The 57671-nt window shown below is 64.7% G+C and carries 45 protein-coding genes and 1 pseudogene (1 of these 46 running past the window's edge); 33 read left to right on the top strand and 13 right to left on the bottom strand.

Annotation, left to right across the window (positions count from 1 at the left end):
• Nucleotides 1–241: 241 nt before the first annotated feature.
• Nucleotides 242–868, bottom strand: a complete 627-nt coding sequence (locus RT131_RS16875) for a hypothetical protein (protein ID WP_313173929.1) — start codon at nt 866–868, stop codon at nt 242–244.
• Nucleotides 869–943: 75 nt separating this feature from the next.
• Nucleotides 944–3382: a penicillin-binding protein 1A gene (locus RT131_RS16880; RefSeq protein WP_313173930.1), complete on the bottom strand. Its 2439-nt coding sequence runs from the start codon at nt 3380–3382 to the stop codon at nt 944–946.
• Between the two features lie 214 nt (nt 3383–3596).
• Here RT131_RS16880 and RT131_RS16885 point away from each other — a divergent pair, with 214 nt between their 5' ends.
• From RT131_RS16885 to tkt, 13 genes are all read left to right on the top strand, one after another.
• Complete coding sequence (locus tag RT131_RS16885; RefSeq protein WP_343239511.1) at nt 3597–4655, top strand: pilus assembly protein PilM; 1059 nt, start codon at nt 3597–3599, stop codon at nt 4653–4655.
• Nucleotides 4655–5449 carry a PilN domain-containing protein gene (locus tag RT131_RS16890; RefSeq protein WP_313173932.1) on the top strand — a complete coding sequence of 265 codons (795 nt, stop codon included), beginning with the start codon at nt 4655–4657 and terminating at the stop codon, nt 5447–5449. Before RT131_RS16885 ends, RT131_RS16890 begins: the two co-directional genes overlap by 1 nt.
• A complete protein-coding gene (pilO, locus tag RT131_RS16895; protein ID WP_313173933.1) occupies nt 5446–6111 on the top strand; it encodes a type 4a pilus biogenesis protein PilO in 666 nt (221 codons plus the stop codon). The genes RT131_RS16890 and pilO overlap by 4 nt, the downstream gene beginning before the upstream one ends.
• A 32-nt stretch (nt 6112–6143) precedes the next feature.
• On the top strand, nt 6144–6644 hold the full coding sequence (locus tag RT131_RS16900) for a pilus assembly protein PilP (RefSeq protein ID WP_313173975.1): 501 nt from the start codon (nt 6144–6146) through the stop codon (nt 6642–6644).
• A gap of 19 nt (nt 6645–6663) precedes the next feature.
• A complete protein-coding gene (locus RT131_RS16905; RefSeq protein WP_313173934.1) occupies nt 6664–8547 on the top strand; it encodes a type IV pilus secretin PilQ family protein in 1884 nt (627 codons plus the stop codon).
• A 101-nt stretch (nt 8548–8648) separates the two neighbouring features.
• On the top strand, nt 8649–9668 hold the full coding sequence (locus tag RT131_RS16910) for a MoxR family ATPase (RefSeq protein WP_313173935.1): 1020 nt from the start codon (nt 8649–8651) through the stop codon (nt 9666–9668).
• A 67-nt stretch (nt 9669–9735) separates the two neighbouring features.
• On the top strand, nt 9736–10668 hold the full coding sequence (locus RT131_RS16915; protein ID WP_313173936.1) for a DUF58 domain-containing protein: 933 nt from the start codon (nt 9736–9738) through the stop codon (nt 10666–10668).
• Complete coding sequence (locus RT131_RS16920) at nt 10668–11120, top strand: DUF4381 domain-containing protein (protein ID WP_313173937.1); 453 nt, start codon at nt 10668–10670, stop codon at nt 11118–11120. Before RT131_RS16915 ends, RT131_RS16920 begins: the two co-directional genes overlap by 1 nt.
• Nucleotides 11120–12118, top strand: coding sequence for a VWA domain-containing protein (locus RT131_RS16925; protein ID WP_313173938.1), 999 nt, complete (start codon nt 11120–11122; stop codon nt 12116–12118). The genes RT131_RS16920 and RT131_RS16925 overlap by 1 nt, the downstream gene beginning before the upstream one ends.
• Nucleotides 12115–13920, top strand: a complete 1806-nt coding sequence (locus RT131_RS16930; protein ID WP_313173976.1) for a VWA domain-containing protein — start codon at nt 12115–12117, stop codon at nt 13918–13920. Before RT131_RS16925 ends, RT131_RS16930 begins: the two co-directional genes overlap by 4 nt.
• Nucleotides 13917–15602, top strand: a complete 1686-nt coding sequence (locus RT131_RS16935) for a BatD family protein (protein WP_313173939.1) — start codon at nt 13917–13919, stop codon at nt 15600–15602. The genes RT131_RS16930 and RT131_RS16935 overlap by 4 nt, the downstream gene beginning before the upstream one ends.
• A 58-nt stretch (nt 15603–15660) precedes the next feature.
• Complete coding sequence (locus RT131_RS16940; RefSeq protein WP_313173940.1) at nt 15661–16968, top strand: dicarboxylate/amino acid:cation symporter; 1308 nt, start codon at nt 15661–15663, stop codon at nt 16966–16968.
• Nucleotides 16969–17150: 182 nt separating this feature from the next.
• Nucleotides 17151–19157, top strand: a complete 2007-nt coding sequence (gene tkt, locus RT131_RS16945; protein WP_313173941.1) for a transketolase — start codon at nt 17151–17153, stop codon at nt 19155–19157.
• Nucleotides 19158–19694: 537 nt separating this feature from the next.
• Here the strand turns inward: tkt and RT131_RS16950 are convergent.
• The gene (locus RT131_RS16950; protein WP_313173977.1) at nt 19695–21653 is read right to left on the bottom strand and encodes an acetyl-CoA hydrolase/transferase C-terminal domain-containing protein; all 1959 of its coding nucleotides are present in this window, start codon (nt 21651–21653) and stop codon (nt 19695–19697) included.
• Between the two features lie 118 nt (nt 21654–21771).
• Here RT131_RS16950 and RT131_RS16955 point away from each other — a divergent pair, with 118 nt between their 5' ends.
• The 3 genes from RT131_RS16955 to RT131_RS16965 are packed head-to-tail and all read left to right on the top strand — an operon-like array spanning nt 21772 to nt 24332.
• A complete protein-coding gene (locus RT131_RS16955) occupies nt 21772–22146 on the top strand; it encodes a BlaI/MecI/CopY family transcriptional regulator (protein WP_313173942.1) in 375 nt (124 codons plus the stop codon).
• Entirely contained in the window at nt 22133–23758 is a 1626-nt protein-coding gene (locus RT131_RS16960) for a TonB family protein (RefSeq protein WP_313173943.1), read from the top strand. The genes RT131_RS16955 and RT131_RS16960 overlap by 14 nt, the downstream gene beginning before the upstream one ends.
• A 1-nt stretch (nt 23759) precedes the next feature.
• Entirely contained in the window at nt 23760–24332 is a 573-nt protein-coding gene (locus RT131_RS16965) for a hypothetical protein (RefSeq protein ID WP_313173944.1), read from the top strand.
• A 33-nt stretch (nt 24333–24365) separates the two neighbouring features.
• Here the strand turns inward: RT131_RS16965 and RT131_RS16970 are convergent, their stop codons facing one another.
• Both RT131_RS16970 and RT131_RS16975 read right to left on the bottom strand, forming a co-directional pair.
• Entirely contained in the window at nt 24366–25190 is an 825-nt protein-coding gene (locus RT131_RS16970; RefSeq protein WP_313173945.1) for a S1/P1 nuclease, read from the bottom strand.
• A 129-nt stretch (nt 25191–25319) separates the two neighbouring features.
• Complete coding sequence (locus RT131_RS16975; RefSeq protein WP_313173946.1) at nt 25320–25967, bottom strand: OmpW family outer membrane protein; 648 nt, start codon at nt 25965–25967, stop codon at nt 25320–25322.
• A gap of 210 nt (nt 25968–26177) precedes the next feature.
• Here RT131_RS16975 and gap point away from each other — a divergent pair, with 210 nt between their 5' ends.
• Nucleotides 26178–27179 carry a type I glyceraldehyde-3-phosphate dehydrogenase gene (gene gap, locus RT131_RS16980; RefSeq protein ID WP_282268943.1) on the top strand — a complete coding sequence of 334 codons (1002 nt, stop codon included), beginning with the start codon at nt 26178–26180 and terminating at the stop codon, nt 27177–27179.
• Nucleotides 27180–27525: 346 nt separating this feature from the next.
• Here the strand turns inward: gap and RT131_RS16985 are convergent, their stop codons facing one another.
• Nucleotides 27526–28566 (bottom strand): pirin family protein, encoded by a 1041-nt coding sequence (locus tag RT131_RS16985; RefSeq protein ID WP_313173947.1) that lies wholly within the window; start codon nt 28564–28566, stop codon nt 27526–27528.
• Between the two features lie 105 nt (nt 28567–28671).
• On the opposite strand from RT131_RS16985, the gene RT131_RS16990 reads away from it, so the two are divergent.
• The 4 genes from RT131_RS16990 (at nt 28672) to RT131_RS17005 (ending at nt 35151) form a co-directional block, all read left to right on the top strand.
• On the top strand, nt 28672–29091 hold the full coding sequence (locus RT131_RS16990; protein WP_313173948.1) for a helix-turn-helix domain-containing protein: 420 nt from the start codon (nt 28672–28674) through the stop codon (nt 29089–29091).
• Between the two features lie 300 nt (nt 29092–29391).
• Nucleotides 29392–32142 (top strand): DUF2339 domain-containing protein, encoded by a 2751-nt coding sequence (locus tag RT131_RS16995; RefSeq protein WP_313173949.1) that lies wholly within the window; start codon nt 29392–29394, stop codon nt 32140–32142.
• Nucleotides 32139–33524: a DUF3999 domain-containing protein gene (locus RT131_RS17000; protein ID WP_313173950.1), complete on the top strand. Its 1386-nt coding sequence runs from the start codon at nt 32139–32141 to the stop codon at nt 33522–33524. The genes RT131_RS16995 and RT131_RS17000 overlap by 4 nt, the downstream gene beginning before the upstream one ends.
• Before the next feature lie 232 nt (nt 33525–33756).
• Complete coding sequence (locus tag RT131_RS17005; RefSeq protein WP_313173951.1) at nt 33757–35151, top strand: serine hydrolase domain-containing protein; 1395 nt, start codon at nt 33757–33759, stop codon at nt 35149–35151.
• Between the two features lie 215 nt (nt 35152–35366).
• Here the strand turns inward: RT131_RS17005 and RT131_RS17010 are convergent, their stop codons facing one another.
• Entirely contained in the window at nt 35367–35921 is a 555-nt protein-coding gene (locus tag RT131_RS17010) for a GNAT family protein (RefSeq protein ID WP_313173952.1), read from the bottom strand.
• 81 nt (nt 35922–36002) lie between these two features.
• On the opposite strand from RT131_RS17010, the gene RT131_RS17015 reads away from it, so the two are divergent.
• From RT131_RS17015 to RT131_RS17035, 5 genes are all read left to right on the top strand, one after another.
• Nucleotides 36003–37181 (top strand): phosphoglycerate kinase, encoded by a 1179-nt coding sequence (locus RT131_RS17015; RefSeq protein WP_313173953.1) that lies wholly within the window; start codon nt 36003–36005, stop codon nt 37179–37181.
• Nucleotides 37178–37822, top strand: a complete 645-nt coding sequence (locus RT131_RS17020; RefSeq protein ID WP_313173954.1) for an HAD-IA family hydrolase — start codon at nt 37178–37180, stop codon at nt 37820–37822. Before RT131_RS17015 ends, RT131_RS17020 begins: the two co-directional genes overlap by 4 nt.
• Nucleotides 37823–38373: 551 nt before the next feature.
• On the top strand, nt 38374–39840 hold the full coding sequence (gene pyk / locus RT131_RS17025; protein WP_313173955.1) for a pyruvate kinase: 1467 nt from the start codon (nt 38374–38376) through the stop codon (nt 39838–39840).
• A gap of 164 nt (nt 39841–40004) precedes the next feature.
• Nucleotides 40005–41009 (top strand): class I fructose-bisphosphate aldolase, encoded by a 1005-nt coding sequence (locus tag RT131_RS17030; protein ID WP_282271310.1) that lies wholly within the window; start codon nt 40005–40007, stop codon nt 41007–41009.
• Between the two features lie 234 nt (nt 41010–41243).
• Nucleotides 41244–42551 carry a M1 family metallopeptidase gene (locus RT131_RS17035; protein WP_313173956.1) on the top strand — a complete coding sequence of 436 codons (1308 nt, stop codon included), beginning with the start codon at nt 41244–41246 and terminating at the stop codon, nt 42549–42551.
• A 183-nt stretch (nt 42552–42734) separates the two neighbouring features.
• On the opposite strand, the gene RT131_RS17040 is transcribed toward RT131_RS17035, so the two are convergent.
• From RT131_RS17040 to cysG, 3 genes are all read right to left on the bottom strand, one after another.
• A complete protein-coding gene (locus RT131_RS17040; RefSeq protein WP_313173957.1) occupies nt 42735–43325 on the bottom strand; it encodes an O-acetyl-ADP-ribose deacetylase in 591 nt (196 codons plus the stop codon).
• A gap of 170 nt (nt 43326–43495) precedes the next feature.
• The gene (gene cysK, locus RT131_RS17045; RefSeq protein WP_313173958.1) at nt 43496–44455 is read right to left on the bottom strand and encodes a cysteine synthase A; all 960 of its coding nucleotides are present in this window, start codon (nt 44453–44455) and stop codon (nt 43496–43498) included.
• 20 nt (nt 44456–44475) lie between these two features.
• Nucleotides 44476–45927, bottom strand: coding sequence for a siroheme synthase CysG (gene cysG / locus RT131_RS17050; RefSeq protein ID WP_313173959.1), 1452 nt, complete (start codon nt 45925–45927; stop codon nt 44476–44478).
• A gap of 179 nt (nt 45928–46106) precedes the next feature.
• Between cysG and RT131_RS17055 the strand changes: the two genes are divergently transcribed.
• The 5 genes from RT131_RS17055 to RT131_RS17075 all read left to right on the top strand — a co-directional run bounded on the left by RT131_RS17055 (nt 46107) and on the right by RT131_RS17075 (nt 51186).
• Nucleotides 46107–47090, top strand: coding sequence for a LysR family transcriptional regulator (locus tag RT131_RS17055; RefSeq protein WP_313173960.1), 984 nt, complete (start codon nt 46107–46109; stop codon nt 47088–47090).
• 5 nt (nt 47091–47095) lie between these two features.
• The gene (locus RT131_RS17060; protein ID WP_313173961.1) at nt 47096–47812 is read left to right on the top strand and encodes an alpha/beta hydrolase; all 717 of its coding nucleotides are present in this window, start codon (nt 47096–47098) and stop codon (nt 47810–47812) included.
• Between the two features lie 275 nt (nt 47813–48087).
• Complete coding sequence (locus RT131_RS17065) at nt 48088–48543, top strand: hypothetical protein (RefSeq protein ID WP_313173962.1); 456 nt, start codon at nt 48088–48090, stop codon at nt 48541–48543.
• A gap of 68 nt (nt 48544–48611) precedes the next feature.
• Nucleotides 48612–50672: a TonB-dependent copper receptor gene (locus RT131_RS17070; protein ID WP_313173963.1), complete on the top strand. Its 2061-nt coding sequence runs from the start codon at nt 48612–48614 to the stop codon at nt 50670–50672.
• Nucleotides 50673–50754: 82 nt separating this feature from the next.
• Nucleotides 50755–51186, top strand: a complete 432-nt coding sequence (locus RT131_RS17075; protein WP_313173964.1) for a BLUF domain-containing protein — start codon at nt 50755–50757, stop codon at nt 51184–51186.
• A 397-nt stretch (nt 51187–51583) separates the two neighbouring features.
• On the opposite strand, the gene RT131_RS17080 is transcribed toward RT131_RS17075, so the two are convergent.
• The 3 genes from RT131_RS17080 to RT131_RS17090 all read right to left on the bottom strand — a co-directional run bounded on the left by RT131_RS17080 (nt 51584) and on the right by RT131_RS17090 (nt 55942).
• A complete protein-coding gene (locus RT131_RS17080; protein WP_313173965.1) occupies nt 51584–52315 on the bottom strand; it encodes a phosphoadenylyl-sulfate reductase in 732 nt (243 codons plus the stop codon).
• Complete coding sequence (gene cysI, locus RT131_RS17085) at nt 52312–54018, bottom strand: assimilatory sulfite reductase (NADPH) hemoprotein subunit (RefSeq protein ID WP_313173966.1); 1707 nt, start codon at nt 54016–54018, stop codon at nt 52312–52314. Before cysI ends, RT131_RS17080 begins: the two co-directional genes overlap by 4 nt.
• 85 nt (nt 54019–54103) lie before the next feature.
• A complete protein-coding gene (locus RT131_RS17090; RefSeq protein ID WP_313173967.1) occupies nt 54104–55942 on the bottom strand; it encodes an assimilatory sulfite reductase (NADPH) flavoprotein subunit in 1839 nt (612 codons plus the stop codon).
• A gap of 194 nt (nt 55943–56136) precedes the next feature.
• On the opposite strand from RT131_RS17090, the gene cysD reads away from it, so the two are divergent.
• Together cysD and cysN are read left to right on the top strand one after the other, a co-directional pair.
• Nucleotides 56137–57045, top strand: a complete 909-nt coding sequence (cysD, locus tag RT131_RS17095) for a sulfate adenylyltransferase subunit CysD (protein ID WP_312914246.1) — start codon at nt 56137–56139, stop codon at nt 57043–57045.
• A 17-nt stretch (nt 57046–57062) separates the two neighbouring features.
• Nucleotides 57063–57671, top strand: a pseudogene (gene cysN / locus RT131_RS17100) (sulfate adenylyltransferase subunit CysN); its annotated part runs 1251 nt beyond the window's last position; the annotation flags it as partial.

Raw genomic sequence — 57671 nt, forward strand, 5'->3', positions numbered from 1 at the left:
AGGGAGGCTATGCCGGGAAAGCCTCTGCCGAGCATGGCTCGGCACTACGCTCCCTGCCTTTGCCGCAGGCAAGGGGAGGGTTGGGGAGGGGGAGCTTCTGCGGCTTTTCGCGCATCGCCAGCGTCGCAGCTTGCGCCGCTCCCACAAACGCAGATAGATGGCCGGTGGTGCCGAGCCATGCTCGGCAGGGAGGCTATGCCGGGAAAGCCTCTGCCGAGCATGGCTCGGCACTACCGTCGTCCTATGCTTCCAGTGCCAGCAATTGCCTCAGCTGCGCCAATGTCGCGCGCGGCAGGGGTTTGCCGTCGTCCGCCGACACCGGTGGTTGCCGCAGCGCATCCTCGGGCAGTACCACCAGTTCGAAGGCGATGCCGTCGGCGGCGAATTCGCAGCCGGGGAAATGCTGTTTCGACGCATGGCCGGCAAGTCGCAATGGCCAGGCGCGCGATTCGGCAGGAATGCGCTGCTCATGCAGGAAACGCTGCACCGCATCGGCATCGTCACAGTGCAGGTGCAGGATGACGGGGCTGTTGCTGTCGGCGAGGCCGCTCAGTACCGCGCCGGTCAGGCGCGGCTGGAAGGCGTGTAGAAACTGCATTGCCTGCAGCGCCGATTCGCGGTGCAGGCGCAGTGCGCCGGGTTGGCTGGAAGCGGCAAACAGCAACTGGTGTTCGCGCAGCGCTTGCTCGATCTCGCTGAGCCGCGGCCACAGGGCCTCGCTGGTGATGCCAAGCTTTATGGCGGCCTTGCGGCGTGCGTGCTCAAGATCGTGGATGCCGCTTTCGGCAACCAGACGTGCGGCTTCCTGCGCGATCAGCTGGCGCTCGCGGCTGTTGCGCTGGAGTGAGGGCGGTGGTGAAGACGGCATCGGGCTCTACCTGGTGGTCGCTGGCCCGATTGTAGGCAGGCGGCGGGGCTTGCGTCCCGCCGCCTGCGCGAACGATCAGAAGATGTCGAACGCAGCGTCGTCGGTAGCATGATCCTGCTGGCCGAAGTCGAAATCCTGTACGCGGTCCAGGTCTTCGGTCTTGACCCATTCGGTGGCGCCGTTGAGGGTGGCCTGGACCATGCCCGAGGGCGGGTCGTTCCTGGCGATCGGGACGTCCTTCAGTGCCTCGCGCATGTAGTCGATCCAGATCGGCAGGGCCGCCTTGCCGCCGTACTCGCGGTAGCCCAGCGAACGGAAATCGTCGCGACCGACCCATACCGTCGTTGCCAGCGGGCCGCCAAAGCCGGAGAACCAGGCATCGCGGTGGTCATTGGTGGAGCCGGTTTTGCCGCCGACGTCCTCGCGACCCAATACCTTGGCCGCGGTACCGGTGCCGCGTTGGACCACGTCGCGCATCATCGACACCAACTGGTAGGCGGTGCGTTCGTCGATGGCGCGTGGCGCGGTGCGGGCGTCCGGATTGACCGGCTTGGCCGGCTCGACGGTTTCGGGCTTGGCCTCCGCCGGCTTGGCAGCCACCGGAGCGGGTGCCGTCTCGGCGCCGAAGTTGAAGCCATCCACCACCTGGCTGGCCGGTGCTGCGCCCGTGGCGGAGATGCCGCCGCAGCCGCGGCAGGCCATGGCCGGGTTTTCCTTGAAGATCACGGTGCCGTCGCGGTCCTTGATTTCATCGACGATCCAGGTGTCCACGCGTGAGCCGCCGTTGGCGAACACGGCATAGCCGCGCGCCACCGACAGCGGGGTCAGCGAGGCGGTGCCCAGCGACATCGACAGGTTGGGCGGCAGCTCGGCCTCCTGGAAGCCGAATTCGCTGATGTATTTGCGCGCATAGTCCACGCCCATGCTGTCCAGCAGGCGCACCGAGACCAGGTTGCGCGACTGCACCAGCGCTTCGCGCAGGCGCATCGGGCCACGGAAGCCGCCACCATCGTTCTGCGGCTGCCAGGTCTTGCCGCGACGGTCGCGGAACACCACGGGCGCATCCAGCACGATCGAGGCCGGGTTGAAGCCCTTGTCGAAGGCGGCGGCATAGATGAAGGGCTTGAAGCTGGAGCCCGGCTGGCGCCGTGCCTGGGTGGCACGGTTGAATTTGTTGCCGGCAAAGCTGAAGCCGCCAACCAGTGCGCGCAGTGCGCCGCTGTCGGCGTCGACCGAGACCAGCGCGCTTTGCCCACGCGGAATCTGGTCGATCAGCCATTCGCCTTCCTTCGCACCGGCGCGCACGCGGATCATGTCGCCGCGGGTGACCAGTTTGGCAGGGCTGCGATTGGTCCAGCGACTGGACGCCACCGGCAGCACCAGCTCGCTGCGGTCCGCCAGCACCACGGTGATGCCGCCGTCGGCGTGGGTGGCCGAAACCACCGCTGGCTGCAGGCCCGACTGCGCCGGGATGCCCGCGATGTGGCGGGCCAGGGCGGTGTTGTCGGCATCGGCGGCAACGTCGAAATGCTGTTCCACCCCATGCCAGCCATGGCGGTGGTCATAGGTCAGCAGGCCATCGCGCACCGCGGTGTTGGCCGCTTCCTGCAGTCGGCCATTGATGGTGGTGGTGACGTGATAGCCCTTGTTGAGCACGTCGCCGCCGTACTTGGCGATCATTTCCTGGCGTACCAGTTCAGCCACATAGGGCGCGTAGACCTGCACCGGCGGCTCGTGCGGGCTGGCGTGCATGGCCACGGCCTTGGCCGCATCGGCCTCGGCCTGGCTGACGTAGCCGAGGTCGGCCATGCGCTGCAGCACATAGTTGTCGCGGCGCTGGCGAGCGCGCTCGGGGTTGCTCAGCGGGTTGCCGCTGGAAGGGAACTTGGGAATGCCGGCCAGCGAGGCCATTTCGTCCAGGTCGAGCTCGGCCAGCTTCTTGCCGTAGTAGTACTCCGCAGCGGCACCAATACCGTAAGCGCGATTACCGAAGAAGCTCTTGTTGAGGTACAGCTCGAAGATCTCGTCCTTGCTCAACTCGCTCTCGATTTTGCGGGCAAGCAGGATTTCGGCGAACTTGCGGGTGTAGCTGACCTCGCTGCTGAGGAAGAATTGCCGCGCAACCTGCTGGGTGATGGTCGATCCGCCGGGCACGCCGTCCTTGGAGCCGGTGCGGGCGATCAGCCATACGGCGCGGGCAATACCCTTGTAGTCGATGCCGTCGTGTTGGTAGAAACGGGCGTCCTCGGTGGCCAGGAAGGCCTGCTTCAGGCGCTCCGGAACGTCCTTCATCTGTACCGGGTAGCGGCGGGTCTCGCCGAATACCGCCATCAATTTCCCTTCGTTATCATAGACATACATCGGCTCCTGCAATTCGACATTGCGCAGCGCCTGCACGTCCGGGAGCTTGGACGAGACAACGTAATAGAGCGAGCCAATGGCGATTGCGCCGACCAGAGAGAAGGCGACGAAGAGGGCCAGCAGCCAGCGCAGCCAGCGACGAAAACGTGGCATCCAGAAGTCCCGATTGCGGTTTTTGTAGCCGCAGAGTATAGATTACGCAGGGGAGCGGCTGGGGCCGCGTCCTGGGGAGAGCAAATGAGATACAGCTGGGCGGCGTGATGCAGATCGCGTCTCGCATTCCCGGTGGTTGCCATTTGCTGTAAAAACGTTATTAATGCGCCGACGCAAGACTTGCGTCCAAGTGCCCGTCGGCAGGGGAGAATCCGTGGGGCTTATCCCAAAGAGTCAGGCACCAATCATTGGTGTCGACATCAGTTCGACTGCGGTAAAGCTATTGCAGCTTTCCCGCAGCGGTAACCGTTTCCGCGTGGAACACTACGCCGTGGAACCTCTTCCGCCGAATGCGGTGGTGGAGAAAAACATTGTCGAAGTCGAAGCAGTCGGCGAAGCGATTCGGCGGGCTGTTGCGCGTTCAGGCAGCAAGGCCAAGGGGGCGGCCGCCGCTGTTGCTGGCTCTGCGGTGATCACCAAGGTGATCCCGATGCCGGCGGACCTGGACGAGAACGATCTGGAAGCACAGGTCGAACTGGAAGCGGTGAACTACATCCCGTACCCGATCGACGAAGTGAATCTCGATTTCGAAGTGCTGGGTCCCGTACCGAATAATCCGGAAATGGTGCAGGTCCTGTTGGCCGCATCGCGTTCGGAGAACGTCGAGCTGCGCCAGTCCGCACTTGAACTGGGTGGACTGACCGCCAAGGTGATGGATGTGGAGGCGTTCGCTATCGAGAACGCGTTCGCGCTGGTCGCCAGCGAGCTGGCTGTACCCAGCGATGGCGTGGTGGCGCTGGTCGATATCGGTGCAACCATGACCACCCTCAACGTATTGCGCGGTGGTCGTAGCCTGTACAGCCGTGAACAGGTGTTCGGTGGCAAGCAGCTCACCGACGAGGTGATGCGTCGCTACGGTCTGAGCTACGAGGAAGCCGGTCTGGCCAAGCGCCAGGGCGGCCTGCCTGAAAGCTACGATGTCGAGGTGCTGGAGCCGTTCAAGGAAGCGACGGTGCAGCAGATCAGCCGCCTGTTGCAGTTCTTCTACGCCGGTAGCGAATTCAATCGCGTCGACCACATCGTGCTGGCCGGCGGTTGTGCTGCGCTGGTCGGCCTGCCGACGATGGTGGAAGAGCAGTTGGGCGTGGCGACGTCGGTGGCCAATCCGTTGGCGCAGATGACGCTGGGGCCGAAAGTCCAGGCGCATGCGCTGAACCAGGATGCACCGGCGCTGATGATCGCGACGGGTCTGGCCATGAGGGGGTTTGACTGATGGCACGGATCAACCTATTGCCGTGGCGCGAGGAGCGCCGCAAACAGCGCCAGCGTGAGTTCTACGGGATGCTGGGCTTTGCCGCGCTCAGTGGCGTGGTGCTGTCGGGCTTGCTGTGGTTCTATTTCAGCCAGCAGATCAGCGGGCAGAACGACCGCAATGCCTACCTTGAAGCGGAGATCGCCAAGGTCAAGGAACAGAACAAGGAAATCGACCGCCTTGACGTGCAGAAGAGGCGCCTGCTTGATCGCAAGAAGGTGATCGAGGAACTACAGGGCAAGCGTTCGCAGATGGTGCACCTGTTCGATTCGCTGGTGCGTACCATTCCCGATGGCGTGGTGCTGACGGCACTCAAGCAGGAAGGCGATACGCTGACGCTTGAAGGTCGCACGCAGTCCAACGCGCGCGTCAGTACCTATATGCGCAACCTCGAGACCTCGGGTTGGATGACCAGTCCCGAGTTGTCGATCATCGAGGCACGGGCACAGGATCCGCAGGACAAGGGCGGCAGCGTCGTCGACATCAAGTCCCTGCCGTATGTGTTCACCCTCAAGGTGAAGCTGCCCACGCCAGGCGATGGCCAAGCCGAAGGCGGTGAAATTGTTGTCACCGATGCTGCTTCCACTGCAGCTGCAGCCCCTGCGGCGGCGCCGGCTACAGCAGGCGCGGCGGCACCCGCTGCGCCGGCAACAACAACACCTGCTGCCGCTCCTGTAGCCCCTGCCGGTGGCGCAGAGCAGCCCAAGGCCGAGGCAGCGCCGGCGGTGCCGGCGCAGAAGGAGGCTCGTTCGTGAGCAAGAAATTCAACGCCAAAGAGCTGGACTTCAACAATATCGGCGCGTGGCCGCGCAACGCGAAGATCGTGTTCTGCGTATTGCTGTCGCTGCTCATCATCGTTCTTTCGTATCTGCTGGTCGTTCGCGGCCAGCGCGAAGAGCTCGAAGGCCTGGTGAGCAAGGAGGCCACGCTGCGCGATGACTTCGTGGAAGAGCAGAAGCGTGCGGTCAACCTGGAGCCCTTGAAGCTGCAGCTGGCGCAGATGGAGCAGGTGTTGCAGCAGATGCTGCGACAGTTGCCGAGCAAGACCGAAATGCCGGACCTGATCATCGATGTGTCGCAGACCGCGTTGTCCAGCGGTTTGAACAACGAGTTGTTCAAACCCGGCGACGAGACCTTGAAAGAGTTCTATGCCGAAAAGCCGATCGCGCTGCGCCTTGTTGGCAGCTATCACCAGTTCGGTGCCTTCGTCAGCGGTGTCGCCTCGCTGCCGCGCGTGGTCATCCTGACCATGCACGACATCAACCTGAAGCCCAAGGGCGGGCAGGGCGTCATTACCCCGGGAGGGGCGCTGGAGCTTTCCGGTACGGTCAAGACCTACCGTTATCTGGATGACGCCGAGTTGGCCGAGCAGGAAAAAGCAGCTGCCGCCGATGCCAAGAAGAAGGGAGGGGCCTGATCATGCGCAAGACTTCTTCCTTGGCGCTGGGCATGGTGTGCATGGTGTTGCTGGGCGGTTGCGCCCGCAGCATCACCAGCACACCGGGCGATGCGCCCAATCTTGAGAAATGGATAGCCGACGTGCGTGCACGCCCGGCCGAGCCGCTGGAGTCGCTGCCGGTGATGCAGCAGTTCGAAACGTTTGAATACTCGGCCCAGGGGCTGCGCGATCCGTTCAGTGATGCCTGGGTGTCCGATGACGGCAACAGCCAGCTGCGGCCGGATCCGAACCGTCGCAAGGAGCCGCTTGAAGCGTTCCCGCTCGACAGCCTGGATATGGTCGGTACCATCGGCAGTGGCGGAGGTGCCGTGGCACTGGTGATGGGGCCGGACAAGGTCACCTACCGTGTACGTCCCGGGGTGTACATGGGCCAGAGCGATGGCCGTGTAACGGGGGTGCGCGAGGACGGGATCGAGTTGATTGAACTGGTGCCGGACGGTGCAGGTGGCTGGCTGGAACGCCCAGCCTCGCTTGCACTGGACGATCGTTGATTGATTAGGGGATAGCACGATGACTTTTACCAAAGCCCTGAGCCTGCGTCCCATCCGGCGCCATGCACTGGTCCGCGTCTGCGCCCTGGGAGTGGCGTTGGCAGCGGTGTGCGGCTCTTCATTCGCAGCACAGCCTGCCAACGGTGTCGGCGGCGCAGCCGCGGCCACCCAGCAGGCGGTGAAGGCGGTTTCCGTAACCAAGATCGACTTCAAGCGTGCCGATGATGGCGCTGGACGTCTGATCCTGCAGTTTGACGGCCAGGGCGCCAGCCCGGATCTGCGCAACCAGGGCAACAACGTCGTGATCGACGTTGGCAACGCCGTGTTGCCGGCCGAGCTGCAACGTCCGCTCAACGTCGTGGACTTTGCCACGCCGGTACAGCGCATCGACGCCAAGCCGTCCGGGCAGGGTTCGCAGCTGGTGCTCAGCACCAACGGTGCGTTTGACTCGCTGGCATACCAGACCGGCAATGAGTACGTCGTCGAGATCACCCCGCGGCAGGCCGAGGTGGCTACCGGCGCGGTGACCTCCAAGACGGTTGCGCAGGCAGCGGCTACCGTTGCCGCACGTGGTTACAGTGGCCGTCCGGTGACCTTCAACTTCCAGGACGTGCCGGTGCGCACCGTGCTGCAGTTGATCGCCGAAGAGTCCAACCTGAACGTGGTGGCTTCGGACACGGTGCAGGGCAATGTGACCCTGCGCCTGGTCAACGTGCCGTGGGATCAGGCACTGGACATCGTCTTGCGTGCCAAGGGCCTGGACAAGCGCCGCGAGGGTGGCGTGATCTGGGTTGCGCCGCAGCCGGAGCTGGCCAAGTTCGAGCAGGACAAGGAAGACGCGCGTATCGCGATCGAGAACCGCTCGGACCTGATCACCGACTACGTGCAGATCAATTACCACAACGCCACAACCATCTTCAAAGCGATCACCGAAGCCAAAGGCATCGGCGGCTCGGGTGGTGAAGGCGGTGGTGGTAGTCAGAACGAGAACGGCTTCCTGTCGCCGCGTGGTCGCCTGGTTGCGGACGAGCGTACCAATACCCTGATGATCAGCGACATCCCGAAGAAGGTCGCGCAGATGCGCGAGCTGATCGAGGTGATTGATCGTCCGGTTGACCAGGTGCTGATCGAAGGCCGCATCGTCATCGCCAATGACACCTTTGCCCGCGACCTGGGTGCCAAGTTCGGCATTGGCGGCAAGCGTACCTACAACGAGGGCGACAACGAGGCGACGATTGGCAATACCACCAATGGTGGCGGCAGCGCCAATCGCGGACTCAACGTCAATCTGCCGGCAGGCACGTTTACTTCGGCCAACGGTTTGGGCCCGAGCCTTGCCTATACCTTGCTGGGTGCCAACTTCAACCTGGATCTTGAGCTGTCGGCCCTGCAGGAAGAAGGCCGCGGCGAAGTCATCTCCAACCCGCGTATCGTCACTGCCAACCAGCGTGAGGGCGTGATCAAGCAGGGTAAGGAAATTGGTTATGTCACCATTACCGGTGGTACCGGCGGTGCCGCAGCAACGCCGAACGTGCAGTTCAAGGAAGTGTTGCTGGAGCTGAAGGTCACCCCGACCATCACCCAGGACAATCGCGTCTTCCTCAACATGAACGTCAAGAAGGATGAGGTCGACGAATACCTGACCATCACCAACTTCGGCGTTGTCCCGGTCATCAATCGTCGCGAGATCAACACCGCCGTACTGGTGGATGATGGCCAGACGGTGGTCATCGGTGGCGTGTACGAATTCAGTGACCGTGAGAGCGTCAGCAAGGTCCCGTTCCTGGGCGACGTCCCCTTCCTTGGCAATCTGTTCAAGAAGCGTGGTCGCAGCAAGGACAAGGCCGAACTGCTGGTCTTCGTGACCCCGAAGATCCTGCGCGTCGCCAAGGCTGCCCGCTAAACGCTTGTTGTGGATGAGAAAAAGGGCCGCGGATGCGGCCCTTTTTCGTTTGCGGCGATCTGTTTGGAACCATTTCATCGCAGATCAGTCAAACTGCGCCTATGAACCTGCCCCCTCAATTGCCCACCCAAACCGATGCGCCGGTCCGTGACGGCGACCTGCATCAGGAATTCACCGCCTTGCGCGATGCGCTGGCCAGCGAAATCGTCGGCCAGTCCTTGCTGGTCGACCGGCTGCTGACCGCGCTGTTGGCGGATGGCCACTTGTTGGTGGAGGGGGCCCCCGGGCTGGCCAAGACCACCGCCATCCGTGCCCTGGCGTCGCGTATCGATGCCAGTTTCGCGCGCATCCAGTTCACCCCGGACCTGCTGCCTGCCGACCTCACCGGCACCGATATCTGGCGTTCACAGGAAGGACGTTTCGAATTCCAGGCCGGGCCGATCTTCCACCCGATCCTGTTGGCGGACGAAATCAATCGTGCCCCGGCGAAGGTGCAGTCGGCGCTGCTGGAGGCAATGGGCGAGCGGCAGGTGACGGTCGGTCGAAATACCTACCCATTGCCGGAGGTGTTCCTGGTGATGGCCACGCAGAATCCGATCGAGCAGGAAGGCACTTTCCCACTGCCCGAAGCCCAGTTGGACCGTTTCCTGATGCATGTGCGCATCGGTTACCCCGATGCCAGCGCCGAGACCGAGATCCTGCGGCTTGCACGCGAGCGCGCCTTGCGGGCGATGCGGCCGCAGCAGGCAGCTGTCGAGAAGATATCGCTGCAGAAGATCGAACAGGCGCGGCGCGAGGTGTTGGAACTGCATATGGCGCCGCAGCTGGAACGCTACCTGGTAGCGCTGGTGCTGGCCTCGCGCGACGCCAGTGCTTACGACGCCAAGCTGGCCAAGCGTATTGCCTGGGGCGCAAGCCCGCGCGGTTCGATTGCATTGGAGCGCTGCGCGCGTGCGCGTGCCTGGCTGGCCAACCGCGACTACGTGACACCCGACGACGTGCGCGGTGTTGCCGCCGACGTGCTGCGCCATCGTGTATTGCCCAGCTACGAGGCTGCCGCCGAGGGTTGGGACGGCGAGCGTCTGGTGGCTGCCCTGCTCGACTGCGTGCCCCTGCCTTGAGGCCGGGTGTGATGACCGGCGGCGGCACCGGAACGGTTGAAGGACCACGTTTGCAGGTGGACCGGCAATGAATGTGCCGGTAACCAGGCAAGCACCGCAGGTCGTGGCCGCCGCCGATGGCATCCGACCACAGTTGGCCGAGCTGATCGCCTTGCGCGGTTCCGCCAACGGCGGCCGCAAGGCCCGGCGCGGCCATTACGCGGTAAGCGGCCGCGCCGCCTCGATGCTGCGTGGTCGTGGCATGGAGTACGCCGAGTCGCGTGAGTACGTAGCGGGTGACGATGCGCGGCACATCGACTGGAAACTGACCGCACGTACCGATGCCACGCATACCAAGACCTTCCAGACCGAGCGCGAGCGGGTCACCTTGTTGATTGCTGACACTGCACCGGCGCTTTATTTCGGTACGCGGGTGCGCTTCAAGTCGGTGCAGGCGGCACGCGCTGGTGCGGTGGCGGCGTGGTCGGCACTGCGTGACGGCGATCGGATAGCGGCGCTACGTGGTTCCGCGCAGCAGGCATTGGTCCCCCCGGCTGGCGGAACTCGCGGGGTGTTGCGGAGCCTGGACGCCCTTGTGCGTTGGTACGGCGAGCGACCGGCCGATGATGGTGGCCTGCAACTGGCGTTGGAACAGGCCGCCCGGGTGTTGCACCCGGGTGCACGTGCGGTGGTGCTGGCCGATCCGGTCAGTGCACAAGCCGTGGCAGCCGCCACCTGGTCATCGTTGGCAATGCATGTGGAGGTGGAACTGGTGTTGCTGCTGGATCCTCTTGAGATATCGCCTCCGCGATGTGTTCTGCCATTGCAGACACGGGCTGGCCGTCTGCAGCTGGATCTGACCGCAAGCAACGTACGCGAGGCCTGGCACGAAGCGCTGGTCGGGCCGGTCGAGGCACTGTGCCGACAGTTGCCGGGGCGACGCATCCGCGTCAGCACATTGGTCACCGACGATGCCAGTGATGCCTGGTTGGGCGCGACACCGAACCGGAGCGTGGGCTGATGGCCGCACAACTGCCGCTGCGGGATGTGCACCTGCCTGCAGCACCGGGCTGGTGGCCGCTGGCGCCGGGCTGGTGGCTGCTGATCGGTGCGGTCGTGGTGCTCGCGTTGATTGGATTGACCCTCTATTTCTTCCGCCGCCGTCGCTTGCAGCGTTGGACGAACCTGTTCGACCGGCAGTTACAGGCGGCGCCGCAGGGGCCTGCACGATTGGCTGCGGCCTCCGAGCTCCTGCGCCGCGCGGCGCGGCGGATCGATCCGCGGGCAGTGCAGTTGCAGGGTGATGCGTGGTTGCGTTTTCTCGATGGCGGCAAACGAACGGATTTCAGCGGCGGCGAAGGCCGATTGCTGCTGGATGGCGGGTTCCGTCCTCAGCTTGAGGGCGAGCAGGTGGATCGTGCCTGCCAGCTGGCGCGCACGCGTTTCCTGGAACTGATGGCAGGGCGACGTTGATGCAGGACATCCTCGCCAACTGGTCGAACCTGTGGCCGAGCTTTGCCTGGCCGTGGGCATGGCTGGCGCTGCCGTTGCCACTGTTGATGCTGTTGTGGCCGCTACGCGAACAATATGGCGCCGCGCTGCGCGTGCCCTACGAACCGGAGCTGCTGCAGGAACAGGCGCCGTCGCGGGCCGGTGCGGTGCTGCAGACCTTGTTGTTGTCGCTGGCATGGTTATGCCTGTGTGCCGCGTTGGCGCGTCCACAGCAGTTGGGTGAACCGATCGAGCCGCCACGGCAGGCGCGGCAGATGATGCTGGCGGTGGACTTGTCCGGCAGCATGAGTGAGCCGGACATGCAATTGGGCGGTCAGGTGGTGGACCGCCTGACCGCTGCCAAGGCAGTGCTGGCGGATTTCCTCGAGCGCCGCGAAGGGGATCGCATTGGCTTGCTGGTGTTCGGCCAGCGTGCCTATGCCTTGACCCCGTTGACGGCCGACCGCGCCACCGTGCGTGACCAACTGCGCGACAGCGTGGTCGGGCTGGCCGGACGTGAGACGGCATTGGGTGACGCCATCGCCTTGTCGGTGAAGCGTCTGCGCGAGCAGCCTCAGGGACAGCGGGTGCTGATCGTGCTCACCGATGGTGTGAACACCGCCGGCGTGCTGGAACCGTTGAAGGCGGCAGAACTGGCCAAGGCCGAAGGCGTGCGGGTCTACACCATCGCCTTTGGTGGCAGTGGCGGCATGTCCTTGTTCGGTGTGCAGTTGCCCGGGGCCGATGATCAGGTGGACGAGGCTACCTTGACCAAGGTGGCTGATGAAACCGGTGGCCGTTTCTTCCGCGCCCGCGATACGGATGAACTGGTCAACATCTATGCCGAGCTGGATCGATTGGAACCGGTGAAGGACGCCGGTCCCGCGGTGCGGCCGCGGATCGAACGCTATCCGTGGCCGTTGGCGTTATCGCTGCTGCTGGGCATGACGGCGTTGGCCTGGCGGGGGCTGCGGCAATGATTGATTGGCAGAATCTGCATTTCCTGCGCCCGGAGTGGCTGTGGGCGCTCTTGCTGGTGCCGGCTGCGCTGCTCGGCAGTTGGTGGCGCCGTCAGCGCAGTGCCCGTTGGCACGAAGCGGTGGACCCGCATCTATTGGCGCAGCTGTTGAGTAAAGGCGGCAAGCGTGGCTGGTGGGGCAGTGCAGGGCTGGCGCTCGGCCTGGTGCTGGCGGTGCTTGCGCTTGCAGGGCCGAGTTGGCGTCAACTGGATCAGCCGTTGTGGGAGTCGAAGACGCCGCTGGTGATCGTACTGGACTTGTCCAGCAGCATCCGCGCCACCGACCTGCCGCCGTCGCGCCTGCTGCAGGCACGCGCGAAGCTGGCTACCCTGCTGCGCGAGCGCAAGGGCGGCGAGGTAGCCTTGATTGCCTTCGCCTGGGAGCCATTCACCGTCGCGCCGCTGACCGATGATGCCGCCAACGTCGCGCTGTTTCTTGATGCGCTGGCACCGGAGGTGATGCCGGTGGATGGTCAGCGCGCGGACAAGGCACTGCTCTGGGCGGGTGATCTGCTGAAGCAGTCCGGGGCCCGCAATGGCGAGATACTGTTGTTGAGTGATCATGCCGACGCCGCGGCACTGGCCGAAGCGGCCAAGCTGCGCGTGGCGGGCTATCGTGTTTCAGTGATCGGCCTGGGCAGCCTGCAAGGTGCGTCCTATCGCGATCCGCGCGGGGCGATCGAACAGGCGCACCTGGACGAAACCTCACTGCGTGGTTTGGCTGCAGCCGGCGGTGGTGGCTATCAACGCATCGCCACTACCTCGGCAGATCTGCAGGCCCTGGGGGTGCTGGAGCCACAGGCCGGTGCGCAGGATCGTGCGCAGCAGGCCAGTGCGGGCAAGCAATGGCAGGATGAAGGCTACTGGTTGTTGCCGCCGCTGTTGCTGCTGGCGTTGTTTGCGTTCCGTCGCCCACGCCGGGTAGTGCCGGTATTGGCGCTATGCCTGTTGTTGCCGGTCCTGCAGCCTGCCCATGCAGCGGAGCAGGGCGGTTGGTGGCAGCGTGCCGATCAGCGCCAGCATCAGCGCCTGGGCGAAGGCGTGGAGGCATACAGACTGGGTGATTTCGCTACCGCGCAGAGAAAATTCGAGGGCATCGACAATGACCAGGGGTGGTACAACCTGGGCAACGCGCTTGCCCGTCAGGGCAAGTATGACGAGGCGATTGCCGCCTACGACCGTGCCCTGAAGGCGCATCCGGGCATGCCGGATGCGGTGGCGAACCGCGCTGCGGTGGACGCCGCACGCAAGCGCAAATCGCCGCAGGGGCAGCAGGGTAGCCAGCAGAACCCGTCCAAGCCGCAGCAGGGCAAGGATCAGAGCGGACAGCAGAAGTCACAGCAGGATTCGCAACAGAACCAGCAGGGACAACCGCAGGGGCAGCAGCAGGGGCAGCCGCAGGGACAACAGGGGCAGCAATCCGGCCAATCGCAGCAGTCGCAGCCACCGGCTGCGCAGTCTCCCCCCAGCTCCGACGCATCGTCCTCCGGGCGGGGCGAACCGCAGCCGCCGCAGACGGAAGATGCGGGAAAGCAGGAGCAGGCTGACCAGGCCCAGCGTCAGCGCATGGCCGAGGCCATGCGCCAACAGCAGGCGGATGAGGGCGGGCAGCAGTCCGCCGCGCGGGCGGCGATGACACCTGCGCAGCGTGAACAGCAACAAGCGGTGGAAGCCTGGATGCAGCGCGTGCCGGATGAGCCGGGTGATCTGTTGAAAGCAAAATTCCAGCTCGAGTACGAGCGTCGGATGCGGGAAAAGCGATGAGCAAGAATCACGCAGGCAAGGTCCTGCAGTTGCAGCTATGGCTGTTGCTGGGGCTGTTGGCCTTCAGTGGCCTGCTGCAGGCACAGACGCGCGCCTGGTTGGATCGGGACAGCATCAAGCAGGGTGAGTCGATCACGCTGACCATCGAGACCGATCAATCGGGCAGCCCCGAGTACGCGCCGCTCGAGGTCGATTTCGTGCTTGGTGCGCAGAGCAGCAGCCGTCAGTTGCAGCTGGGCGGTGGCGCCTCCCGCAACTTCGCCCAGTACACGGTTGTGCTGACACCGCGGCGCGCCGGCATGCTGGACATTCCTGCGCTGCGCGTCGGTGGCGGGAGTACCACGCCCTTGCTGGTGAAGGTGGACGAGGCGCCGATCGCCAGCCGTGACGGCAACGCACTGGCCTTCATCGAAACCGAGGTGGACGACAAACAGCCCTACGTGCAGCAGAGCGTGGGTGTGGTGGTGAGGTTGTACTTCGCCACCCAGTTGGCCTCCGGCGAACTGGTGCTGGATACACCGGCGGCAGCATCGTTGCAGCGCGTTGGCGATGACCGTACCTCCGTGCGGGAGGTCGGCGGGCGCCGCTACAACGTGGTCGAGCGTCGCTTCCTGCTGATTCCCGAGCGCAGCGGCCCGCTGCAGTTGGCTGGTGCGCGCTTCAGCGGGCAGGGCGCGGGCGGATTCTTCGATGACTTCTTTGGCCGCGACAACGGCCAGCTCAGTGCCCGCGGTCCTGACCAGACCCTGCAGGTACGGGCGACACCTGCCGATGCGCCACAACCGTGGTTGCCGCTGAAGAACCTGCAGCTGCGCTATACCGCCGCGCCCAATAGCGGGCGTACCGGCGAGGCGATTGCGATCGAAGTGGAGGCAATCGCCAGCGGCGCCACCAAGGCACAGTTCCCGGAGCTGCCGGTGCCATCGCTGGGCGACAGTGCACAGGTGTTCGCCGAGCCACCGCAGTACGATGAAACGTTCGAGGGTTCCAGCCCGCAGTTGAAGTTGACCCGGCGCTATTCGATCGTGCCGCAGCAGACCGGCGCATTGGCCGTGCCCGGCATCCAGATGCAATGGTGGGACGTTGCGGCGGGCCAGGCGCGCACCACCTCGCTGCCGGCGCTGTCATTGCAGGTAGCCCAAGGGAGCACTACCGGCATGGTCGCGCCACCGCTGGTGCAGCCGGCAGCTGCCGGGTCTGCCGCGGTGGCTGCAGGTAACGCCCTGGCGGCGTCGCCGGACGCCGCAAGCAATTGGCTGTGGCCCGCGCTGGCGGCCGGTTTCGCCTTGTTGTGGCTGGCCACGCTGATCTGGGGGCTGTCGCGCCGCCATGCTCCGGCGGTGGCCCGCGATGGGCCTGCAGCGCAATCTGCCAGCGCTGGTTCGCGCTACGGCACGGCAGACCTGCGCCGCGCCCTGGATGCGGGCAGCCTGGACGAGGTGGCACACATCCTTGCCGTGATGGGTGGTGTGGACGGGCTCGACGCGGTATTGCAGAAACTGGATGACCCGGCACAACGCGATGCGCTGCAGCGCATGCAGCGCGCCCGCTGGGGCGGCGAGGGCGACGTGAGCGCGGCGCGCGCGCAGTTGCGCGAGGTATTCAAGGCCGGTCCGCGATGGCGGAAAACCGCAGTGGTGGAAAAGTCGCCATTGGACCCTCTCTATCCGGGACAAAGCTGAAAAGGGCGGTTGTACACCGTCTGTTAAGCTGAACGAATCTCTGGAGGGAAACCCGCTTATGGCCAATGCAGCCAAGACCACCGCCAAATTGCCGTTCCACTGGAAGATAGGGATCGGCTTCGGCTTAGGTCTGTTGTTGGGCCTGATCGTGCATCTGGTCAGCCCTGACGCGTCTTGGGTGCATGAGGTCACCACCTATCTGACCACGCCGGTCTCGGGGCTGTTCCTGAGCCTGATCTTCATGCTGATCGTGCCGCTGATTTTTTCGGCGCTGGTGATGGGCGTGTCGGAGATGGGCGATATCCGCTCACTGGGACGTATTGGCTGGAAATCGCTGGCCTACACCATCGTGCTGTCCGGTGTGGCGGTATTGATCGGCTTGCTGCTGGTCAATCTATTCCAGCCCGGTGCCGGTGTTGATCCAGCTGTTGCCGCCAAGCTGCTGGCCGAGAATGCCGAACGCAGCCAGGCGATCGTGGCGGGCGCGGGCTCGCAGCCCAAGGGCCTGGACATGCTGCTGTCGATCGTGCCCAACAATGTGCTCGATGCGGCCTCGGACAACGGCAAGATCCTGTCGCTGATGTTCTTCGCGCTGATGCTGGGCATCGGCATGGTGTTGTCGCCGGCTGAAAAGGTGGCCACGCTGCGCAAGGGCATTGAAGGCCTGTTTGAAATCTCGATGACCCTGATCAATCTGGTCATCCGCCTGGCGCCTTACGCGGTGGCCTGCTTCATGTTCAACCTGGCCGCCATTTTTGGCTTTGATCTGTTGATCAAGCTGGGTGCCTATGTAGGGGTGGTGGTGCTGGCGTTGGCCACCCACATGTTCGTCAGCTATGGCATCGCAGTGAAGCTGGCCGGGCGCTCGCCGATCAGGTTCTTCCGTGAGACGCAGGAGGCCACAGTGATGGCGTTCTCCACCGCGTCGTCCAATGCGACCCTGCCGACCGCGCTGCGCGTGGCCGACCAGATGGGCTTCCCGCACAAGGTTTCGCGCTTCGTGCTGACCGTGGGTGCTACCGCCAACCAGAATGGCACCGCGCTGTTCGAGGGTGTGACGGTGATCTTCCTGGCGCAGTTCTTCGGCGTGGACCTGAGCATCGGCCAGCAGTTCATGGTGATGGTGGTCTGCATCCTCGGTGGTATCGGCACGGCCGGTGTGCCGTCGGGTTCGCTGCCGGTGGTGGCACTGATCTGTGCCATGGTCGGCGTCAATCCTGCCGGTATCGGCCTGATCCTGGGCGTCAACCACTTCCTGGACATGTGCCGTACCGCGTTGAACGTGACCGGTGACCTGGCCCTGACCACCCTGGTGGCGCGCGGTGAGAGTGACGACAGCATCGGTCGGCATCACCCGCAGGGGTGAATTCCGGCGGGTTTACGGTAACGACGGCCACCCTGTTCAGGGTGGCCGTTCTGCTTGGGCATGTTCCTGTCAGGCGAAACCAAGACGAACTACCGTCAGCTTTTACGGACTGATCCCGGCAGTCGCTTGTGGGACAATAGGCCGCCCGCAGTTCCGCGGGAGCCTCCTGATTCTGACGACCCATGACGCAGCCCACCCGCCGCCAGTTGGCGAACGCCATCCGTTTCCTTGCCGCTGATGCGGTAGAAGCCGCCAAGTCCGGTCATCCCGGCATGCCGATGGGCATGGCCGATATCGCCGAAGTGCTCTGGAACGACTATCTCCGTCACAACCCGAACAACCCGAAGTGGTTCAACCGCGACCGCTTCGTGCTGTCCAACGGTCACGGCTCGATGCTGCACTACGCGCTGCTGCACCTGAGCGGCTACGACCTGCCGATCGAAGAACTGAAGGCTTTCCGCCAGCTGGGCAGCCGCACTGCCGGCCACCCGGAGCGTCATGAAACCCCGGGCGTGGAAACCACCACCGGCCCGCTGGGTCAGGGCCTGGCCAATGCCGTGGGCTTCGCGCTGGCTGAAAAGCTGCTGTCGCAGCGCTACAACCGCCCGGAATTCGAAGTCGTCGATCACCGCACCTGGGTGTTCATGGGCGACGGCTGCCTGATGGAAGGCATCTCGCACGAAGCCGCCTCGCTGGCCGGTACCTGGGGCCTGAACAAGCTGGTCTGCTTCTGGGACGACAACAACATCTCCATCGACGGTGAAGTGGAAGGCTGGTTCACCGACGACACCCCGGCACGCTTCGAGTCCTACGGCTGGAACGTGGTGCGCGGCGTCGACGGCCACGATCCGGAAAGCATCAAGGCCGGCATCGAGCAGGCGCTGTCGCAGTTCGACAAGCCGACCCTGATCTGCTGCAAGACCACCATTGGTTTTGGTTCGCCGAACAAGGCCGGCCAGGAATCCAGCCACGGCGCACCGCTGGGCAAGGACGAGCTGGAAGCCACCCGCAAGGCGCTGAACTGGCCGTACGGGCCGTTCGAGATTCCGGAAGAAATCTACGCTGGCTGGCGCGCTGGCGGCACCGGCACCCTGCGTCAGGCCGAGTGGGAGCAGCTGTTCGACAAGTACGCTGCACAGTTCCCGGCCGACGCCGACGAACTGACCCGCCGTTCGCACGGCGAACTGCCGGCTGACTTCATTGCCCAGGCCGATGCCTACATCGCCCAGGTGCAGGCCGAAGCGCCGAACATCGCCTCGCGCAAGGCCTCGCAGAACGCCATCCAGGCCTTCGCACCGCTGCTGCCGGAAATCATCGGCGGCTCGGCTGACCTGGCCGGTTCCAACCTGACCCTGTGGAAGGGTGCGCAGACCGTGGTCGGCGAAGACCCGCACGCCAACTACGTGCACTACGGCGTGCGTGAGTTCGGCATGAGCGCGATTGCCAACGGCCTCGCCCTGCACGGCGGCTTCCTGCCGTTCGACGCCACCTTCCTGGTGTTCAGCGACTACGCCCGCAACGCGCTGCGCATGAGCGCGCTGATCCCGGCGCACGTTATCCACGTGTTCACCCATGACTCGATCGGCCTGGGCGAAGACGGCCCGACCCACCAGCCGGTGGAGCACGTGTCCTCGCTGCGCTACATCCCCAACAACGATGTGTGGCGCCCCTGCGATGCGGCCGAATCGGCGGTCAGCTGGAAGGCGGCCATCGTTCGCAAGGATGGCCCGAGCTGCCTGATCTTCAGCCGCCAGAACCTGGCCCCGCAGCCGCGTACGGCCGAGCAGGTGCAGCAGATCGAACGCGGTGGCTACGTGTTGGCTGACGCAGCCGGTACCCCGGACGTGATCCTGATCGGCACCGGTTCGGAAGTGGGTCTGGCCGTGGCCGCCAAGGCCGAGCTGGACGCTGCCGGCATCAAGACCCGCGTGGTGTCGATGCCGTGCACCGACGTGTTCGATCGCCAGGACGCCGCTTACCGCGAGTCCGTGCTCCCGAATGCCGTGCGCAAGCGTGTTGCCGTCGAAGCCGGCGTCACCGGTTTCTGGCGCCAGTACGTGGGCCTGGACGGCGCGGTTGTTGGTCTGGACACCTTCGGCGCATCGGCCCCGGCCGACAAGCTATACAAGCATTTCGGCATCACCACTGAAGCGGTTGTGGCAGCAGCCAAGGCGCAGGTCGCGGGCTGATCAAGCGCCGCTGCACGTCTTGAACAAAGGCCGGGGAAACCCGGCCTTTGTTTTGGCTTCGCCCCAACTGTAGTGCCGAGCCATGCTCGGCAGGGGGCTCGCCCAGCGAAGGGCTAACCCCTCCCCAACCCTCCCCTTCGCTGCGCGAAAGGGAGGGAGCAGATATGTAGTGCCGAGCCATGCTCGGCAGGGGCTTTCCCAGCAAAAAGCCACCCCTCCCCAATCCTCCCCTTCGCTGCGCGAAAGGGAGGGAGCAGATCTGTAGTGCCGAGCCATGCTCGGCAGGGGCTTTCCCAGCAAAAAGCCCCCCCTCCCCAACCCTCCCCTTCGCTGCGCGAAAGGGAGGGAGCAGCTATGTAGTGCCGAGCCATGCTCGGCAGGAGCCTCCCCGGTACTCCGACCAATGTAGGAGCGGCGTAAGCCGCGAAGCTGAGAACCTTTGGCTACCGATGCCAATATCGATTGTCAGCTTCGCGGCTTACGCCGCTTCCACTAAATCAGCCTTCTCTGTGCGCGATCAGATTGCGATGCACACCATCAAGCTTTCCCGACACTCCGCGCCAGACCAACCCGCAACAGCCCAGCATTGAGCCGCTCGCCAAAATTGGCCGGTCGCTCCAGTCCCATCCGCTGCATGTACATCGCATCGTTCTCGGCGGGCGGTTGGCGCAAGGCTGCGACGACGGTACGCAGCTTGCCCATCGACGTCGCAGTCGCCGATTTCAGCCAGCCCAAGGCGCGTACCAGATCCTGTTCAACGGCATCGAAATCACTACCCAGCGGGTAGTCCGGCAGACTGCCATCGGCACGGAATGGGGCAAGTTTCGCGCGCAGCACCTCGGCGTGGTTCTGTTGCCACTGTGCTGGCGCGCTGAAGCTGGCGGCGAGTTTCTTCGAGGCCTTGGCTTGATCCAATAGCGCCGTCTGGAATGCAGCGTCGGTGATGCTGCTCATCGCGACCACGCAATCCTCGTCGGTGAGGTTGCGAAGGTCGGCGATGCCGTACTCATTGACGAAGACATCGCGCAGGTGACGCGGAATGGTGGTGTGGCCGTAATTCCAGCGCACATTGGATTGCGGCTTGCCGCCATCGTCGCGTGTCGCCCGGAACATCAGCACGCTGCGTGCATCGGGCAGTGCATGCGCCATCGCCACGAAGTTGTACTGGCCACCGACGCCGGACACCACGCGACCATCTTCCAGTGCATCCGATGCCGCTGCGCCAAGCGCGCTGGCGATCATGCAGGAATTGAAGAAGCGTGCATCGCGGCGTTGCAGGCGTTCCAATGCCTCGTTGCCGCCGTAGAGCTGGTTGATCTCACTGATGCGGCGCATGCCGATGGCGGCGCGTTCGGCATCGGGGAGATTGCGCAGCCACTCGTAGAACTCGGTTGAGCCCAGATAGAAGGCACCGTGCAGGTACTCGCCTTCGCGTGCAAGTCGGCCGCGGTCACCATTGCTGGCAGTGCCGTCGGCCAAACGCTGCATCAGGCCAAGATCGTCATGCACCTTGCGCCAGATAACGCCGGTCTGCACCAGCTTGCGGAAGCCTTCGTTGAGCATCTCGCTGCAGCCGTACAGGCCGATTTCGAACGGCCCCAGCCCACCTGCTTCATGCACCAGCGGGTGCTCGGCGATCTGCGGATCCAGCGCGTGCAGGATCTGCCGGTAGCGTGCGTTGTCGGTGTGCCGCAACACCAGCGCATGGCTGAGCGCGTCGGCCAGCGTGCCGATGCCGATCTGCAAGGTGCCGCCATCGCGCACCAGGGTGCTGGCGTACAGGCCGATGGCGTAGTCGGCATCGCTGACCGGCTGCCGCGGCAGGCCAAACAGCCGGGGGTAGGGACCGGGGGGGGTGATAACCAGATCGAAGAAGTCCGGATCAACGGCGGCGGTGCCGCCCAGCCACGGCAGTTGCGGATCAATCTCGGCAATCAACAAGGGCTTGGGCAGGCCGCGCTTGGCGATGGCATCCAAGGTGTCCTGGGTGATGTCGTTGTTGCACGACAACGACAGCTGATGGCTGCCTTCGCGGTAGGCCACTTTCTGCACGATGGCATTTGGCGCGCGCTGCGCTACCGCATCGGCGGCATGCGTGTAGTTGAGGCTGGTGTAGTAGCGCTGTGCCTGCGTCGACCGCAGCAGCGCGCCGGATTGCATGTAGAACTCTTCCACCTGCACATGTGCAGGCAACGCATCGCGGGCGATGGCATCGGAGTAGGCAAGGCGCGGGAAGTCTGCGCCGAAGTGGCGCTCGACGAACGGGCGCATGAAGCGCGCTTCCAAACCATCGCCTTTGGCCTGCGGCGGGTTCAGTGACAGCGCGGTATACAACTGCAGCGGCCGCGCCGGGTCGTGTTCGAGACGCGCGTACAGGGCATTGAGCAAACGGTGCGGTTTGCCCAGCGCCAGTGGGGCGCCGATGCGCAGTGGGCCTTGGATGTTGCTCAGCAGCCAGTCCACGGCGGCGTCGAGGTCGGTCACGTGATGGGGCATGGTGTCCGGTATCTGCGGGGGTGAAGGCATTACAGCATGTCCCCCCTGAATCACTTGGTGAGGACTTGACAGGGCTTTTGTTTACTCGTGTAATCGTAAAAAATTACAGGCGTAAACGATGATCCGTATCAGCGAGGCCGAGGCCGTTGTCATGGAAGTCCTCTGGGGGCAGCACCCGCTGTCTGCCGACGAGGTCATCGCGCGACTGCCCGGCGGCAATGACTGGGCCGAGGCCACGGTCAAGACCCTGCTCAACCGCCTGCTCAACAAGGCGGCCATCAGTGCAACCAAGGAAGGACGGCGTTTTCTGTACACGCCGCTGGTGCAGCGCGATGCCTGGTTGCTGGAGGAGAGCAGCAGCCTGATCGAGCGCCTTTTTGATGGCCGTGTTGCGCCGCTGGTCGCCCATTTCAGCCAGCACCAGCGGCTCAGCCGCGAGGACGTGGCCGAGCTGCGCAAACTGCTGGAGGGGCTCGACGATGACCAGCACTGAGATCTTGGCGCTGCTGCTGAATACCACCTTGGCCAGCAGTGCGGCGGTTGCGCTGGCACTGATCCTGCGCCGGCCGCTGCGGCACTGGCTTGGGGCAAGTGCAGCCTATCTGCTGTGGTTGCTGCTGCCGGCGATGCTGCTGGCGGTGCTGTTGCCGGCACCGCGGGTGGCGCCCGTGCCGATGCGGGTCAGTGAGGTAGCTGTGCAGGTTGGGCAGGCGGTGGTTGCGGGTCCCGCCGTGATAGCGCATTGGCCACTGTGGCTGTGCTGTGCGTGGCTCGCCGGGGTGTTGCTGATGGCGTTGCGCCTGTATCGCCAGCAGCGGAAATTCCAGCAGGGGTTGGGGCGGCTCAGCCAACGCGATGACGGCTTGTGGCAGGCACAAGCCGTGGCGGGCTTGCCTGCGGCGATGGGCTTGTTGCGGCCGCGGATCGTGCTGCCGGCTGGCTTCGAACAACGCTATCTGCCGATCGAGCAGCAACTGGTGCTGCTGCATGAGCGCGTGCATCTGCAACGCGGCGACATCGCGATCAATGCACTGCTGGCGTTGTTGCAGTGCCTGTACTGGTTCAACCCGCTGTTGTTGTTCGCCCTGCGTTGCTGCCGCGAAGACCAGGAATTGTCCTGCGATGAACGTGTGATTGCCCGGGTGTCGGGCGCACGCCGCAGTTATGGCGAGGCCATGCTCAAAACCGGGCTGGCCGCGTCCCCGTTGCCGGTGGGGTGTCACTGGCAGAACCATCATCCATTGAAGGAGCGTATTGCCATGTTGAAGCGTCCCGTACCGGGCAGGAAGCAGTGGTGTGCCATGTTGATGTTGTCGTTGGGCTTATCGTCCGCTTTCGGCTATACCGCCTGGGCTGCGCAGCCGGGCAAGGTGGTGTCCACATCTTCGTCGACGTCCACATCGTCTTCTTCATCGACCTCGACGACGACCGGCAAGGGCACGGTGTATGCCACCTTCGTGGAGGCGACACTGGAAGGCACCAAGCAGCGCTTCGAGCTGCAGCAGTCAGCAGGCACGCCGTTCTCCTTCAGCGCCAGCTCGGACAAGGGTGTGCAGTGGGCAGCGGAGTTCACCCTGCAGCCCGCAGCTGACGGGATGCTCACGCTGAAAGGCACGCTGAAGGCGAATGGGGATCTGATCTCGTCGCCGACCTTGCTGATCAAGCCCGATGTGGCCGCAGGCATCGAAGTGTCCACCGCCGACGGGCGCTCGACCTGGGTGCTGGAGCTGCGATCGGTTGCGTTGGCAGCAGGAGACCCGGCCATCGCATCGGCAGCTTCCGGCAAGGCCGAGCAGGTCGGTTTGCCGAATGCCGGACGGATGCCGCCGCCCAGCTATCCGCGTGCTGCGATCGACAGTGGCACCAGTGGCAAGGTGGTGCTGCGTATCGCGGTGGATGCCGAAGGCCGGGCGACCGACGTGGTCGTTGCCGAGGCGCATCCCAAGGGGGTGTTCGAGGAAGTGTCGATTGCTGCTGCAAGGCAGTGGCGTTTCACGCCGGCGATGAAGGATGGCAAGCCGGTCGCCGGCACCATCCGGGTGCCGATCTCGTTTGATATGGACGAAGAAGAAATGCACTACACCGAAACCCAGAGCAGGAGCTGAGGTGCGCGGGCATGCGGTGATGCTGCTGGTGCTGATGCTTGCAGGTTGTGCGACGCCGCCGGCGAAGGAGCAGGTGAGCAGCAGTTTCAACCTCAACCAGCACCGGCAGATGCTGACGCCCGAGTCGTCCGGCGGTGCAGGCGAAATACAGCCCTATCAGTTGGCCGCCACGGAAAGCTTCCGCATGCCGGTTGCAGTGACTGCCGATGATCCCGTGCTGCCGTCGGAGTACGCCAAGCGTTCACTGGATGCCACTACGGTATGCGTGAATGTCATCCTCGATGCGCAGGGGCGGGTGGAACGCAGTGCGCCGCTGCTGGCGCATTCGGCCTGCGGTGCGGGAAGTGATGCGGCCAACGCAGGCCTGCTGCAGGCGGCGCTGGCCGCCACATCCGGGTGGTTGTTCGAGCCGGCTGCGGTTTGTCATTACGCTGCCGGTGTACGGGCGCCGTCGAACGGGGACTGCAGCAGTGCCTCACGCATCGAGGCGGTGCCGGTAACCCTGGCTTATGCCTTCACCTTTGAAGTGGTGGAGGGCAGGCCGCAGGTCCGGCGGCAGGACGGCCTGCACTGAGTACAGGCTTGCTTCGGTGCAGGCGTGTTTCTCTCAAGGAGTATCGAGCAACTGGTTCAGCAGCGCGGCCAGTTGCTCACCTCCCAGGCGGAGTTGGGCCTCGGCAACCGGCTCCCACACAGCGGTATAGCGCTCGTCGATCTTGTGGCCGCTTGGATACAGGCCTTTGCGTGTGGCGATGCGGCAGGTCTGTTCGGCCCACAGCGCGGGGTCGCGCTGCAGATCCGGCGCGCGCCGGGCGGCCGGTGCCGGTAACGCCAACAGCCGCTGCAGGAATTGATCATCGTTGAGCTGCAGCGTGTAGAACATGCCACTGTCCCAGACCGAATGCAGGTTGGTACCGCGGCCGTTGAACTGCAGCTGATAGGTATTGCCGCCGCGATCGTGGCCATAACCGGCATGCAGCGGCTGGTGCAGATCGCCGACCAGGTGCACGACGAATTTGAGCGCCTGCAGGCGTTCGCGATCATTGAGTTGGCGATTGGCCAGCAGCGCGCTCTGTTGCTTCAGGGCCCCCACCACACAGTCGTCATTGCGGCAGTGGGTGGGCGGAGAGAAGATGCAGTCTTCTTCTGCCATGTTCACGTAGTGCCAACCCGCCGACTTCTTGCCGAGGTCGGGGTCGTTGGCACGCAGCTGGTCGGCCCATGGGGCGATATTGCTGAGGGTCGCACCCGGCTCACTGGCCAGCAGGCGATCAATTTCGACCCTGGCCTGCGGTTCCAGGCGGATTTCGGCAATGCGCGCGACCAGGCGGTGGCCCTGCGCGCCCCACGCCAATGCCTGGCCGGGGAGGGTTGCGATGACGGTGGTGGCGATGCCCAAGGCTGGCATCAATAGACGGTGGAGCTTGTTCATGCCGCCATTCTAACGGCTGCAGTGCCCGCCGCTGCGTGCGCCAGATGGCGAAACACGCCCCCGGCGGTGGCCGGGGACGTGCTCGTTGGGGGAGGGTAATGCTCAGCTACCCATCGACAATGGCCAGACTCAGAACTTGAAGACGTACGCCACGCCATACACCAGCGGATCGATCTTGGCGGTACCCAGCTTGTTGCCGTTGACCTTCACCTTGGTGTCGATGTCGGCCCAGCGCATGTCAACGCGCAGTGCGCCCTTGTCGCTGACGGCGAAGTCCAGGCCGGCGTGGGCAGCCAGGCCCCACGAGTCTTCCAGCTTCAGCTTGGTGCCGGCCAGCGCGCCCTTGCTGTCGGTGCTGAAGAACTTGGTGTAGTTCACGCCCAGGCCGACGAACGGGGTGACCTTGCTGCTGTTGGCGAAGTGGTACTGCAGCGAGACCACCGGCGGCAGCTGCTTGGTTTCGCCAACCTTGCCGACGCCGTCGATGCTGACGTCGTGCTTGAACGGCAGTGCGCCCAGGACCTCGATGCCGACGTTGTCAGCGACGAAGTATTCAAAGGTGATGGTCGGCTTGACGTCGCTGTCGACCTTGGTGGGCAGCTTGCCCAGACCCAGCGCGGCGCCATTCAGATCGCCCGCATCGGACTTCGGGTCAACCGCGTGGACGCCGACGCCCAGGGTCCAATCGCCCTTGGACTGGGCCATGGCGGGGGCGGCGGCAGCCAAGGACACGGCGGCGGCCATGGCGGAGAGCAGCAGGGCGGTGGTCTTGCGCATGTGTAATTCCGTTGCTTGGTGGAGGTGGCACCAGTGTCCGGTCCGCGCCCGGGTACCGCTTTGATCCTGATCAAACAGGTGTTTGCGCTCAGCTGGCGCTCAGCTGGGGAGGTTCGGCGGACGGCCACGGGGTGGGCAACTGTCCTGCTAGAATGGCGTCCCCTTTCCACCCCCGCCGCAACGGTTTTGCGGCTGCAGGAGCTTGTGAACATGGCAATCAAGGTCGGCATCAACGGTTTCGGTCGCATCGGACGCAATGTGCTGCGTTCGGCAGTGTTGAACTTCGGCAACGACATCGAGATCGTGGCCATCAATGATCTGCTGGAGCCGGATTACCTGGCCTACATGCTCAAGTACGACTCCGTGCATGGTCGTTTCAAGGCCGACGTGGAAGTGTCGGGCAGCGACCTGCTGGTCAACGGCAAGAAGATCCGCCTGACCCAGGAGCGCGATCCGGCCAATCTGAAGTGGGACGAAGTGGGTGTGGACGTGGTGATCGAATCCACCGGCCTGTTCCTGACCAAGGAAACCGCGCAGAAGCACCTGGACGCCGGCGCCAAGAAGGTGATCCTGTCGGCCCCGTCCAAGGACGACACGCCGATGTTCGTGTTCGGCGTGAACCACAAGACCTACGCTGGCCAGAGCATCGTCTCCAACGCCTCGTGCACCACCAACTGCCTGGCCCCGCTGGCCAAGGTCATCAACGACAAGTGGGGCATCAAGCGCGGCCTGATGACCACCGTGCACGCTGCCACCGCTACCCAGAAGACCGTTGACGGCCCGTCCAACAAGGATTGGCGCGGCGGCCGCGGCATCCTGGAAAACATCATTCCGTCCTCCACCGGTGCGGCCAAGGCCGTCGGCGTGGTGATCCCGGAACTGAACAAGAAGCTGACCGGCATGAGCTTCCGCGTGCCGACCTCGGACGTGTCGGTTGTCGACCTGACCGTCGAGCTGGAGAAGGAAGCCACCTACGCTGAAATCTGCGCCGAAGTGAAGGCACAGAGCGAAGGCGCGCTGAAGGGTATCCTCGGTTACACCGAAGACAAGGTGGTTGCCACCGACTTCCGTGGCGAGACCCACACCTCCGTGTTCGACGCCGAAGCCGGTATCGCCCTGGACGGCACCTTCGTCAAGCTGGTCAGCTGGTACGACAACGAGTGGGGCTATTCCAACAAGTGCCTGGAGATGGTGCGCGTCGTCGCCGCCTGAGCCACGCAATAGCTGCAAACAGAACGGGCGCCGAAAGGCGCCCGTTCTGCTTTTGTAGAGCCCTCCCTTTCGCCGCAGGCGAAGGGGAGGGATGGGAGGGGTGCTGTTGCTCTTGCTCAAGCCCTCCCTTTCACCAAAGGTGAAGGGGAGGGTTGGGAGGGGTGCTTTGCTCTGGCGCTGGCCTGCGCTCCAGATCCGTAGCTCCGTAGCCCGGGTAAGCGCAGCGCACCCGGGATTGGAGAGGGTTGAAAAGCCTGCGGCAATGATCTGCACGGGAGGATGCCCCGGGTGCGCTGCGCTTACCCGGGCTACATGGCGTTGCAGACCGCACAATCGCTGCTCGGGCTTACTTCACCGGCGGCAACTCAATCGCATCCTTGCCCGGATGCTTGGCAAACCGCCCTTGACCAGCCGGATGCACGGGGCCATGGCTGGACCACGGCCAGCCACCAAACTGGGTACGCCCGTAATCCCGCCGCGCCTGCTCGATCTCCTCGGCGGTATTCATCACGAAGGGGCCATAGGCCACCACCGGCGCACCGATCGGTACGCCCTGCAGCAGCAGGATCTGCACCACGTCTTCGCCGCCGTTGTGCAGCGGCAACGCGCTGCCGGCAACCACTTCCAGCAAGCGCGGGCCGCTGATCGCATCACCCGCCACCTGCAGCTGCTTGCCGTCGTGGAAGTACAGCGTGCGGCGCGTGCCTAGCGCGTTCGCCGGCGGCAGGATCACCGAGGCACCGGGTTGCAGGGTGATCTGCCAGACCGCGACATCGGCTTGCGGATTGGCCGCCCAGGAACTGCGCCCAGGTGCCAGCGGCAACAGTTCGGCATGGCCCGGCTCCTGCGGTTCATAGCGCCCGGCAATCACTTTTACCTCGACGCCGTCGATGCGGTATCTGGGAATGTTCTCGTTCCACAGCATCACGAACTCCGGCTCGGCCATCTTGCTCTGCGGCGGCAGGTTCAGCCAGATCTGGTACAGGTCCAGCGGATTGCCATGTTCGCGCGAACGCAGCGGGAACATTTCCGAATGCTGGGTGCCGCCACCGGCAGTAAGCCACTGCACGTCGCCATCGCCGTAGCGCGCGGTGGCGCCCAGCGAGTCGGCGTGGTCCACCAGCCCCTGCGGCACGATGGTGATGGTTTCAAAGCCGCGGTGCGGGTGGGCGGGGAAGCCCGGCACGGTGACGCCGTGGTACATGCTGAAGCCGTCCTTGCCACTGAAGTCGTGGCCAAGTTCACGCCCACCCAGCTGACGCATGTCCACGCCCTGTTCGGCGGTGGCCTGCGGATACTGATCCAGGTGATGGGCGCAGAACAGGAACGGATCGGTGCCTGGCCACGGGCGGCCCAGCGGTTCGTTGCGAAGGATCAGGGCGGACATCGGGGACTCCTTTGGGCGTGTGGGGAACGCGCCGGGCTGGCGCCGGGCTGCGTGGTCATGCTCTATTGATGGGTGCGCGGTTCCAGGCCACAAGGAGGCACGTCGATGGCAGCAAGTCACACCGGTGATACTGGACCAGCAGCGGGTGAAGACGCCGCGTATTGCCAGCAGATGCGTCTGCTGCTCGACCGCGTCGGCGAAAAATGGAGTCTGTTGGCGGTCATCGCACTGCGCGGACAAGCGCGCCGCTTCAATCAACTGCGGCGTGAACTGAGCGGTGTATCGCCACGCATGTTGGCGCGCACGCTGCGTGGCCTGGAGCGGGATGGGCTGGTCAGCCGGCGTGTTTATCCGACGGTGCCGCCACAGGTGGACTATGCACTGACCGCGCTGGGGCAATCGCTGCTGCAGCCGGTGGATGCCTTGCTGCAATGGGCTTGGGCACACCAGCCACAGATGGATCAGGCGCGCGCTGAATTCGATGATCGCCAGCGTGATGCTGGGGAAGTCTCGCTGCAAGGCTGATGCTGCCCACTCGACTACCAAACAGATGCCAGGGTTGCGGGGGATTGTTCGGTGTGGGAGCGGCGTAAGCCGCGAAGCTGGGGACGCTGAAGCCCTTGGTATCCATGCCATCTGATGACGTGCCGGCTTCGCGGCTTACGCCGCTCCCACAAAAGTACGGTCTGGGGCTCAACGTGGCTCATACGCTTGGGCCAGCGGCATTGCACTGCCGGAGCGGGCGGAAGCTGACTGGGCGCATCTTGCGTTTTCAGGTGGCCCCGATAAGGTGATGCTGCACGTTCAGGTGCACAAGGATGATCAATGGACGAGGGTTGGGTGTTGTTGATAGTGCTGCTGGTACTGGCCGCACTGGCGATGCCGGTGTTGCTGGTGGCTGCCCTGGTATCGGTGTCCTCGCTCAAGCGCCGCGTGGCAGCGCTGGAAGAGCGACTGGATGCTGGCGAGACCGAAGCCGCACCTCGCAGGCAGCGCGCCGAAGCGATACGGCCCTACGCCTGGGCGGAGCCCGAGCCTGAGGTCGATTCAGATCACTCCGCTGTCGAACCGGTGGCGGTTGCATCTCCATCGCATGCAGCCGAGCCGGTTGCTGCCTCGCCAGCGCCACCGCCGCTGCCGCCCAGGCCAGATCCGCTCGATCCACTGGCCGCCGAGCCGCGTCGTCCGCTTCCGCCGCGTCGCGAGCCGTCGCCGGAGCGGACCTGGACGGCTGCCGAGCCGGTGGAACCATCCGAACCCAACTTCATCGAGCGTGCGCTTGCCTACGCCAAGCAATGGCTGACCAGCGGCAACGTGCCGGTCAAGGTCGGCATGCTGGTGCTGCTGGCGGGCGTCGCCGCCTTGCTGAAGTATGCAAGCGACCAAGGGTGGTTGGTGGTGCCGCCGAGCCTGCGTTTGGCGGGCATCAGTGCCGCAGCCCTGGCGGGTCTGGTGTTCGCCTGGCGCAAGCGCGAGAGCCACCGCACCTTCGCCCTGGCGATGCAGGGCGGCATGATCGGCATCCTGTTGCTGGTGGTGTTTTCCGCCTGCAAGAACTACGGGATGATCGGAACTGGCGCTGCATTTGCATTGAGCGTGGTGCTGATTGCCGGACTGTCGGTGATGGCGGTGCTGCAGGAGAGCAGGACGCTGGCCATCCTTGGCGTTCTGGCCGGTTTCATGGCGCCGATCTGGTTGTCGGATGGCAGCGGCAATCATGTCGCCCTGTTCTCATACTACGCACTGCTCAACGCCGGCATCTTCGCCATCGCCTGGGTGCGGCCATGGCGCATCCTCAACCTGCTGGGGTTTGTCTTCACCTGGGGCATTGGCACGGCCTGGGGCGTGTTGAAGTACACCCCGGCCAATTTCAACAGCACCGAGCCGTTCCTGGTGCTGTTCTTCGTGTTCTATCTGTTGCTGCCATTGCTGTATGCCCGCAAGGCCAGTAGCGCCGGCAGTGCGCGTATCGATGGCTGCCTGCTGTTTGGTACGCCGCTGGTCGCATTCTCGTTGCAGGCGGCGTTGCTGCACGGTGATCGCATGCCCCTGGCGTTCTGTGCGTTGGGTGTGGCGGCGTTGTACGCAGTATTGGCACGCGCCTTGATCAACAACGAGCGCATGAATGTACTGGCGCGCGGCTACGCCATTCTCGCGGTCGGATTCGCCACCTTGGCGGTGCCTTTGGCCTTGTCGGCCAAGGCAACTGCATCGGTATTCGCGTTGGAAGGCGCGGGGCTGGTCTGGCTGGGCTTGACCCAGGACCGTCGACTGGCCCGTTGGACCGGTATTGGTCTGCAACTGGCTGCAGCCGCGGCCCTGGCGATTGGCGTGTCGGGCAGTCATCTCGGCGCGACGATTGCCATCGCCAACGCCGCCTTCATGGGCGCCTTGCTGATCGCCGTCGCCGGCTTCGCCACGGCATGGTGGTACCGAAGTGCAGGCAATCTGCAGGTCGCAACCGTTGCCTACCTGTGGGCGTTGGCCTGGTGGTTGGGCAATGTGATCCTGGAGATCGGCGATTTTGTCGAGGTCGACAGTCGCCTGCATGCGGTGTTGCTGCTGCTCGGCGTGACCGGCTGGCTGGCGGCGGAAGTGCAACGACGTGCGCCGGCGTTGGCGCTTTCCTTGACCACGCTGGCGGCGCTGCTGCTGGCCTTCCCGGTGGCCTTCCTGCAGGTGTCCGAATACGGCCAGCCGTTTGCCGGCTATGGCGCGGTGGCATGGGCGGTATTCGCGGCGCTGGGTGTGCGCAGCCTGATGTGCCTGCGCGCAGGCAGTGGTGTGGTCGCCGGGTTGGCGCAGCTGGCCTGGTGGCTGCTGTGGCCGACGGTACTGTCGCTGCTGGCCTGGCATATCGGCGAACGATTCACGCTGGCCGAGGGCTGGGTGGGCATGTTGCTGGCGCTGCCCTGGCTGTTGTTGGCCGTGCTGTCGATGTATCGCTGGACGTGGTTGTCGCAGCCGCTGGGTGCGGCCTTCGATCGCTATCGTGCGGCCTTGCAGGTGGCGGTGTTTGCTGCGCTGGGCCTGTGGTGGATGGGTTCGTTGGCCAGTGCCGGTTCGGCTGCGCCGCTGCCTTGGATTGTCGTACTCAACCCGCTGGAACTGGCCGAGATCGCGGTGCTTGTGCTGCTGGCGATGCGCCTGCGGCAGAACGGCAGCGGGTCGGTATTGCCGATGCAATTGGTGGGTACGGCAGTCGCCGCGCTGGTGCTGGTGACGGTGATGACGCTGCGCGCCGTGCATCACTGGGGTGATGTGCCGTGGAGCGACAGTCTGCTTGGCACCAAATTGGCGCAGACCAGCCTGACCGTGGTCTGGAGCCTGCTGGGTGTGATTGGCTGGATCAGCGGCTCGCGGCGCGGCCAATGGGGTCTGTGGTTGGCGGGTGCGATCCTGATGAGTGTGGTGCTGGCAAAACTGCTGCTGATCGATCGCGGCAATCTTGGCGATCTGCTGGGTATCGGTGCCTTCATCGCCTACGGTCTGCTGTGCACCCTGGTCGGCTGGCTGGCGCCAGCGCCGCCACGACGCTCAGGTGCTGAAACAAACAATGAGGAAACAACCGTATGATCAAGCGCCTGCTGGTACTGGCGTTGCTGCCTTTCAGTGCTGTCGCAGCCGATGACTTTGCCCGGCAATGGCCGCTGCAGCTGTCGCAGCCGGATGCTGGCGCCTACCGGGTGCCGTTGGATGCATCCGTGTATTCGGCTGTGCACTGGCGCGACCTGCGCGATGTGCGGGTGATCGATGCCGATGGCAAGCCGGTGGCCAGTGTGGTGTACGCCGCCGCAGTGCCACTCGGCGGCGCAGTGCGTATCGCCCCGTTGCAATGGTTTGCATTGCCTGCGGCCAGCGTCGGCGGTGATGACGACCTGAGCGTCGTGGTGGAACGCGATACCGCTGGCAAAGTGGTGTCGATCCGCAATTCCGTGGGCGCGGCGCCTGTGGCTGGTAGCGCTGATCCGGTATGGCTGATCGATCTTGGTGGCGAGGCAGGCAAGCTGCACAAACTGCTGGTGGATTGGAGTGACGCCGCAGCGACGCTGGATCTTGGCTATCGCCTCGAAGGCAGCGACGACCTGCGCGGCTGGCAGGTGCTGGATCCGCAGGTGCGGCTGGTGCAATTGCGCAACCAGGGCAACGAGCTGCGCAGCAACGGCATCAAGGTTGAATCGGGCCTCCGCTACCTGCGTCTGGTCCCTCTGCAGCGCAGCGGCGCGCCGCAGCTGCAGGGTCTGCGGGGTGAATTCGCCGATGCGGTCGAGGTCGGCGACTGGCAGTGGCAGGAATTGCAGGCGGCTGCCGGTGGCAATGGCAAAGATGGATATCTGTACCGCCTGCAGGGTCGATTCCCGGTGCAGCGCCTGGATGTGGTGATGCCGCCGAACAGCGCGGTGAGCTGGACGGTATCCAGTCGCGATGAGGACCGCACGCGCGCTGACAACGGGGAACCGGTCTGGCAAACGCTGACCAGTGGCTGGAATGCGTGGAACCTGAGTCAGGCTGGCAAGCAACAGCGCTCGCCGTCGTTGGAGACCTCGGGCATCGTTGATGATCGGCAGTGGCGCCTGCAGGCCGAGCCTGGCGCGGTACCTGCTGCCGCGCCAGCGTTGCGTCTGGGTTATCGCCCCGGCAGCGTGGTGTTCCTTGCACAGGGGCGTGCGCCTTACCTGCTGGTTGCAGGCAGTGCGGATGAAGGCAAGGCGCAGGCAGCGTTGGACCCGATGTTGGCGGCCTTGCGCGCACACAACGGCCCGCAATGGCAGCCTGCCGCAGCGACGCTGGGGGCCGGAGCGCAGCGTGCCGGTGATACTGCCTATCAGCAGGCCGAGGCACCGCGCGATTGGAAGAACATCGTGCTGTGGGTGGTATTGGTACTGGGGGCATTGGCGGTCGCGGGCTTTGCGTTCAGCCTGATTCGCAGCAGCCGCGCAGAAAAGAAAGAGACCTGAGGTAGTGCCGAGCCATGCTCGGCAGAGGCTTTCCCGGTACGCCTGACCGACTTGGCTCCCTCCTTTTCGCAAAGCGAAGGGGAGGGCCGGGGAGGGGGTGGTCTTTTGCTCAATTGGTTTATCTGCTTCGTGGCTGACGTCGCTCCTGCAGTCGGGATGTGTGGGTAATGCCCCTGCCGAGCATGGCTCGGCACTACAGGTGTCGTCGGCAATCGAAAGGATCGGTTGGCTTATGCGTTTGCAGTCATTTGCGGTTGCAGTTCTGCTTGGTTTTTCGACCGCCGCCGCTGCCAGGCAGCCGTTGTCTGATGCCCATGCCGAGCAGGTCTTCAATTTGTGGCTTGCTGCATATAACAGCGGTGAGCGCGATGCGCTGCAGACGTTCCTGGTCGACTACAAGGTTGGCCAGGAGGCGCAGCGCTTTCTGGATATCCGCCAATCACTGGGGACGTTCAAGCTGTTGGGCGTCAAATCCAGCACGGCGGACAGTGCGCAGCTGATATTGCTGTCGGAGATGACCGATCGTGGTGTGCTGGCGACGCTGGATCTGGATCCAGCGGATCGGTTTGATGTCACCAAGCTGCAGCTGGAAGGGATGGACTTGCCGGATGAGTTCAAGCCGCAGCGGATGTCCCTGAATCAGGTGCTGGCCGCAGGCAAGGCAAGACTGGATGCAGCGCGTGCAGCCGACAGCTTGTCCGGTGCACTGCTGGTGGCGAAGAACGGCAAGGTTCTGTTGGCCTGGCATGGCGGCGCCGCAGACCGGGAGCGCGCTGTTGGAGTCGATGAAACAACCCGATTCCGGCTGGCCTCCTTGAACAAGATGTTCACCGCCGTGGCCATCCTGCAGCTGCGGGAGGCGGGCAAGCTGTCGCTGGATGACACGATCGCCGCGCATCTGCATAACTATCCGAACCCACAAGTGGCCAGGGCAATCAGCATCCGCCAGCTGCTCAATCACACCAGCGGCCTCGGAGATGTATTCGGCGAGGAATTCGAGAAGCGCTCGCAATCCTTGCGCACCTTGAACGACTACTGGGGTCTGGCCAGCGCGGAGCCGCCGAGCTCTACTCCGGGCAGTGAAGATGGCTATTCGAATTACGGCTATATCCTGCTCGGCTCGATCATCGAGGCGGTGAGCGGACAGTCGTATTACGACTACGTGGATCAGCACATCTTTCGTGTTGCCGGAATGAGTGCAACCGGCTCGGAGCCGGAATCCGTGGCCGTGGCGGGGCGGGCGGTCGCCTATGCCAAGCGTGACGGCAAGTGGGTGCAGGAGTCCAAAACGCTGCCATGGAGGGGCACGTCTGCTGGTGGCGGTTACAGCACGGTTGGGGACATGCTGAAGTTTGCCGAAGCACTGCGCGCAGGTCGGCTGATATCGCCTGAATCACTGGGGTTGGCCACAGCACCGCAGAACAACAAGGCCTGGTACGGCTATGGCTTCATGGTCAGCGGGCATGGCGCGGAGCGGCAGTACGGGCACGAAGGTGGCGCGCCGGGCGCGAATACCTCGCTGGTGATCCTGCCGGAATCGGGTTACGTGGTGATCGGTTTGAGCAATGTTGATCCGGGCGCCATGGAAAACGTGGTGAACTTCATCGTCCATCGCCTGCCGCTGTGAGCGCCCAATGTAGTGTCGAGCCATGCTCGGCAGGGGCTTTCTCGATGCACTTGTGGGAGCGGCGTAAGTCGCGAAGCTGGTGCAACGCAAACAGGCGAGATGGCTGCGATTGCGGTTGGCTCAGGGCGTTGTCGCTTTGCCAGCTTCGCGGCTTACGCCGCTCCCACAAGTAGTGTGGGTTGCTGGTAACGCCCCCAGCCGAGCATGGCTCGGCGCTACCGTTTGAAGTCCTGGCGCAGCAGGCCGTAGATGGCGCTGTCGCAGAGTTCACCGTTTACATGCCAGCGTTCGCGGAGCAGGCCTTCGCGGACGAAACCGAGTCTTTCGACGAGGCGACAGGAGGGCAGGTTGCGTGGGTCGATGTCGGCCTCGATGCGGCGTAGCCCCAAGTTGTTGAACACGTAGCCCAACACGAGTTGCAGCGCTTCGCTGGCCAGGCCGCGGCCCTGCCAGTCGGGATGCAGGCTGTAGCCGATCTCGGCGCGGCCTTGTTCCAGGTTCAGGTAGAACACCGCGCTACTGCCAATCAAAAGATCACTGGTGGCATCCGCGATCGCCCATATCAGGATGTCCTCCTCTCGGCGCTGGCGCTGGATGTCGGCGATCTTCTGTTCGGCCTGTGCCAGTTCGGTCCAGGCTGGGTAGCTCCAGTAGCGCATCACCTGCGGGTGGCTGTGGATGGCGAACAGTGCTGGCGCGTCGTTGGCACGGACCTCGCGCAGGCGCAGGCGGGGGCTGGACAGCTCGGGTTGCGGCAGGCGTGGCGACATCCGGTGCACCTTGGGTTTGCCCCTGCAGGCAGGGCGGGCGAGAATTGCGGTTTCCCCACACTCTGCGGAGCTGATCCTGCCATGTCCATCGTTCGCATGACCGACCTCGACCTTTCCGGCAAGCGCGTACTGATCCGCCAGGATCTGAACGTGCCGATCGACGAGAACGGTCGGATCACTTCCGAGCAGCGCATCACTGCCTCGTTGCCGACCCTGAAGCTGGCGCTGGAAAAGGGCGCTGCGGTGCTGGTCACCTCGCACCTGGGCCGCCCCAAGGAAGGCGTGTGGAGCGAGGCCGACTCGCTGGCGCCGGTGGCCAAGCGCCTGTCCGAGCTGCTGGGCGTGGACGTGCCGCTGGTCAAGGACTGGGTGGACGGCGTGGACGTGGCCCCGGGCCAGATCGTGCTGCTGGAAAACTGCCGCATGAACGTGGGCGAGGGCAAGGACGATGAGGCGCTGTCGCAGAAGTACGCCGCGCTGTGCGATGTGTTCGTGATGGATGCCTTTGGTACCGCCCACCGCGCCCAGGCCTCGACCCATGGCGTGATCCGTTTCGCCCCGGTCGCGGCCGGTGGCCCGCTGCTGATGGCCGAGCTGGACGCGCTGGACAAGGCGCTGGCCAAGCCGGCGCGTCCTTTGCTGGCGATTGTTGCCGGCTCCAAGGTCTCGACCAAGCTGGAGCTGCTGTCCAGCCTGGTTGGCAAGGTGGACCAGCTGATCGTCGGTGGCGGCATCGCCAATACCTTCATCGCGGCCGAAGGCCATGGCGTGGGCAAGTCGCTGGTCGAGAACGACCTGCTCGACACCGCACGCAAGATCGACGCCGATGCCAAGGCCCGCGGCGCCGAAATCCCGCTGCCGACCGACGTGGTGGTGGCACCGGCATTTGCCGCTGACGCCCCGGCCACGATCAAGGCCGTGGATGCCGTGGGTGCCGACGACATGATCCTGGATATCGGCCCGCAGACCGCCGCACAGTACGCCGAGCTGATCGCCAAGGCGGGTACCGTGGTCTGGAACGGCCCGGTCGGCGTGTTCGAGTTCGACGCCTTCGGCAAGGGTACTGAAGCGCTGGCCAAGGCCATCGCCAGCTCCAAGGCGTTCTCGATTGCCGGTGGTGGTGACACCCTGGCAGCCGTGGACAAGTACGGCATCGCCAAGGAAGTGAGCTATATCTCCACCGGTGGTGGCGCGTTCCTGGAGTTCCTGGAGGGCAAGACCTTGCCGGCGGTGGCAGCGCTGGAGGCTCGCGGCGCGTGAGCCGCGATGTGTTCTTCTTCGATCTCGACGGCACGCTGATTGACTCGGCCGTCGGCATCACCCGCTGCGTGGCCTATGCGCTGGAAAAGATGGACCAGCCGGTGCCGGCCGATGCCGAACTGCGCAAGTGGATCGGCCCGGCGCTGCGTACCAGCTTCACACCGGTATTCGGCGACGCTGAACGGGTGGAGCGGGCCGTTGAGCTGTACCGCGAGCGCTTTGACGTGCTGGGCTGGCAGGAGCATGCGATCTACGCCGGTATCGGCGAGGTCGTGCAGGGCCTGCATGCGGCTGGCCACCGGCTGGCGGTGGTCACCGCCAAGAACGAGCCGCATGCCCGCCGCATCGTCGAGCACCTGCCGTTCGGCAGCTGTTTCGAGGACATAATCGGTGCCACGCCGGACGGCTCGCGCAGCCACAAGCCGGAACTGATCGCCGAGGCCCTGCAGCGCCTGCAGCTGCAGCCGGCAGCGTGCTGGATGATCGGCGACCGGCGCATGGATATCGAAGGTGCGCGTCACCACGGCATGCGCAATGTCGGCGTGCTGTGGGGGTTTGGTGGCCGCGAGGAACTGCAGGCTGCCGGGGCTGGGGCGGTGGTGGCTACGCCGGATGCGTTGGCGACGGTGCTGCGTGGCTGATTGATGGGCTTGGGGTTTTCGCGGCTCAGGTAGCCGGAGCCGCGAAGTCTTGAGTAAAGAAAGAGATTCGTCATTTCCGCGCAGGCGGGAATCGCTTTTGGCTTTTGACTCGGGATGTTGCGGCGAGTCGAAAAGGACGAAAGCCAAGAGCCAAGAGCCCAGAGCCAAGAGCCAAGAGCGATTCCCGCCTGCGCGGGAATGACGATCCGAGAGGCCTCAGGGGGAAGGCCCCGGACGTTCGCGCTGGTCGCGCCACTTGTCACACAATGTCCCCGGCGTGTCTCCAGCCAATTTATTTGCTGCGAAGCAGCACAGAAATCTCTAAAGCCAACACGCAACAGCAACATTCGCGTGCTGAGCTATCCCCCTGGCGTATTGACCTGGGCAAGTCAGCTGCAGGTCCTGCGTTGTCATACCGTACGGTATGTCCAGATCGGCTGTCTGGCTTGTCTTTGGGACACAGCAGAAAGTGTCGTATGAAATCGTATGCGACATCGTTGTCATGCAATGGATGTGCTACTTTCGGCGGTCTACCAGGGAGACCACGCACAATGATTGAACGTCAGCGCCGCACCAAGATCCTCGCCACCCTCGGGCCGGCAACTGACGCGCCGGGTGTGCTGGACGATCTGTTCCGCGCCGGCGTCAACGTGGTGCGCCTGAACTTCTCCCACGGTGATCCGTCCGGTCAGGCCAAGCGTGCTGCCGATGTGCGTGCCGCTGCCCAGCGCGTGGGCGTGGAAGTGGGCATCCTGGCCGACCTGCCGGGCCCGAAGATCCGCATCGAGCGCTTTGCCGAAGGCAAGGTCATGCTCAAGGCCGGTGACCGCTTTGATCTGATCGCCAGCGCCAATGCGCCGGCCGGCGACGCCAGCCAGGTGGGCGTGAGCTACCTCGGCCTGCCGCAGGACGTGGGCCCGGGTGACGTGCTGTTGCTCGACGACGGCCTGATGCAGCTGCAGGTGGTGGAAGTGCAGGGCGAGCGCATCATCAACACCGTGCTCAACGACGGCGTGCTGTCCGACCGCAAGGGCCTGAACAAGCAGGGCGGCGGCCTGTCGCTGGGTGCGTTGACCGAGCGTGACAAGGAACTGATCGGCATCGTTGCCAAGATCGGCGTGGACTTCATCGCCGTCTCGTTCTGCCGCAACGCGCAGGACATGAACGATGCCCGTGCCATCGCCCAGCAGCACGGCTGCGACGCGGCGCTGGTGTCCAAGATCGAGCGCACCGAAGCCATCGAGAACCTGGAAGAGATCGTCGACGCCAGCGATGTGGTGATGGTGGCGCGCGGTGACCTGGGCGTGGAGATCGGCGACGCCGAGCTGCCGGGCCTGCAGAAGAAGATCATCAAGGCCTCGCTGGCGCAGAACAAGGTGGTCATCACTGCCACGCAGATGCTGCAGTCGATGGTCGAAAGCCCGATCCCGACCCGCGCCGAAGTGCTGGACGTGGCCAACTCGGTCATCGACGGCACCGACGCGGTGATGCTGTCGGCCGAAACCGCGGCCGGTGCCTATCCGGTCAAGGCGGTCGAGGCGATGGCCCGTATCTGCCTGGGCGCCGAGCGCCAGTTCCAGACCGAGACCGACTTCAATGCCTCGCCGCGCAACCTGGAACGTGCCGACCAGGCCATCGCCATGGCCACCATGTTCCTGTCCCAGCACGTGGGCGTGCGCGCCATCGTGGCGATGACCGAATCCGGTGGTACCGCGCGTTACCTGTCGCGCTTCCGCGCCAAGTCGCCGATCTACGCGGTCACCCGCCATGACGGTGCGCGCCGGCAGATGGCGTTGATGCGTGATGTGTTCCCGATCAACTTCGACAGCCGTGGTTTCACCCCGCGCGAAGCCGCGCGCGGCAGCATCCGCCTGCTGGTCGAGTCCAACCTGCTGCAGGCGGGTGATCGCGTGGTGTTCACCAGTGGCGAGCACATGGAAACCCATGGCGCCACCAACACCTTGCGCCTGCTGGAAGTGGGTAACGACGGCCGCGCCAGCGGTCTGGGCGACCTGTAAGCGACGCCAGCAACAAGCCACCGCTCCGGTCACCAGTTGGCCGGAGCGGACAGGTTTTGTCCTGACCTGACAGCCTGAAACCGATTCCAGACCTTGCGGGCAGCCAGCCGGTGAGCGTGCCGGGCTATAATCCGGGTTTTCCCGCACGCTGTCACAGGAACCTCATGAGCATCGAACTGCTGGCTGAAACCGCCCAGGCCATGGTCGCCCCGGGCAAGGGCATCATCGCCATTGACGAATCCACCGGTACGATTGCCAAGCGCTTCGCAAGCGTCGGCATCGAGAACACGGAAGAAAACCGTCGTGCCTACCGCGAACTGCTGCTGACCACGCCGAAGCTCAACGAGCACATCTCCGGCGCCATCCTGTACGACGAAACCATCCGCCAGTCGACCAAGGACGGCGTGCCGTTCGCCAAGTACATGGCCGACAACGGCATGATCCCGGGCATCAAGGTCGACAAGGGTGCGCACCCGCTGGCCGGCTGCCCCGGTGAGTTGGTGACCGAAGGCCTGGACGGCCTGCGGGAGCGCCTGCAGGAGTACTACAAGCTGGGCGCGCGTTTTGCCAAGTGGCGTGCGGTGATCAACATCGGTGAAAGCATGCCGTCGGGCACCTGCATCGAGTCCAACGCCCATGCGCTGGCCCGCTATGCGGCGCTGTGCCAGGAATGCGGCCTGGTGCCGATGGTCGAGCCGGAAGTGATCATGGACGGCGACCACGACATCGAGACCTGCTACGAAGTCACCGAAGCCACCCTGCGTTCGCTGTTCGACGCCCTGTACCAGCAGAACGTGGTGCTGGAAGGCACCATCCTGAAGGCTTCGATGGTCATCCCGGGCAAGACCTGCGACGAGCAGGTGGATGTCGAGGAAGTGGCCGAGTCCACCGTGATGTGCCTGAAGTCGACCGTGCCGGCGATCCTGCCGGGCGTGGTGTTCCTGTCCGGTGGCCAGAGCGACGAGCAGTCCACCGCTCACCTCAATGCCATGAACCAGGTTGGCACCTTGCCGTGGCCGCTGAGCTTCTCCTACGGCCGCGCCATGCAGCAGGCTGCACTGAAGCTGTGGGCCAAGGACATGAAGGGCAACTACGCTGCCGCACAGAAGACCGTGTTCGAGCGTGCCAAGGAAAACGGCCTGGCAGCACAGGGCAAGTGGGAAGGCTGATACGCCAAGCTGCGTGAGTTGAACAAAACGCCGGCCAGAAGCCGGCGTTTTGTTTTGCTCTGCTTTTGTTTTTTTTTGTGGGAGCGGCATAAGCCGCGAAGCTGATGCAAAACAAACTGCCACGTTGGCCGCAATTGCAAGCATCTTGGCGGCTGTAGCCTTGCCAGCTTCGCGGCTTACGCCGCTCCCACAAGCTCGGCGGCCTACAATCGGGTTTTGCTCTGGAATGATCCGATGCACCGCAGAATTGCGCTGGGACTATTGGCATCGGCCCTGACCGCATCCGCCTTCGCTGCGGAGCCACGCGATTTCGATATCCAGCACTATGCAACCAGCCTGGATCTGGATATCGCAGTCGGTCAGGTGCAGGGTGAAACCCTGGTGCGCTTCGACGCCACCGCCCCACTGCATCAGCTGGTCCTGGACAGTGGTGGGCTGGTCGTCGATTTGGTCACACAGAATGACAAGCCGCTCAGCTTCCAGCAGACCGATGGAACGCTGACCATCAGCCTTGCAGCGACGTTGACCGCGGGCCAGCAAGGCAGCGTACGTATACATTTCCGCGGAGAACCGCGCTTTGGTCTGGAGTTCGCCGCCGAGCGCAACGAGGTCTACACGATATTCTCCACCAGCCAATGGATGCCGTCGGTGGACGCGCCGGATGAGCGCGCTACGTTGCAGTTGGCGCTGCGCCTTCCTCGCAACCTGCATGCGACGGCGGTTGGCGATGAGCTGCCATCGCGCCTGCTCGGTGATGGTCGCATTGAACGCCGTTGGCAGCTGCGCAAGCCAGTGCCCGCGTTTGTCTATGGCTTTGTTGCCGGCCCCTACCAGCACGCACAGCAGGGGCGCCTGCAGTTCTATTCGAAGGACCGTTCCGAGGCCGAACTGCAGCAGCTGTTCGCCGCCACTGACGACATGCTCGACTTCTTCGCTGCACGCGCAGGCCTGGCCTATGAAGGCGACTATCGGCAGGCGCTGGTCGCCAACACAATCGGCCAGGAAATGGCCGGTCTGTCGGTGATGTCGGAGGCCTATGGCAAAAGCGTGCTGGATGATCCCACCCAGACCGGCTTGATGGCCCACGAAGCCGCGCATCAATGGTGGGGCGTACGCGTGACCTGTGCGAGCTGGGAGCATTTCTGGCTCAACGAAGGTTTCGCCAACTTCATGACGGCTGCGTGGTTACAGCAGGCGCAGGGCGAAGCCACCTATCAGGCGATGGTGCAGGGCTGGGAGCAACGGGTGTTGGCGCTGCGTGAGAAGGGCGCTGATCGGCCGTTGGTGTATCCGGATTGGAACAAACCCAGCGCCGATGATCGTGCGGTGGTCTACAGGAAGGGTGCGTATGTGCTGCACCGTTTGCGCATGGAATTGGGCGAGGAGCTGTTCTGGCGCGGACTGCGCGAATACACGCAGGCCAATGATGGGCGCTCGGTGGTGACGGCGGATTTCCAGCAGGCGATGGAGCGTGCTGCCGGGCGCTCACTGCAGGGGTTCTTCGATGCCTGGGTTTATGGGGTGGGTGGTGAGTTGGGGTGATGGGCCTGCTGCCAAGAGCTACCCCTCCCCAGCCCTCCCCTTCGCTGCGCGAAAGGGAGGGCAAAAGCGGCTACCTGCGATCTGCCCGACCTGCACAAACGGCCCCCTCCCTTTGCCGAAGGCAAGGGGAGGGCTGGGGAGGGGTAGTTTTTGCTTTTGCTTGGCCGTTGAGCAGCCAAAACCTCAATGCGCAGGCGCAAACCCACCCGCAAACGACGCCAGTACAGAGCCCGCCTGCTCCTGCGTCGGCGCAGCACTGGCCAAGGCCTGCTGATAGATCTTGAACGCCGCTGCGTTGTAGGCCACCAGCACGATCCGCGAAGGCCGCGTGTGGCTCTTCTGCCAGGTCATGGTCTCGGTGGCGGCAATGACCGCCGCCTGGTGCAGCGGGTAGCCGTACACACCGCAACTGATTGCCGGGAACGCGATCGATTCCAGCCCCATCTGCTCGGCCAGTCGCAGCGATTGCCAATAGCAGTTGGCCAATAACGCCGCTTCATCATGGCGGCCATCGCGCCACACCGGGCCGACGGTATGGAATACGTGCCGGGCAGGCAGGTTGTACCCGGCCGTTGCACGCACCTCCCCCGTGGGGCAGCGCACGCCTGCACGCAGCTCGGGTAGCTGCTCGCATTCGCGCAGCAGGCCGGGGCCTGCGGCCCGATGGATTGCACCGTCCACGCCGCCGCCGCCAAGCAGGGTTTCATTGGCTGCGTTGACGATGACGTCAACCGCCAGTTCGGTAATGTCGCCCTGCCAGACTTCAATGTTCATGGCCGTGATCTTCCATTGCGATGTATGAGAAAAATGTGATGGCTACCGCCGCGCCGGACACAGCTGCAGTCTGCGCTCTTGCCGTCTCATCCGGCGCGATTCGCGGACACAGAAAAGCACGAAGGCCGCATAGGCGGCCTTCGCGTTGCTGACGGGTTAAGTAACCGCGGTTACGGCAGGCCGGCCAGCCAGTCGTCGTCCGATCCCTCGTTGATATCGGCAAACAACGGCGTGGAGAAGTAGCGCTCGCCGGTATCCGGCAGCATCGCCAGGATCACCGCGCCGGCCTCGGCCTTGGCGGCCACATCCAGCGCGCTGGCGACGGTGGCGCCGGCGGAGATGCCGACGAAGATACCTTCCTCGGCGGCCAGCCGGCGCGAGGTTTCAATCGCGCGTTCGTCCTGGACCGACAGCAGCTGGTCGTAGACCTCGCGGTTAAGTACTTCCGGCACGAAGTCCGGGGTCCAGCCCTGGATCTTGTGCGGGCTGAATTCCTTGCCCGCCAGCAGGGCGGCACCGGCCGGTTCGGTGGCGATGATGCGGGTGTCCGGGCGGGCCAGCTTGAGCACCTCGCCGACGCCGGTGAGGGTGCCGCCGGTGCCCCAGCCGCTGACGAAGTAGTCCAGCCGCTTGCCGGCGAAGTCGCGCAGGATTTCGGCGGCGGTGGTCTGGCGGTGATAGGCGGGGTTGGCCGGGTTGGCAAACTGGCTGGCCAGGAACCAGCCGTGCTGCTGCGCCAGCTCCTTGGCCTTGCGCACCATGCCGGAGCCGCGTTCGGCGGCCGGGGTCAGGATCACCTTGGCACCATAGGCGCGCATCAGTTTGCGGCGTTCGATGGAGAAGGTTTCCACCATCGTGGCGACGAACTTGTAGCCACGTGCAGCAGCCACCATCGCCAGCGCCACGCCGGTATTGCCGGAAGTGGCCTCGACAATGGTGTCGCCGGGCTTGAGCAGGCCCTTCTTTTCGGCGTCGAGGATGATGGCAAGCGCCAGGCGGTCCTTGACCGAACCACCAGGGTTGAACGACTCGACCTTGACGTAGATGTCCACGCCGGCCGGGGCCAGGCGGTTGAGCTTGACCACCGGGGTATTGCCGATGGTGTCCAGGATGCTGTTGTACAGGGCCATTGAAATCTCCGGGGAGGTGGTCAGGCGGCGTCGGCCAGTGTGGGCTGCGCCGTCTTTGCGGAAAGTGAGGAAACAGTAGGCGTTGCGTGCAGTGGCGCAGCGCCGAACCAGTGCAGTTCGTCGGCCAGCGCGGCTACGTCACCCAGGATCAGCAACGCCGGTGATTGCACCTGGTGCTGGGTGGCTGCATCGGGGAGCTGGCGCAGCTGCCCGCTGACCACGCGCTGGTTGGCGCGCGAGCCGTTTTCGATCAGGGCGAATGGGGTGCTGGCCGCCAGCCCGGCGCCGAGCAGGTGGCTGCGGATCTGTGCCAGTGCGGCGACCCCCATATAGAACACCAGGGTCTGCCGCGGCTGTGCCAGCGCGGGCCAGTCCAGCGTATCCAGCGAATCCTTGCAGTGGGCCGTCACCAGCCGCAGTTGCTGGGCATGGTCACGGTGGGTCAGCGGAATACCGGCATAGGCGGCGCAGGCCAGCGCTGCGGTGATTCCTGGAACGACCTCAAAGGCGATGCCATGGGCGCGCAGGAACTGCAGCTCCTCCCCGCCGCGGCCGAACACGAAGGCATCGCCGCCCTTGAGCCGTACCACGCGCTTGCCGGCGCGGGCATGTTCCAGCATCAACGCATGGATATGTTCCTGCGCGGTGCTGTGACCCTGCGCGGATTTTCCGACCTCGATGAAGTCGGCATCGCGGCGGGCCAGCTGCAATACCTCGGCGCTGACCAGGCGATCATGCAGGATCACATCGGCCTGGTTGAGTGCGCGCAGGGCGTTCAGGGTAAGCAGGCCGGGGTCGCCGGAACCGGCTCCCACCAGTACCACCGAGCCGGCATGGACCGGGGCTTCGGCGCCCATGTCCAGCAGCAGCTGGGTTTCGGCAGCGATGGATTGGCGTGCGCGCAGCAGGCCAAGCAACGGGCCTTCGATCAGCCGGTCGAAGAAACGGCGGCGCGCGGCCAGCTCGGGGAAGCGCTCGCGTATCAGCCCCCGCTTGCGGCTGACCAGCTGTGCCAACTGGCCCCAGGCCTGGTCAAACAGTTCCTCGATCTGGCGCCGCACATGGCGCGCCACCATCGGCGCGCCACCGCCACTGGAGATGGCGATCTGCAGCGGCCCGCGTTCGACCACGGCCGGTACATGGAAGCCGGACAGGGCCGCGTCATCGACCACGTTGACGAACAACCGGCGTGCCTCGGCAGCTTCGGCGACGGCGCGGTTGATGTGGATGTCGTTGGTGGCAGCGATCACCAGCCAGATGGCCTGATCAAGCCATGCAGGATCGAAGTCGCCGTTCAACCACTGGATGCGCCCGGCATCGGCCAACTGCTGCAGTACCGGGCTCAAGGCCGGGGCACCGAGCCGGGGCAGGGCGCCCGCACGCAGCAGTGCCTCGGTTTTACGCTCGGCCACCGCACCCCCGCCAACGACCAGTACGGCCCGACCCTTGAGGTCGGCAAACAGGGGGAACAAGGGGCTGTCCAAGGCGGTGACGGAGGTAGTCGGAGTAGGGACCGTGACCGTAGCGCCGGCCCTGCAGGGCCGGAAATGAAAAGCGGCCCACCTCAGATAACTTTAGGTTATAAGTATCGCGAGCGTTTTGGCCTACATTCTTCACAGTTCCTTACTGAAGATCTCTTTCCAACACTGCGATGACACTTACCCAACTGCGTTACCTCGTTGCTATTGCCGATGCCGAGCTGAACATCACGCTCGCCGCGACACGGGTGCATGCCACCCAGCCGGGGTTGTCGAAACAGCTCAAACAGCTTGAAGACGAGTTGGGTTTTCTGTTGTTCGTCAGAAAGGGAAGAAGTCTTGAATCGGTAACGCCTGCAGGCGAAGAAGTCATCAACCGTGCGCGCAGTGTGTTGGCCGAAGCCAACAACATTCGTACCTACGCTGCCAACCAGCGTCGCGAAAGCCATGGCCAGCTGATCCTGACCACCACCCACACGCAGGCACGCTTCGTACTGCCGCCGGCGGTGGCGCGCATCAAGCTGGCGTATCCGCAAGTGAGCGTGCACCTGCAACAGGCTGCGGAAAGTGATGCGCTGGATCTGCTCAGCCAGGGTGATGCGGATATCGCCATCATCAGTACTGCAGGTGGTGAACCGAGCACCGGTATCGCCGTGCCGTTGTACCGCTGGCGCCGCTTGGTACTGGTGCCCAAGGGGCATCCGCTGGACCGTGCCGGGGCAGCGCCCGACATGACCGCGTTGGCCAGTCATCCGCTGATCAGCTATGAATCCTCCACGCGAACCAGTTCTTCGTTGCGGCGTGCGTTTGCCGCGCTGGACCTGGAACCGGACCTGACCTTGACCGCACTCGACGCGGACCTGATCAAGACCTATGTGCGCACCGGGCTGGGCGTGGGCCTGCTGGCGGAAATGGCGGTAAGCGCCAACGACACCGACCTGCGCGCCTGGCCGGCACCGGCGTCGATCCCGGAGTGCATCGCCTGGGCGGTATTGCCACGCGATCGCGTACTGCGTGACTACGCCCTGGAGCTGGTGCACGTGCTTGCACCGCAGATCGACAAACGTGATCTGCGCCGCGTGCTGGATGGCAACCAGCAGGCCGATTGGCCGGTGCCGCCAACCTGGGAATCGTTGACGCAGACGATCACGGTCTAGATTGGATGGGTGGGATGACCGCGTTGGTGATCCTGCCCGGCCTTGATGGCACGGCGACACTGCATGCGCGGTTTGTTGCCTGCCTGGGTGACGTGTTAGGGTCGGTGACCGTGCTGCACTACCCGCCGCACAAGGCGTTGGACTATGCGGCGCTGGAACTGCTGGCCAGGGCTGCGTTGCCTGGCAATGTTCCTTTCGTGCTGCTGGGCGAATCCTTTTCCGGTCCGATCCCGTTGTCGATCGCAGCTGACCCACCGGCCAATCTTGTTGGCCTGGTGCTGTCCACAACCTTCGCACGCACGCCGCTGCCGTTGTTCTCGCCGTTGGCACCGCTGACGCGTTTTGCGCCGGTTCGTGCGTTGCCGCCGGCCTTGCTGTCCTGGTGGTTGCTGGGCCGTTGGGCAACACCGGCATTGAATGTTGCGCTCGAACGGGCCTTGCTTGAAGTGCATCCAGCTGTGTTGCGGCAACGTGCGGCGCTGGCAATGCAGGCGGATGTATCGACATTGCTGGAACGCGTCACCCTGCCTGTGCTGTATCTGCGGGCAACAGGTGATCGCTTGATCATGCCTGGCGCCGCTGAACTCATTCTGTCGGCGATCAAGCATGCGACGGTCAGGGATATTGGGGGGCCCCATCTCCTTCTGCAGGCATGTCCTTCGGCGGCGGCGCGGGCTGTGCGCGATTTCGTTGAAGGCCTGCAGTCGGCCAGACTCCGCTGAGGCTTTACCCGTGGGGCGTGACCAGTCTTGCAGGAGCGGCGTAAGCCGTGAAGCTGGTGGTCAGTCGGGCTTGAGGTGATTCGGTGATTTCATTGAAGTCAGCTTCGCGGCTTACGCCGCTCCTACAAAAGCTGCGTGGGTGATGCATTGCCGGGAAAACCCCTGCCGAGCATGGCTCGGCACTACGGTCTACGTCTGTGAATGCGATGTGCGGCAAACGGTCGCACCTTGCGCGGCAACTCCGGCATTTGCCGGGTCGATAAAATGCGTGGGTCATGCGCTCGGTTCGTTTCCAATCCTTTGTGCTCCTGCTGGCATTTGCCGCTGCCTTGTTGATGGCGGTGGCGCCGGTGGTCAGCCGCTGGCTGCAATCGCAGCAGCTGCCGATGGCGGCCATGCATCATGCGGTGCATGACGTCGTGATGCCGATGCCTGTCGACCCGCACGCGGGGCATCACGGCATGGCCCCCATGTCGCATGAGGCGCCCGCACGAGCGGCAGCAGAACCGAAAAAGCCGATACCGGCACCCGTCGATCCACACGCGGCCCACGGCGAAGCCTGCGACTACTGCACCATGGCCTCGCGCCTGCTGCCATGGCTTGCGGTAATCCTGATACTGGCGCCGTTGCTGTATCGGCTTGTGCCCCAATCTCCCCGCAGGACGCTCCGCGCCGCCAGCCTGCGCTGGCCTGCACATCCGCCGCGCGGTCCGCCGGCACTCTCCAGATAACGCCAACTTTCCTGTTTGCCGCGCGCTGCCGATGGGTAGTACGTGGCTGTGTCGTATTGGAGAATCAAATGAAATTCCTTTCCCGCACGCCGGGTACTCCCGCGTGCCTGTCCGTCTGTGTCTGCATGGTGCTGTTTGCTGATCTCGCAGGCGCCGCCGAGCATGATCCGACCCGAACCCTCGATACCTTGGTGGTCACCGCCGCCGCTCCTTCATCGCCGCTGCAATGGGTGACCGACCCGCGGCTGCCGCGGCAACCGGTGCCGGCCAGTGATGGCGCCGACTACCTCAAGACCGTGCCGGGCTTTTCCGCCATCCGCAACGGCGGCACCAATGGCGATCCGGTGCTGCGCGGCCTGGGCGGCTCGCGCCTGAACATCCTCAGCAACGATGGCACGCTGATCGGCGCCTGCCCGTCGCGGATGGACAATCCGCTGTCGTATATCGCGCCGGAGACCTTTGATCGCCTGACTGTGATCAAGGGCCCGCAAAGCGTGCGCTGGGGCGCGGGTGCCTCGGCCGGCACGGTGCGTTTCGAGCGCGACACCCCGCGTTTCGATGCGCCGGGCATGCGGCTCAACGCCAGTGCATTGGCCGGCTCCAACAACCGCAACGACCAGGTGCTGGATGCCAGTTTCGGCAGCCATCCCGGCTATGTCCGGGTCAATGGCAACCGCTCGGAAGCCGATGATTACAAGGACGGCAATGGCGACGTGGTGCCCTCGCGCTGGCGCAAATGGAATGCCGATGCCGCCATTGGCTGGACGCCGGATGCCGATACCGTGCTGGAACTCAGTGCCGGTACCGGTGATGCGATCGCCCGTTACGCCGGCCGTGGCATGGACGGTGCCGCGTTCAAGCGCGACAGCTATGGGCTGCGTTTTGAACGCGGCAACCTGCCCGGTGCATGGGACAAGCTGCAGGCCAATCTGTACTACAACAACGCCGATCACCTGATGGACAACTACACGCTGCGCACGCCCAACCCGGCCAGCAGCATGCCGATGCCGATGGCCTCGAACGTGGAGCGTCGTACCACCGGCGGCCGCGTCAGCAGCGAGTGGCGCTGGCAGGACGTGGCCATCGTCGCTGGCGTGGATGCGCAGGACAGCCGCCATCGCAGTCGCAATGGCATGGGCCGCAACACCTGGCAGCAATCGCCGTGGAAGCGCGATGCCGACTTCAGCAACCTGGGCGTGTTCACCGAGCTGACCCTGGGCGAAGGCACCGCACAGCGCTGGATCAGTGGCCTGCGCCTGGACCGCGCGCAGGTGAAGGATCGGCGTGCGACCACCGGCATGATGAACATGCCCAACCCGACCGCCGGGCAGCAGCGGCAGCAGGATCTGGGTAGCGGTTTCCTGCGTTATGAACGCGACCACGGGCAGGCCTGGACCTGGTACGCCGGTATCGGCCATAGCGAGCGCATGCCGGATTACTGGGAGCTGTTCTCGGCCAATGCAGGGCCGGCTGGCAGCATCAACGCGTTCTCCGCGGTGAAGCCGGAACAGACCACGCAGCTGGACCTGGGCCTGCAGTTCCGCAGCCAGCATGTGGATGCCTGGGTATCGGCGTATGCGGGGCGGCTGCAGGACTACATCCTGTTCCGCTATCGCAGTGGCGGCATGATGGGCAGCACCACCCAGGCCGACAATGTGGATGCGCGTATTGCCGGTGCCGAGGCGGGATTGGAATGGCGTTTGGCGCCGGCCTGGAAGCTGGGTGGCACCCTGGCCTATGCCTGGGGTGAGAACCGCAGCGAGGGCCGGCCACTGCCGCAGATTCCGCCGCTGGAAGCCCGCCTAAGTGCCAGCTACGAGCATCAGCGCTGGTCGGCGGGTGCGCTGTTGCGCGCGGCCAGCCACCAGCATCGGGTAGCCGAGGATGAGGGCAATGTGGTTGCACGTGACCTGGGGCCGACCGCAGGCTTCGCTACCTTGTCGCTGAATGCGGCGTATCGCTTCACCGATGCGCTGCGCGCCAGCGTGGGCGTGGACAACGTGTTCGACCGCGCCTATGCCGAGCATCTGAACCTGGCTGGCAGTGCCGATTTCGGTTTCCCGGCCGATCCGGTGCGGATCAACGAGCCGGGGCGTAACGTCTGGTTGAAGCTGGATTACCGCTACTGATGTCGCGGTTGCCGCCGCTGCCTGCGCACGGGTAGCGGCGGCATGGCATGCTGTGGTCCGGTAATGATCAGCAAGGAGCGGTATGAGTCTGCGTGCAGTCGCCTACGTGAGCACGGCGGTGGCCGGGCTGGGTACCGCCGACCTGGATCATCTGCTGGTCGATGCGCGTGCGCACAACCAGCTGGCAGGCGTTACGGGTGTGCTGTTGTTCGATGGACGGCAGTTCTTCCAGTACTTCGAAGGTCCGGAAGAGGGCGTGGCACGCGCCTACGAGCGCATCCGCAATTCGCATATGCATGTTGATCTGCGTGAGCTGTACAGCGCGCCGGTGGATAGCCTGCACTTCAGTCAGTGGCATATGGGCTGCACCCAGACCGTGGGCAGCGTGCTGCAGCAGTTGAGTACCCAGCATTGGCAGCGTGAGGCCGAGTTTCTGCAGGACGAGGTGGCCCAGTCCGATGCATCACCGGCACTGCGCGAGCTGCTGGCATTCTGGGCCCAGCACAACCGGTAGTGCCGAGCCATGCTCGGCAGGGGCTTTACCCGTAGCGTATCCGTCCAAGATCGGCCCGCGCCCCGAATTCCGCGCCGACAGCACCCCTCCCCAACCCTCCCCTTCGCTGCGCGAAAGGGAGGGGGTAGCAGCGTAGTGCCGAGCCATGCTCGGCAGGGGCATTACCCGTAGCGTGTCTGTTCAAAATCGTTCGCGGCCAGGGTTCCGCGCCGACAGCCCCCCTCCCCAACCCTCCTCTTCGCTGCGCGAAAGGGAGGGGGCAGCAGCGTAGTGCCGAGCCATGCTCGGCAGGGGCATTACCCGTAGCGTGTCTGTAGTGCCGAGCCATGCTCGGCAGGGGCTTTCCGAGGCAAGCTCCAGCCGAGCATGGCTCGGCTCTACAGGGTGCACGGAGCGATCAGATCTCCTCGTGCAGGCCGCACTCGCGCTTCAGGCCGAAGAAGCGGGTGTCTTCCTCGCGCATGCCCGGCTCCCAGCGGCGGGTGGTGTGGAAATCACCGATCGATACATAGCCCTGCTCCCACAGCGGGTGGTAGGGCAGTTGGTGTTCCTGCAGGTACTTCCACACGTCGCGGTCGCTCCAATCGGCGATCGGGTTGACCTTGTAGCGCTCGCCACGGCGCTGCAGCACCGGCGTGTTGGCGCGGCTGGCCGACTGGCTGCGGCGCAGGCCGGTGAACCAGGTGCCAACCTGCAACTCGTCCAGGGCGCGCTTCATCGGTTCGACCTTGCGCAGGTTGTTGTACTGCTCGATGCCGACCACACCCTGTTCCCACAGGCGGCCATGGCGCGCTTCCATCCAGGCGCGGCTGACCTGCGGACGGTAGACCTTGAGGTTGAGCTTGAGCCGCTCGGTGAGTTCGTCGGCAAAGCGGTAGGTTTCCGGGAACAGATAGCCGGTATCCACCAGGATCACCGGGATATCCGGGCGCTGGCTGCTCAGCAGGTGCAGGGTGACTGCCGACTGCGCGCCAAAGCTCGATGACAGCACATGCGTGCCGGGTGCGTTCTGCAGCGCCCAATGCACGCGCTGCTGTGCGTCCAGGGCTTCGAGTTCGGCGTTGAGCGGGCCCAGGTCATCCGGCAGGACAACCGGCGTGGTGGTGGGGGATTTGGGCAGGGCGCTCATGCGTGCAGTTCCACGGAGATTTCGCGGTGGGTGGGGTAGGGCGGCAGGGCGACGATGCCGGCGCGGTGCAGGAAATCACCGAAGCCTTCTTCGCCGTTGCGTTCACCGGCATAGCGGGCAAACAGCGGTTCCAGCGCGGCCAGGATCTCCGGCTCGGCGATGTTCTCGCGGTACAGGGTGTTCAGGCGCTGGCCGCGGTGATCGGCGCCCAGCATCAGGTTGTAACGGCCCGGTGCCTTGCCGACCAGGGCGATCTCCCCAAGGTAGGGCCGCGAGCAGCCATTCGGGCAGCCGGAGATGCGCAGCAGGATGGGGGCCTCGCTCAGGCCGTGCTGGGCCAGCAGCGGCTGCAGCTTGGCGCTGAACGCAGGCAGGTAGCGCTCGGCTTCGGCCATCGCCAGGCCGCAGGTTGGCAGCGCCACGCAGGCCATGGCGGCGCGTGCCAGCGCGGTCGGTGCGTGGTTGCCCAGGTCCAGCCCGGCGCTTTCGACGATGGCGTCGATCTGCGCGCGCTGGTCGGCGGCGACGCCGGCGATGATCAGGTTCTGGTTGCCCGTCATGCGGAACTCGCCCTGATGGATGCGGGCGATCTCGCGCAGCGCGGTCAGCTGCAGTGCGCCGGGCAGGTCGGCGATGCGACCGGCCTGCAGGGACAGGGTCAGGTGCCAGCGGCCATCGGCGCCTTCCACCCAGCCGTAGCGGTCGCCGTTGTGGGCGAAGGACTGCGCACGCGGGGCGGCGAAACCGATGCCGGCACGGCGTTCGATCTCGGCCACCACGGTGTCCAGGCCGTGGTCGTCGATGGTGTATTTGAAGCGGGCGCGCTTGCGCAGTTCGCGGTTGCCGAGGTCGCGCTGGGTGGTGACCACGGCGGTGGCCACGTCCAGCAGCGCGTCACGCGGGATGAAGCCGACGTTGTTGGCAATGCGCGGGTAGGTTTCGGCATCGCCGTGGGTGGCGCCCATACCGCCGCCGAGGGTCACGTCATAGCCCAGCAGTTCGCCGGCAGCGTCGAGCACGCCGATGAAGCCCAGGTCGTTGGCGTACACGTCCACGTCGTTGAGCGGCGGCAGTGCGAAGCCGATCTTGAACTTGCGCGGCAGGTAACGCTCGCCGTAGATCGGCTCGTCCTCGGCACCACTGCCGGCCACGCGCTCCTCGTCCAGCCAGATTTCGTAGTAGGCGCGGGTATTGGGCAGCAGGTGCTCGGAGGTGCGCGCGGCATCGGCGTACAGCGTGGCGTGCGCGCTGGACAGCAGCGGGTTGGCGGCAACCAGCACATTGCGGTTGACGTCGCCGCAGGCGGCCAGGGTATCGATCAGCGCGGCGTTGATCGCCTGCATGGTGGCCTTCAGCTCGCGCTTGATCACGCCATGGAACTGGAAGGCCTGGCGGGTGGTGATGCGCAGCGAGTGGTTGCCGTAGCGGGTGGCGATGCTGTCCAGCTTGAGCCATTGCTCGGGGCTGATCACGCCGCCCGGGGTGCGGGTGCGGATCATGAACTGGTAGGCCGGTTCCAGCTTCTGCCGGCGGCGCTCCTCGCGCACGTCGCGGTCGTCCTGCTGGTAGCTGCCGTGGTACTTGATCAGGGTCTGGTCGTCTTCGCGCAGGGCGCCAGTGACCGGGTCGGCCAGGCTTTCCAGCAGGGAGCCACGCAGGCGGTTGCTGTCGGCCTTGATGTTCTCAACGGAGTGGTTGCTCATTGCGTTCGCTATATCGGGAGTCGGAGGTCGTGGGTGCGGCGGCTGCCGCCAAGCCGGTGCTGGATCAGGGCCCAGCGTTCAAGCCTCAGTACACATCCCGTCCATAGCGCCCCTCCGTGTGCAGTCGAGTCAGGTAGTCGCGGGCAGCGTCTTCATCCAGCCCGCCGTGTTCGCGCACTACATCCAGCAGCGCGGCATGCACGTCCTTGCCCATGGCGATGGCGCCGCAGACATACAGGTGTGCGCCGTTCTGCAGCCAGTCGTACAGGTCGCGGCCGCGGGTACGCAGGCGCTGCTGCACGTAGACCTTGTCGGCCTGGTCGCGCGAGAAGGCCAGGTCCAGGCGTTGCAGCTCCTTGCGGCGCAGGGCGTCCTGCCATTCGCTCTGGTACAGGAAATCGGTATTGAAGTGGCGTGCGCCGAAGAACAGCCAGTTGCGGCCGGCGGCGCCGGTCTCGGCACGTTCCTGCACGAAGCCACGGAACGGGGCGACGCCGGTGCCGGGGCCGATCATGATGATGTCGCGGCTGTTGTCGGCCGGCACGCGGAAGCGCTCGTTGGCTTCCACGTAAACCGGCAGCTGCGCGCCTTCTTCCAGGGCCGCGAGGAAGCCGCTGGCCGCGCCCAGGTGGGTGCTGCCGTGTGCGTGATAGCGCAGCTCGTCGACGGTAATGTGGACTTCCTCGCCCACCCGCTTGCGGCTGGAGGCGATGGAGTACAGGCGCTGGGCGGCCGGGCGCAGGGTGCTGAGCAAAGCCTCGGGGCTCCATTCGGCCGGCCAGCGGCGCAGCACGTCGACCAGCTGGTGGTCTTCGAAGACTGCCGCCAGTTCGCTCTTCTGTGCCGGGTCCAGCAGGCGGGCCAGCTCCGGGTGCGCGCTGCGCTCGGCCACGGCGGCCAGCAGCGGGCGCGAGATGCGGGTCAGCTCGCGGTGCTCGGCCAGCCATTGGCTCAGCGGGCGGCCATGACCGTCATGGTCGACCGACTGGCTGCCGTCCAGGCCGGTGACATCCAGTACCGCCTCGACCAGCTCGGCGGGATTGCGGTGCACGATGCCCAGCGCATCGCCGGGTTCGTAATGCAGGTTGCTGCCTTCCAGCGACAACTCGAGATGGTGCACATGCTTGGCGGCAGTGCCGTACTGCGCGTAGGCCGGGCCCTTGAAGTCGCGGCCGCTGATCACCTGCCGCGACAGCAGCTCGGCATTGAACGGGTGCTGGGCGCTGTAGACGGTGCCATGCCGCAGCGGGGTGACATTGCTGGTGGCCGGGGTGGCGGTCTCGCTGATGTTGGCGCGGGCATCGCGCAGGGCCTGCGCGCGCCACGGATCGACCACGCTGTCGATGTCCAGGTCGGCCTCGCCCACGGCCTGCAGGCGGGTGGCGCCCAACTCGGCCAGGCGGCTGTCCAGCTTGCGCGCAATGCCGCAGAACTCCACATAGCTGGAGTCGCCCAGGCCGAGCACGGCGTACTTCAGCTCCGGCAGCTTGGGGGCGCGCTTGCCGGCGATGAACTCGACCAGGCCAATGGCATCGTCCGGCGGGTCGCCTTCGCCCTGGGTGCTGATGACGATGTAGAGCAGGCGCTCGTTGGCCAGCTCGCGGGTGGCATAGGCGTCGGCGCGCAGCAGCCGCACCGGCAGGCCGGCGGCCTCGGCCTCGGCGGCCAGCTGTTCGGCGGCGCGGCGGGCGTTGCCGGTCTGGCTGCCATAGATCACGGTCAGCCGGTTCTGTGCCGGCTGGTTGCCGGCCTGGCCGCCGGGGATGACGGCAAGGGAAGGGGGAGGGGTTCCCTGCGCCAACCCGGCGGCGAAACCGGAAAGCCACCACAGGCTGTTTCCGTCCAGGCCGTCCACCAGACGTGTCAGCAGGACCCTGCGGTCTTCAGGCAAGGGGCTGGGGGGCACGGTGGCGGCGGCAGTCATTTCCGGTCCGGTCTGGTTTGGGGATGACTGATCCTAGGTACGGCGCAGTGCCAGCGGAAAGGACAAGCGGTTATCGCTTCATGCCTTGGGTTTATTTCGTCCTGTGCCAGCGCAGGCCCACACTTGCCATCCAATCCCGACCCTTACCGGGTACTGTGTGGCCCATATCGGGCCTGGCCTCTGCGACTGTGCTGATGACTGACACCACTTTGTCCCACCTCGATCGGCTGGAAGCCGAGAGCATCCATATCCTGCGTGAAGTCGCCGCGGCCTTTGACAACCCGGTGCTGCTGTACTCGGTGGGCAAGGACAGCTCGGTGCTGCTGCACCTGCTGATGAAGGCCTTTGCCCCGGGCGTGCCGCCAATCCCGCTGCTGCACGTGGATACCCGCTGGAAGTTCCGCGAGATGATCGCCTTCCGTGACCGCCGCGTGGCCGAAACCGGCACCGAACTGCGGGTACACATCAATCCCGATGGCATTGCCCGCGATATCGGCCCGGTCAGCCATGGCGCCAGCGTGCATACCGACGTGATGAAGACCCAGGGCCTGAAGCAGGCGCTGGACAAGTGGAAGTTCGATGCGGCCATTGGTGGCGCGCGCCGTGACGAGGAAAAGTCGCGGGCCAAGGAGCGCGTGTTCTCGTTCCGCAATGACCGCCACCGCTGGGACCCCAAGAACCAGCGGCCCGAGTTGTGGAACCTGTACAACGCGCGCATTCATCAAGGCGAGAGCGTGCGCGTGTTCCCGCTGTCCAACTGGACCGAGCTGGATATCTGGCTCTACATCTACCGCGAGAAGATCCCGGTGGTGCCCTTGTACCTGGCCGCCGAGCGACCGGTGGTGGAGCGCGACGGCAGCCTGATCATGGTTGATGACGAGCGCCTGCCGCTACGGCCGGGCGAGCAGCCACAGCTGCGCAAGGTGCGTTTCCGCACGCTGGGCTGCTATCCGCTGACCGGCGCGATCGAATCCGAGGCTGACACGCTGGAGAAGATCATCGCCGAGATGCTGGTATCCACCAGCTCCGAGCGGCAGGGGCGGCTGATCGACCATGACCAGTCCGCATCGATGGAGAAGAAGAAGCTGGAGGGGTATTTCTGATGAGCGCCGTGACTGCCACCTCCGATATCGCCACCTATCTGAAGACCCACGAAGACAAGCCGCTGCTGCGCTTCATCACCTGCGGCAGCGTGGACGACGGCAAGAGCACCCTGATCGGGCGCCTGCTGTACGAAAGCAAGCGCCTGTTCGATGACCAGCTGTCCGCGCTGGAGGCTGACAGCCGCCGCCATGGCACCCAGGGCGAGCGCATCGACTATGCGCTGCTGCTGGACGGCTTGGCCGCCGAGCGCGAGCAGGGCATCACCATCGACGTGGCCTACCGCTATTTCGATACCGACCGCCGCAAGTACATCGTCGCCGACTGCCCTGGCCATGAGCAGTACACCCGCAACATGGCCACCGGTGCCTCCACTGCCGACGTGGCGGTGGTGCTGGTGGACGCGCGCAAGGGCCTGCTGACCCAGACCCACCGGCACAGCTACATCATCTCCCTGCTGGGTATCGGCCAGGTGGTGCTGGCGGTCAACAAGATGGATCTGGTGGACTACGGCCAGGCGGTGTTCGAGCGCATCGTGGCCGAGTACCGGGCGCTGGCCACACAGCTGGGCATTGCCAACGTGCAGGCCATTCCGTTGTCCGCGCTGGAAGGGCAGAACCTGTCCACG

The organism is Stenotrophomonas sp. (assembly GCF_032066555.1).
Lineage (GTDB): Bacteria > Pseudomonadota > Gammaproteobacteria > Xanthomonadales > Xanthomonadaceae > Stenotrophomonas.

Excerpts from the sequence above, each read along its gene's own strand:
- RT131_RS16920 (WP_313173937.1), top strand. The coding sequence starts at position 10,668 with ATGGCCGCACAACTGCCGCTGCGGGATGTGCACCTGCCTGCAGCACCG.
- RT131_RS17090 (WP_313173967.1), bottom strand. The coding sequence starts at position 55,942 with ATGACTGCCGCCGCCACCGTGCCCCCCAGCCCCTTGCCTGAAGACCGC.
- RT131_RS16900 (WP_313173975.1), top strand. The coding sequence starts at position 6,144 with ATGGTGTGCATGGTGTTGCTGGGCGGTTGCGCCCGCAGCATCACCAGC.
- RT131_RS16910 (WP_313173935.1), top strand. The coding sequence starts at position 8,649 with ATGAACCTGCCCCCTCAATTGCCCACCCAAACCGATGCGCCGGTCCGT.
- cysD (WP_312914246.1), top strand. The coding sequence starts at position 56,137 with ATGACTGACACCACTTTGTCCCACCTCGATCGGCTGGAAGCCGAGAGC.
- RT131_RS17055 (WP_313173960.1), top strand. The coding sequence starts at position 46,107 with ATGACACTTACCCAACTGCGTTACCTCGTTGCTATTGCCGATGCCGAG.
- RT131_RS17005 (WP_313173951.1), top strand. The coding sequence starts at position 33,757 with ATGCGTTTGCAGTCATTTGCGGTTGCAGTTCTGCTTGGTTTTTCGACC.
- RT131_RS17035 (WP_313173956.1), top strand. The coding sequence starts at position 41,244 with ATGCACCGCAGAATTGCGCTGGGACTATTGGCATCGGCCCTGACCGCA.
- RT131_RS16970 (WP_313173945.1), bottom strand. The coding sequence starts at position 25,190 with ATGAACAAGCTCCACCGTCTATTGATGCCAGCCTTGGGCATCGCCACC.
- RT131_RS16995 (WP_313173949.1), top strand. The coding sequence starts at position 29,392 with ATGGACGAGGGTTGGGTGTTGTTGATAGTGCTGCTGGTACTGGCCGCA.
- RT131_RS17015 (WP_313173953.1), top strand. The coding sequence starts at position 36,003 with ATGTCCATCGTTCGCATGACCGACCTCGACCTTTCCGGCAAGCGCGTA.
- RT131_RS16875 (WP_313173929.1), bottom strand. The coding sequence starts at position 868 with ATGCCGTCTTCACCACCGCCCTCACTCCAGCGCAACAGCCGCGAGCGC.
- RT131_RS16990 (WP_313173948.1), top strand. The coding sequence starts at position 28,672 with ATGGCAGCAAGTCACACCGGTGATACTGGACCAGCAGCGGGTGAAGAC.
- pyk (WP_313173955.1), top strand. The coding sequence starts at position 38,374 with ATGATTGAACGTCAGCGCCGCACCAAGATCCTCGCCACCCTCGGGCCG.
- RT131_RS16915 (WP_313173936.1), top strand. The coding sequence starts at position 9,736 with ATGAATGTGCCGGTAACCAGGCAAGCACCGCAGGTCGTGGCCGCCGCC.
- RT131_RS16955 (WP_313173942.1), top strand. The coding sequence starts at position 21,772 with ATGATCCGTATCAGCGAGGCCGAGGCCGTTGTCATGGAAGTCCTCTGG.
- RT131_RS17075 (WP_313173964.1), top strand. The coding sequence starts at position 50,755 with ATGAGTCTGCGTGCAGTCGCCTACGTGAGCACGGCGGTGGCCGGGCTG.
- cysK (WP_313173958.1), bottom strand. The coding sequence starts at position 44,455 with ATGGCCCTGTACAACAGCATCCTGGACACCATCGGCAATACCCCGGTG.
- RT131_RS17000 (WP_313173950.1), top strand. The coding sequence starts at position 32,139 with ATGATCAAGCGCCTGCTGGTACTGGCGTTGCTGCCTTTCAGTGCTGTC.
- gap (WP_282268943.1), top strand. The coding sequence starts at position 26,178 with ATGGCAATCAAGGTCGGCATCAACGGTTTCGGTCGCATCGGACGCAAT.
- RT131_RS16940 (WP_313173940.1), top strand. The coding sequence starts at position 15,661 with ATGGCCAATGCAGCCAAGACCACCGCCAAATTGCCGTTCCACTGGAAG.
- RT131_RS17060 (WP_313173961.1), top strand. The coding sequence starts at position 47,096 with ATGGGTGGGATGACCGCGTTGGTGATCCTGCCCGGCCTTGATGGCACG.
- RT131_RS17030 (WP_282271310.1), top strand. The coding sequence starts at position 40,005 with ATGAGCATCGAACTGCTGGCTGAAACCGCCCAGGCCATGGTCGCCCCG.
- RT131_RS17010 (WP_313173952.1), bottom strand. The coding sequence starts at position 35,921 with ATGTCGCCACGCCTGCCGCAACCCGAGCTGTCCAGCCCCCGCCTGCGC.
- RT131_RS17080 (WP_313173965.1), bottom strand. The coding sequence starts at position 52,315 with ATGAGCGCCCTGCCCAAATCCCCCACCACCACGCCGGTTGTCCTGCCG.
- RT131_RS17070 (WP_313173963.1), top strand. The coding sequence starts at position 48,612 with ATGAAATTCCTTTCCCGCACGCCGGGTACTCCCGCGTGCCTGTCCGTC.
- RT131_RS17065 (WP_313173962.1), top strand. The coding sequence starts at position 48,088 with ATGCGCTCGGTTCGTTTCCAATCCTTTGTGCTCCTGCTGGCATTTGCC.
- RT131_RS16880 (WP_313173930.1), bottom strand. The coding sequence starts at position 3,382 with ATGCCACGTTTTCGTCGCTGGCTGCGCTGGCTGCTGGCCCTCTTCGTC.
- RT131_RS16935 (WP_313173939.1), top strand. The coding sequence starts at position 13,917 with ATGAGCAAGAATCACGCAGGCAAGGTCCTGCAGTTGCAGCTATGGCTG.
- RT131_RS16960 (WP_313173943.1), top strand. The coding sequence starts at position 22,133 with ATGACCAGCACTGAGATCTTGGCGCTGCTGCTGAATACCACCTTGGCC.
- RT131_RS16975 (WP_313173946.1), bottom strand. The coding sequence starts at position 25,967 with ATGCGCAAGACCACCGCCCTGCTGCTCTCCGCCATGGCCGCCGCCGTG.
- RT131_RS16905 (WP_313173934.1), top strand. The coding sequence starts at position 6,664 with ATGACTTTTACCAAAGCCCTGAGCCTGCGTCCCATCCGGCGCCATGCA.
- RT131_RS16930 (WP_313173976.1), top strand. The coding sequence starts at position 12,115 with ATGATTGATTGGCAGAATCTGCATTTCCTGCGCCCGGAGTGGCTGTGG.
- RT131_RS16950 (WP_313173977.1), bottom strand. The coding sequence starts at position 21,653 with ATGCCCCATCACGTGACCGACCTCGACGCCGCCGTGGACTGGCTGCTG.
- RT131_RS16890 (WP_313173932.1), top strand. The coding sequence starts at position 4,655 with ATGGCACGGATCAACCTATTGCCGTGGCGCGAGGAGCGCCGCAAACAG.
- tkt (WP_313173941.1), top strand. The coding sequence starts at position 17,151 with ATGACGCAGCCCACCCGCCGCCAGTTGGCGAACGCCATCCGTTTCCTT.
- cysI (WP_313173966.1), bottom strand. The coding sequence starts at position 54,018 with ATGAGCAACCACTCCGTTGAGAACATCAAGGCCGACAGCAACCGCCTG.
- RT131_RS16985 (WP_313173947.1), bottom strand. The coding sequence starts at position 28,566 with ATGTCCGCCCTGATCCTTCGCAACGAACCGCTGGGCCGCCCGTGGCCA.
- RT131_RS16925 (WP_313173938.1), top strand. The coding sequence starts at position 11,120 with ATGCAGGACATCCTCGCCAACTGGTCGAACCTGTGGCCGAGCTTTGCC.
- RT131_RS17040 (WP_313173957.1), bottom strand. The coding sequence starts at position 43,325 with ATGAACATTGAAGTCTGGCAGGGCGACATTACCGAACTGGCGGTTGAC.